Raw genomic sequence first — 56442 nt, 5'->3', positions numbered from 1 at the left:
CTGGAGGTCCCAGTCCATTGGTTCGGAACCGATGCCGTTGTAATGATGGTGTTCAATGTTCTCAATAACATCGCGCCCGGCGACACGAGGATTGGATCCGCGATCAGCAAAGACCGTATTTACAATCGCATGTGACGTGGCTGGTGCCGAAGCTCGATCATTACGGCTCAGGTCGGTCACTGATCACTCTCCGCGCGGTAGGTGCACATTGACATCGCCGATACCGCTGGAGATGATCCGGCTGCCACCCATCGCGACGTTGCGGTTGACAACGCTTTGCGATGCAGCCGGGCTCGCGGAACCGTCGCCGTACTCGTAAGCCAGAGCGCGAAGTTCGTCAAAATGCTCCGGGTGCTCTTCGAGGAACTCCTGGAGCCGTATGGTCCACTTGGCGTCAACACGATTGGCGATGTCGGTGTTGCTGTCGTCCTGAGCTGCTAGAAGTCGATCCTTGTCCCGCTCCAATTGCTCCTCTTCACGCGCGGCATCGTCCTTGTTCCCGCGCCCAAGGACCCTGCCAAGCCCCTCCTTGAATCCCGCCCACGCGTCGGTCGTGAACGACCTCGCCAGCGCCGCGATCACTGAGGCAACGATCGTGGTTTCCGATGTCGGATCCATATACTTGTTCCTCCCCGAGAGCATGATGCGTTAGCTCTAGCGTAGAGATCGCTTCACGTTCTTGGTCGCGGAGTCGGGACCGATTCACTCGCGAATAGCAATTAGGGTGACACTGCGTCAGATCGCGCTGCGAGGCAGGCGCCTTCTATCACTCAAACGTCGGTTTAACAGCACCTCAGAACCGCCAGCAGCGCGGCACGTGTGGTCGCAACCACGAGGTCCGCCACTCGCGAGGTAAGGAAGCTGGCCGCGCCAATTACCAAAGGCCATAGTTGGAGCTAACCGCTGCTCGGTCCAGGTTCGGCGAGAGCGGCGGTACTTCACCTGGCCGGCCGACTGCCCCGACGTAGTCGTCTGCCTTGGGTTGCGGTAAGGCCCGATTCTGGTCGGGGTCCTGCGAGCCGGCCCTGGGCCATCCTGTCACCGAGATTTAGGCCGACGTGGTAGATATTGCTCGCGGCGCCGTAGAAGGCCAAGCCTCGGGGCAACAGTACCGTCAGGGCCAGGGGTTCGCCGTCGTCACACGTAGTGACGACGGCGCAGGGGTGCGTGCGGGGGACACGGTCCGGTGCCCGCCGGGCCAGCACCGGGACCGAGGTGCAGCCGAGACTCTGATGGCGCACTCGTCGGACTGATCGCGGGCCCGGCGGCGCGCCCTGGTTGGAACCGGTGACCGACGAGCAGTACCGAGCTGTGCACGACGGAGTCTGACGTGCGCAGCCGTATTGAGCCGGGGTGATGCCGCAGCCGTCGTGGACACTTGCCGAGGCCTGGGTGCGAGTTTGGGTGCGAAATGGTTGCTCGTGGTGCCTCGTTCGCACCCATCGTGACGTCCCGTGCAAGCGTTTCCACTGGTAAGAGCGCTGTGCGACGCCTGCCGGATGCCTCATAATCCCTTGGCCGTCGGTTCAAGTCCGACCCGGCCCACCACCAGGAACGATCGGGTCACGGCAGGCTGCGGGCGATGCCCTGCGCGGCGACGTGCAGGGCGGTCAGCAGCCGGGTGCGTTCCCGTTTGAGCGTCGGCACGACGATACCCAGGGCCGCCACCACCTCCGGGCCGCTCGGGGCGGTCCGCGTGATCGGCACGGCGATGGAGCAGGCGCCGAGCGTCATCTCGTCCTCCGTCGTCGCGTGCCCCTCCCGCCGGACGGCGGCCAGCTGCCTGCGCAACCGATCCGGCCGGGTGATCGTGTGGACGGTCGGCTTGCGCAGGTCGGCGGCCAGGTAGGCGTCCCGGAGCTGCTCCGGCGCGTGGGCCAGCAGCACCTTGCCCACCCCCGTGGCGTGCAGCGGGAGCCGCGAGCCGGGCCGGCTGACGACCGGCACCGACGCGCGCCCCGACAGCCGGTCGAGGTACAGCACCTCCATGCCGTCCCGCACGGCCAGGTGCACCGTCGCGCGGGTGGCCGCGTGGATGTCGCTGAGGAACGGCGAGGCGACCTGCTGCAGTTCGGTCTGCTCGGGGGCCAGCCGGCCCACGTCCCACAACCGCCTGCCGATCACGTACCTGCCGTCGTCGCCGCGGGTCAGAGCCTCGCCCGCCGCGAGCTCGCGCAGCAGGCGGTGCACCGTCGGCACCGGCAGGCCGGTGCGGCGCGCCACCTCGGAGACCCCGAGCCTGCGATGCCCGTTGTCGAACGCGTACAGCACCGCCAGCACCCGCGACACCACGGTGGCACCGGGCGTCGACACGTTGCCCGCCATGCTCACCCTCCGACTGTTTTCACTGAGTGAAAGTCAAGCCTAGCCCCCGTCGTGATCTCCGCGCACGATGTGACCCATGACGCCCGCAACGCAGCGGTCCATCTCCGACGAGATCACCCGGATCCACGCCGAGGCCGAACCCGGCGAGACCCGGACCCGGCTGGACTTCGCCCCGTACCGCAGTTCGACACTCCGCCACCCCACCCGGCTCCCGCTGGCCGTCGACCCCGAGGACGTCGAACTGTCGCGCCCGTGTTCGGTGAGTCCGATGTGGACCCCACCGAGGCGGATCTGACCCTGCACCCCCAGGGTGAACCGATCGGCGAACGGATGGTGGTCACGGGCCGGGTCCTCGACGCCGACGGTCGCCCCATACGCCACCAGTTGGTCGAGATCTGGCAGGCCAACGCCGCGGGGCGGTACGTGCACAAACGCGATCAGCACCCGGCGCCCCTCGACCCGCACTTCCACGGCGCGGGCCGGTGCCTGACCGACGACGACGGCCGCTACCGGTTCACCACCGTCAAACCCGGTCCGTATCCGTGGCGCAACCACCACAACGCCTGGCGGCCCGCCCACATCCACTTCTCGCTGTTCGGTCACGAGTTCACCCAGCGACTCGTGACACAGATGTACTTCCCCGGCGACCCGCTGTTCCCGTTCGACCCCATCTACCAGTCGATCACCGACGGGAAGGCCCGCGACCGACTCGTCGCCGCGTACGACCACGACCTGACGACCCACGAGTGGGCCACCGGATACCGCTGGGACATCGTGCTCACCGGCACGCACGCGACGCCGATGGAGGACGAGCATGTCTGAACTCGCCCCGACGCCGGGCCAGACCGTCGGCCCGTTCTTCCACTACGCACTCCCCTACGACGACGGCCCGCGGCTGTCCCCTCTCGGAGCCGCAGACAGCATCCGGCTGCACGGCAGGGTCTACGACGGTGCCGGCGAACCGGTTCCGGATGCGCTCCTCGAGATCCGCCAGGCCGACGCCGCAGGCCGCATTGCCCGGTCGGAGGGGTCGCTGCGCCGGGACGGCCGGTTCACCGGCTGGGGCCGGGCGGCCACCGACTCTGCCGGCCGCTACGACTTCACGACCGTCGAACCGGCGCCCGCGCGCGAGGGCGCCGCCGCGTACGTCGCCGTCACGGTCTTCGCCCGCGGGCTGCTCGACCGGCTGTTCACCCGCATCTACGTGCCCGCACCCGGTCTCGAGTCCGACCCCGTGCTCGGCACACTGCCCGACGAGCGCCGCGCCACTCTGATCGCCGAGCGCGACGCCGACGGCAATCTGCGCCACGACATCCGGCTGCAGGGCGACCGCGAGACCGTGTTCCTGACCTTCCCCGGACACGACCGATGAGCGGCCTGCTCGAACCGGGTGCGCATCGCGGCGCCGAACTCACCGACGACGCCGCGGTGGCCGAAGCGCTGCGGCGGGTCGCGATCGCGTGGGTGCGTGCCCTGGCCGCGACCGGCGACCTGGATGGGGACGAGGCCGAGCGCATCACGCGGGCTCTCACCGCCGCACGCCTCGACGTCGACGAGCTGGCCCGCGACGCGGAGTCCTCGGGAAACCCGGTCGTGCCGCTCGTGGCGGCCCTGCGGCGCGCCGTGGACGACGACCGGCTCAACCGCACCGTCCATCGTGGACTGACCAGTCAGGACGTGCTCGACACCGCGCTCATGTTGGTGTCCGGTGCCGCGTTCCACCGGATCGGCGACGACCTCACCACGGCGGCCGGCCACCTGGCGGCACTCGCGGCGCGGTACCGCGACGACGTCATGCCGGGCCGCACCCTCACCCAGCACGCCGTCCCGGTGACGTTCGGGCTGACCGCGGCGCAGTGGCTGGCGGGCGTGCTCGACGCCCGCGACGCCGCGGCCGCGCGCGCGAGCACCCTTCCGGTGCAGTGCGGCGGCGCGGCGGGAACGCTGTCCCTGACGGCCGACCTGGCCGCAGATCCGATCGCGACGGCCCGGGCGTTCGCCGGCGAACTCGACCTCCGGTGGCCCGGCCTGCCCTGGCACTCCCGCCGCCGCCCGATCACCGACGTCGGTGACGCGCTGGTCGGCGTGTGCGATGCGGCCGGAGTGATCGCCACCGACGTCACCGTGCTCGGCAGGCCGGAGATCGGCGAGGTCAGGGAGGGCACCGCAGATGGACACGGCGGTTCGTCGACCATGCCGCACAAGCGGAACCCGGTGCTGTCGGTCCTGATCCGCGGTGCGGCGCTGCAGGCCCCGCAGCTCGGCGCCACCCTGCACCTGGCCGCGGCGCAGGCCGTCGACCAACGTCCCGACGGCGCATGGCACGCCGAATGGCCGGCACTGCGCCGGCTGCTGGAGCTGACCACCACGGCCGCCTCGCAGACGGCCGGTCTCGTCGGCGGCCTCGAGGTCGACGTCGCCGCGATGCGCGCCCACGCCGACGCCGCGGCGGACGAGCTGCTCGCCGAACGCGGCGGAACCGGGACTCCCGGCGACTACGTCGGTGCCGCGGGCCGTTTCGTCGACGCCGTGCTCGACCGGTACCGCGGCTGAGCCCGGCCCGCCGACGACACGAGCACTCCACCACGACGACTCCGACGGGAGATGCGATGAGCGACCGCTACGACGACGGGATGCGCGTGCGCCGCGACGTACTCGGCGACGACCACGTCGACCGGGCCGAGGCGGCCAAGGACGCCTTCACCGAGGACTTCCAGGACCTGATCACGCGGTACGCGTGGGGCAGTGTGTGGACCCGCCCCGGACTCGACCGGCGGATGCGCAGCGTCGCGGTGCTCACCGCACTGCTCGCCCGCGGCCATTGGGACGAGTTCGCCATGCACGTGCGCGCGGCCCTGCGCAACGGCCTGAGCCGCGAGGAGATCGGCGAGGTCATCCTGCAGAGCGCGGTGTACTGCGGCGTTCCCACCGCCAACCACGGATTCGCGGTCGCGCGCCGGGTCCTCGCCGAGAGCGAGCAGGAATGACCGCACGGGAGATCACCACGACGCGGGTGGGGATCGTCGGCGGCGGTCCGGCCGGGCTCATGCTGTCGCACCTGCTCGCCCGCCGCGGCATCGACTCGGTCGTCGTCGACCACCGCGAGCGCACCGAGATCGAACGCACCGCCAGGGCGGGCATCCTGGAGGCCGACAGCGTCCGGCTGCTCAGCGAGACCGGCGTCTCGCGGCGGGTGCTGACCGAGGGCGATCAGCACCACGGCACGTGCCTCGCCTTCGGCGGCGAGATCCACCGCATCGACTTCCAGGAGCTGGCCGGCGCGTCGGTGTGGCTGTACCCGCAGACCGAGGTGTTCGTCGATCTCGCCGACGCGCGGGCCGCTGACGGGGCGGACGTGCGGTTCGGGGTCCGCGACACGACCGTGCACGACGTCACCACCGCGCGTCCTGCGATCCGGTTCACCGGCGCCGACGGCCGCGCCCACGAGGTCCGGTGCCGTTACCTCGTCGGCGCCGACGGCTCGCACAGTCTGTGCCGGCACGAGGTCCCGGAGTCCGAGATCCGGCAGTACCGCAAGGAGTATCCGTACGCCTGGTTCGGGATTCTGTGCGAGGCACCGAAAAGCGCTCCGGAACTGATCTACAACCATTCCGATCGCGGGTTCGCGTTGATCAGCCAACGCACCGAGACCACGCAGCGGATGTACTTCCAGTGCGATCCGGACACCGACGTCGCCGACTGGTCGGACGATCGCATCTGGACGGAGCTGCAGGCGCGGGTCGGTGCGAACGGGCACGAGCTCGTCGAGGGGCCGATCGTCGACCGGTCGGTACTGCGCTTTCGCAGCAACGTCGTCGAGCCGATGCGCCACGGCGCCATGGTGCTGGCCGGGGACGCCGCGCACACCGTTCCGCCCACGGGAGCGAAAGGCCTCAACCTCGCGCTCGCCGACGCCGCCGTGCTCGCCGAGGTGCTCGAACAGGCTCTCGCCGCGGATGACGACGACGTGCTCGATGAGTACACGCGGCGCGCGCTGGATCGGGTGTGGCGTTCCCAGCACTTCTCGTACTGGATGACCGCGATGCTGCACCGCGGCCCGGGAGCCGACGAGTTCGACCTCCGCCGCCAGGTCGCCGAGCTGCGCTCGGTGGTCCGGTCCACCGCCGGTGCGACCTACCTCGCCGAGGCCTACACGGGCTGGCCCGCGCCCTGAACCGGCGCACCGGCCGGCCCGTCACCGGAGCCGGCCACCGGTGTCACGGCTTGTAGCCGACGACGGCGAACACACCGGACAGTTCCGGCTTCTCGCCCACGTCCTCCGGGGAGTCCGGGTGCCATTCCGGGGTGAACACGATGCCGGGGTCGACCAGGTCGAAACCCGACATCAGTTCCCGGACCTCCTCGCGGCTGCGCAGGTGGATGGGCTCGCTCGTGCCCTTGCTCAGCTCGACCGCCCGGAACATCTCCTCGTCCTGGTGGTCGCCGGTGAAGCTCGACAGCGCCAGATAGCTACCAGGGGCGAGTACGTTGCGGTAGCGGGTGATCATCGTGGCGGCGTCCCGCTCGCCGGGCGGGAAGTAGTGCACGAGCGCGGACATCAGGACCATCACCGGCTGGTCGAAATCGAGCAGCCGCCGCGTCGTGGGATGTCCGAGGACCTCGTCGACCCGCTCGGCGTCGGCGCCGATCATCTCGGCGCGGTCGTTGTCCTCCAACACGATCGCGCTGTGCGCCACGGCGATGCGCTCGTTGTCGACGTAGACGACCTTCGACTCCGGGTCGAATTCCTGGGCGATCTCGTGCACCTGCCCCACCGTCGGCATGCCCGATCCCAGGTCGAGGAACTGCCGGATCCCCTGGCGTGCGCCGTAACGCACGGCGCGGCGCAGCCAGTACCGGTTCAGCAGGGCCGTGTCGCGGGCACGCGGCATCGCGGTCATGACCTCGTCCACGAGCTGGCGGTCCATCGCGTAGTTGAGGTCCCCGCCCAGCACGTAGTCGTACATCCGCGCCGGATTCGGCTTGTCGAGCTCGAGATCCTTGCCCGCGAACCTGTCCGCGTCGTTGCCACCGGCCGTCATCGCACTCCCCAGTCCTTCGCATCCGGCATGTCGTCAAGATCCATCGTAGGGATACCACCCGGCGAGCGATCGCACAGCCACGTCCACGCAGTCACGCCACGCGCCGTGCGTTCGGATTTCTCCTCCCGGGACAGGCGCGTGGAATCATACGGACCGTGAGTGACCACATCGCAGGACAGCACGGCGGCGCACCGGACGGTGAGCCCACGCCGCCGTTGACGCTCTACCTCGTCAAACGACTGGAGCTGGCCATCCGCGCGCTGATGGACGACGCGTTGCGGCCGTTCGGGCTGACGACGCTGCAGTACACGGCGCTGACGGTGCTCCGGGCGCGCGGTGGGACGTCGTCGGCACAGTTGGCGAGGCGCGCGTTCCTGCGTCCGCAGACGATGCACGAAATGGTCCTCACCCTCGAGAAGCGCGGCTATCTGCGCCGCGAGGCCGATCCTGCCAACAAGCGGGTGCTGCTCGCCACCCTCACCGAGGACGGACAGGATCTGCTCGACCGCTGCTCCCCCGCAATCCACGAACTGGAGTCGGCACTCACCGCGGGACTGTCGAGCGGCCAGCGCGAGATCTTCCGTGAAGGGCTCGAACACGGCATCACCACGCTCACCGCACTGACCGGCGATCCCTCCCGCACGACCGAGGCCTGACTTTTCGGACCTGACCGGCCCGAACACCTTGCATCCGAACTCTACACCCATCATCATCAGGGAACCTGACATAAAGATGGGGAGTGAGCAATGCGGCTACTCGACAGCACCTCGTGGCAGGGACGGGTGTCCAGCGACGGCTGGACGGCCGCCGAGGGTGGCACCTATCCGGCCACGGAGCCGGCCACCGGGTCGGCGCTGGCCGACGTCGGACACGCCACCGCCGGCCAGGCCACCCGCGCAGCACAGCGAGCCGGTGAGGCGCAGCGCGACTGGGCGGCGACCTCCGCCTTCGAACGGGCCGCGGTGCTGTCCCGCGCCGCGACCCTGTTCGCCGAGAACGCCGACGAGATCGCCGAATGGATCGTGCGGGAAGCGGGTTCCACGCGGTTCAAGGCCGACATCGAGGTGCAGGCCGCCGTGGCCGAATGCACCGAGGCCGCCGCACTGGCCACCGCCCCGTACGGGCAGCTGCTGCACTCGCCGATGCCGCGCATCAGCGTCGAACGCCACGTGCCCGCGGGCGTCGTCACGGTCATCGCGCCGTTCAACTTCCCGCTGATCCTCGCGATCCGCTCGGTCGCGCCGGCACTCGCGCTCGGCAACAGTGTTCTGGTGAAGCCGGATCCGCGTACCGCGGTGTGCGGAGGTGTCGTTCTCGCCCGGATCTTCGAGGAGGCCGGGGTCCCCAGCGGAGTCCTGCACATGCTGCCCGGCGACGCGGACGTGGGCGGCGCGCTGATCGACGCCCCTCAGGTCCGCGTGGTGTCGTTCACCGGGTCCACGCCCGCGGGCCGGGCGATCGGTGCACGAGCCGCGGAAACGCTGACGAGGAGCCATCTCGAACTGGGCGGCAACAGCGCCCTCGTGGTGCTCGACGACGTCGACCTCGAGGCCGCCGCGTCCTGCGGCGCGTTCGGCAACTTCGTCCACTCCGGACAGGTGTGCATGGCGATCGGCAGGCACCTGGTCCACGAGTCGGTCTACGACGACTACGTCGCACTGCTCGGCAAGAAGGCCGACGCACTGACCGTCGGCGACGGCTTCCGGGAGGACGTCGCACTCGGGCCCGTCATCGACGACAAGCAGCTCCGGCACGTCACGGGCCTGGTGGAGGCCAGCGTCGCAGCAGGCGCACGGCTGGTCTCGGGCGGCACGCACGAGGGTCTGTTCCACCGTCCGACCGTGCTGGCGGACTGCACCGCCGACACCCCGGCCTACCGCGAGGAGGTGTTCGGCCCCGTCGCGTGCGTCCGGCCGTTCTCCGATGTGGACGAAGCGGCCCAGCTGGCCGCCGACAGCGAGTTCGGCCTCGCACTCGGGATTCTCACCAACGACCTCGCGCGCGCGACCGCGATCGCCGACCGGGTGCCGACCGGCCTGGTGCACATCAACGACCAGACGTTCAACGACGACCCGAACGCTCCCTTCGGCGGCGTCGGCGCGTCGGGCTCGTCCCGCGTCGGCGGGCAGCGCGCCAACCTCGAGTCGTTCACCGAGACCCAGTGGATGACCCTGCGCGCCACCGCACCGCAATACCCGTTCTGACAGGGGAACCCTGACACTCAGGGTTCCGAAGACAAAAGGCCGGGGCAGCCCCGTGGACCTGCCCCGGCCTTCCGTCGTCGTCAGCGGTAGCGCCGCCGCAACTCGCCCTTGCGCACCTTGCCCGATCCGGTCACCGGCAGCGCTTCGGCGAACTCGACCGTTTTCGGGATCTTGTAGGACGCCAGCCTGCCGCGCAGTCCGTCGAGCAGCGTGGGGGCGTCGGGCGCTGCGCCCGGCTCGAGGACGACGACCGCCTTGCCGACCTCGCCCCATTTCGCGTCGGGCACGCCGATCACGGCACAGGCCTGGACGCCGGCCAACTCGTGGAGTTCGTTCTCCACCTCGGCGGGGTAGATGTTCTCGCCGCCCGAGATGATCACGTCCTTGACCCGGTCGACGACGAACACGTAGCCGTCCTCGTCCACTGTGGCCACATCGCCGGAGTGAAACCACCCGTCCCGCAACGCGGCCGCTGTCTCGTCCGGCCTGTCCCAGTAGCCGCGCATCACGTTGGGACCGCTGACCACGACCTCGCCGCGCTGCCCCGCGGCCACCGGAACGCCCGCCGAATCCACGACCCGTACGTCGGTGAAGAACGACGGGACGCCCGCCGAGCCGATCTTGTCGGTGACGTGGTTCCGGTCGAGCAGGAGCGCGCCGGGGGCCGTCTCGGTCATGCCGTATCCCTGCACGAAGCTCAGTCCGCGCTCGAGGTAGCGCCGGATCGTCGCGATCGGCACCGGGGCGCCGCCGCACAACAACGTGCGAACACTGGACAGGTCCGCCGTCTCCCATCCGGGGTCGGCAGCCACCGCGTCGTACATCGTCGGGACGCCGAACATCACGGTGATCCGTTCCCGTTCGACCGCCCGGAGGACCTCCGCCGGATCGAAGCCCGACTGCAGCACCACCCGGCCGCCTTTGAGCAGGGTCGGCAGGCACACCATGCCCAGCGCCGCGGTGTGGAACAGCGGTGCGACGACGAGTGTCCGCTCGTCGCTCGCGATGTCGGATTCGACGATCACGTTGATGCTGTTCCAGGTGAGGTTGCCGTGGGTCAGCATCGCGCCCTTCGGCCGTCCCGTGCTGCCGGAGGTGTACATGATCAGGCACACCTCGTCGAGTTCGACGGGGACGTCGCGATCGTCCGGGGCCGATGCGGCGAGCAGCTCCTCGTACGCCGGGCCGGTCTCGATGACCGTCAGGCGGTCGAGCGCGGCCAGCTCGGCGACCACGCCCGACCGGTCCGCGGTGTGGACGAGCACGGTCGCACCCGAGTCGGCGAGCGTGAAATCCACCTCCGAGGCGGTGAGCCGGCTGTTGACGGGGACGAAGACCGCGCCCAGAACCCCGCAGGCGAACAGCGTCTCCAGATACGCGGGGTGGTTGGGCCCGAGATACGCCACCCGGTCGCCCGCCCGGACACCACGTTCGGCGAGCACCGAGGCCAGGCGTCGCACCCGGTCCCGCAGTTCGCCGTAGGTCAGTTCCCGCCCTTCGTGAACGACGGCCACCGCGGTGGGGGTCATCCGCGCACGCCGGTCGGGCCAGGACCCCAGGCCCTGATTACGCATGGGGCTCACCTCCGTGCCGCCGGATGGTCACCTGTCGGGATCGAAGGTGCTCAATCCGGGTCGGTAGGACTTGTCGTCGAGGAACTGGGTCAGCCCCTTCGCCCGCGCTCCCGCCTGGTCGGCGAATTGCGACTGGTCGAGCTTGGCGTAGAGGTAGTCCTCGGCCTGTTCCCACGGCATCTCCTGCGCGAGTTTGTACCCGGTCTTCGCCGAGTGCAGGATGACCTGGTTCATCGAGGCGAGCTTCAGCGCGACCTCACGCGTCCGCGCGCGCAGCCGGTCGGCGGGCAACGCCTCGTTCACCAGCCGCATCCGGGCGGCCTCGCGTCCGTCGAACGGCTCGCCGGTCATGATGTGGAACAGCGCGTCCCGCTGCGGAACGGTCGCGGCGAGCGCCCTGCTGACGACGCCGCCCGGCGGGATCCCCCAGTTGACCTCGGACAGGCCGAACTGCGCCGACTCGTCGGCGAACGCCAGGTCGCAGGCCACGAGCGGCGTGAACGCTCCGCCGAAGCACCAGCCGTTGACCATCGCGACGGTCGGCTTGGACCAGTTGGCCAACCGCTTCCACTGCCATTCCGCACTCGCGCGGCGCACCTTGATCTGCACGGCCGTACTTCCGGTCGCGTCGACCTCGCGGAAGTACTCCTTGAGGTCCATCCCGGCCGAGAACGACTCCCCCGCGCCGGTCAGCACCAGGACGCGGCATCGATCGTCAGCCTCGAGATGGTCGAGCACGCGCACCATCTCGTCGTTGAGCGTGGGGTTCATCGCGTTGCGCTTGTCCGGCCGGTTGAGCGTCACCCAGGCGATGCCCTCGTCGAACTCCACCAGCACGGTGTCGCCCCACGGCTCGCCACTCGCTCCCGTCGCGTTCTGCACAGCAGCACTCATCATCAGCCAATCTCTCAGGATTCCTGATACGTTGATAGCAGCGCGGGATCGCGACCGTCAATGCGACAGCCGAAGGACAGTGAGCTGCTGTGCCACTACGCGATCCGCGACGGGTTCGACGAGATCCCTTGCAGGGCCCGAAAACTGGGCTACACGCGGGTGGTCATGACGGCGGCGAGGGGCCAGCCGTTCGTGCTCAGGCTTCGAGTTCGTCGACCAGGGTGAAGCCGTCGGCGATCCACGCCAGTTCGCTCCGGGCACGCGCGATCAGTCCGTCGTAGGCGTAGACCTTGCAGCGGACGGCCAGTTCGGCCTCACGGTCGTCGAGCTTCTCGATGCGCGCGGCGAGGATGGGATGCGTGCGGTCGACGAGGCTCGCCCGCGTGCGTTCGAGCATCGCCAGATGCTCCTCCCAGTACTCCTGCTGCTGGCGCAGTTGCTCGCGCACGGCCGCCGGATCGGCGAAGTCGAAGTACGCGGCCTTCAGGTAGGCCGGATCCCGCTGCCGCTGAGGCACCTGGGGCGAATCCATCCACGTCCGGAACTCGGCCAGCCCCTCGTCGGTGACGTGGTACTCCTTCTTCGTCCCCTTCTTCCCCCAGGGGATCTCGACCGACCGCAGCAGACCGTCCCGCTCCATCCGGTTGAGCTCGGGGTAGATCTGCGAGTCGGGTGCGTGCCACACGTGCGCGACCGACCGACTGAAGCCCTTCGAGATGTCGTACCCGGTCATCGGACGACCCGTCAGCAGCGCGATCAGCGCCCATCGCAGCGACACAATCCCCTCCTCTCCCCGACTTCTCACCGTATCCACCCTTGCCAACTCACTATATAGATAGATACTTTGTGACCTGTCCAACACATACCTACCTTCATAGGGAGTTGGCCAATGACGCTCACCTCTCCCCTCCCCACGTCCGCCACGGAACCCGCTGAGTCCACGAGCTCCACGGGCTCAGCGGCGGACCCGGCGCCGGCCAAGATCTTCAACCACCCGCGCAACACCTGGTACGTCGCGGCGTGGGACCACGAGGTCACCGGCAAGCAGCCGTTGGCACGCACCGTCGCCGGCGTCCCGCTCGCGCTGTGGCGCAACAGCGAAGGCCGGGCCGTCGCGCTCGCCGACGCCTGCTGGCACCGATTGGCGCCGCTGTCCCAGGGAAAGATCCTCGGCAACGAACTGCAGTGCCCGTACCACGGTCTGCGCTACAACTCGACCGGCCGCTGCACCGCCATGCCCGCACAGGAGACGATCAACCCGAGCGCGGTCGTGCCGTCGTATCCCGTCGTCGAGCGCTACCGGTACGTCTGGGTCTGGATGGGCGATCCCGACCTGGCCGACCCGAGCACCGTCCCGGACATGTACCAGATGGACGATCCGGAGTGGGCGGGCGACGGCGAGACCATCCACGCCGACTGCAACTACCAGCTCGTGCTCGACAACCTGATGGACCTCACGCACGAGGAGTTCGTGCACTCCTCGAGCATCGGCCAGGACGAACTCTCCGAGGCCGAGTTCGACGTGACGCACGACGAGCACACGGTCACCGTCACCCGCTGGATGCGCGACATCGACCCGCCGCCGTTCTGGCTGAAGAACCTGCGCGACAAGTTCCCCGGATTCGAGGGCAGGGTCGACCGCTGGCAGATCATCACGTTCCAGGCGCCGAGCACGATCTGCATCGACGTCGGTGTCGCCAAGGCCGGCACCGGCGCCCCCGAGGGCGACCGCAGCCAGGGCGTCAACGGGTTCGTCATGAACACGATCACCCCCGAGACCGACCGCACGTGCCACTACTTCTGGGCCTTCATGCGCAACTACTGCCTGGGCAGCCAGAGCATCACCACGCAACTGCGGCAGGCCGTGCACGGCGTCTTCCGTGAGGACGAGGACATGCTGCGGGCCCAGCAGCGCGCGATCGACGCCAACCCGGGACATCAGTTCTACAGCCTCAACATCGACGCCGGCGGGATGTGGGTACGCCGGATCCTCGAACGGATGTTGACCGCCGAAGGGCGACCGTTGGCGGCCCCCGCACCGGGGCGGGCCGTCTGATGGCGATCCAGGACCGGTCCCGCCGCCAACGGGCGCGCGTCGCCGAGACCGAGGAGATCGCCGAGAACGTCCGCCGGATCGTGCTCGAACTCGAGCAGGCCGCACCCGCGGCCCCCGGCACGCATGTGGACGTCGACGTGCCGGTACCCGGCGAGCGCCGCTCCCACCCTGTCGTGCGGTCCTACTCCGTCGTGCGGTCCGCCGGCGACGGCCGCAGGCTCACCCTCAGCGTGCAGCTCTCCCCCACCTCCCGCGGTGGTTCGGCGGCCATGCACGCACTGACCGTGGGCGACGAGCTCACCGTGACGGGACCGTTGCAGAGTTTCCCGCTCTCGGTCGGCGCGAGCCGGTACGTCCTTGTCGCCGGCGGCATCGGCGTCACCGCGCTGGCCGCCATGGCCACCGCGCTACGCCGCCGGGGCGCCGGCTACGAACTCGTGCTCGTCGGCCGCAGCCGCCGGGTCATGGCCTACGTCGACGAGCTCTGCGCCGAACACGACGACCGCGTCCGCGTGCACGTCAGTGACGAGGGCACGCCGTTGTCGATCCCCGATCTCGTGGCAGGCATCGCCGCGGACTCCCGATCGACCGAGCTCTACATGTGCGGCCCGATCCGGCTGATGGACGCGATCCGGACCAGCTGGACCGAGCACGCACTGCCGGAGACCGACCTGCGGTTCGAGACCTTCGGCTCCAGCGGCCGGTTCGCCGCCGAGGAGTTCCGGGTGCGCCTTCCCCAATGGGATCGCGAGGTCGTCGTCGCACCCGACACCTCGATCCTGGATGCACTGAACGCAGCGGGAATCGACACGCTCTCCGACTGCCGCAAGGGCGAATGCGGACTCTGCCTGGCCAAGGTCGTCGACACGGACGGAACCATCGACCACCGCGACGTCTTCCTCAGCCAGGAGCAGAAGGCACGGTCGGCCGACCTGTGCCTGTGCGTCTCGCGAGCGGTCGCCGACCGCCCCGGCGGCAACGCCACCGTCACCCTCCACCTCACCTGACCCGCCCCGCGGGCCCTCTCACATCGGGATGTTTCCATGAACATCGCTGAACGCACCGCCGCGGCGCCGATGTCCGGATACCAATGGCTGATCGTCGCCCTGTGCGCCTTCATCAACTGTCTCGACGGCTTCGACATCATGGCCGTGTCCTTCACCGGCCCCGCCGTGACCGACGAGTTCGGACTGACCGGTTCCGAATTCGGGCTCCTCGTCTCGGCCGGGCTCATCGGCATGGCCCTGGGCTCCATGCTGCTCGCCCCCTTCGGCGACCTCATCGGACGCCGGCCGATCATCGTCATCAGCCTCGTCCTCGGCACGGTCGGCATGCTCGGCGCCGCCATGGCCCCGAACATGCCGGTGATGGCGGGTTTCCGGTTCGTCACCGGCATCAGCGTGGGCGGAATCCTGGCCAGCGCCAACGTGATCGCCAGCGAGTTCTCCAACGCCAAGAACCGGGGACTCGCCATCGGTATCTACACGGCCGGCTACGGCGTCGGCGCCACCGCGGCGAGCCTGGTCGCGCAGACCGCCGTCGGCGGTGACTGGCGGATCGTGTTCTACGCAGGCGGATTCGCCAATCTGATCGCACTCGTCGTCATCCTCCTGCTGCTGCCCGAGTCGGTCGCCTATCTCGAACAGCGCCGCCCGCGGAATGCGCTGGAACGCATCAACCGCACGCTGGGCCGGATGGGCATGAACTCCGTCAGCTGGGCCGAACTCGACCAGGTCCGGTCCACTGTGGACGTCGACGGGCGCACCGGTTCGGGGTGGCTCCGGCGGTTGTTGACGCCCACGATCCTGCTCTGGGCGGCCTTCATCACGATCATGTTCGGCTTCTACTTCGTCAACAGCTGGACGCCCACGCTGTTGGTCGAGGACGGACTGTCCGAGAGCGCCGCGGTCACCGCCGGCATGGCGATCTCGATCGGCGGCACGGTCGGTTCGGTGCTCTACGGCCTCGCCGCGCGGATGCGCACGCCACGGGTCGTGCTGATCGGATTCTCGTTGCTGTCGGCCGTGATGATGGTCGTCTTCATCGTCAGCACCTCCGTCCTGTGGCTGGGTTTCTGCATCGGCGTCGTCGTCGGCGCGCTGATCAACGGCTGCATCGCCGGTCTCTACACGGTCGGGCCGACGCTGTATCCGGCGCAGCTGCGCAGTGTCGGCATGGGATGGGCCCTGGGCATGGGCCGCATCGGGGCCATCCTGTCCCCCACCGTCGCGGGAATGCTCAGGGACGCCGGCGCCACAGCGACCCAGCTCTACGTCGGCGCGGCCGCGGTGGTCGCGCTCTGCGCGATCGTCCTGGTCGGACTACGCCGCCACGACCCGGAATCCACCCCGACGGCGAAGGACGCGAAGGAGGCCAGCACCGCCTGACCCGACCCGGCACCCGAGTTCGTCCGGCACACCGTTGCTCGGTGTGCCGGACGAACCGGCCCACTCCGGCCTCAGGCGAGCGAATCCAGGAACGCGTCGATCATGCGCAGTTGCGCGGCCTCGCCGGTCCCGTCCTGATCGAGCAGGGCCAATGCCTGCAAGCCGATGAGCATCGCGAGCAGTTGGTCGGCGAGCACGTCGTCCGGGGTGGAGGCCCGCACCGTGCCTTCCGCCCTCGCCTGCTGCAGGAACTCGACGATGTGGGCACGCAAGAGCGTGACCGAGTCGGTGTGGAGCCGTTCCAGATCCGGGTCGGACAGCGCACGCTGCCAGAACGGCAGAACGACACGGGCTTCGAGCTTCGTCAGCTCCGTCAGCGGAGCCATCTCCACGCAGAAGGCCCGGAGCGCCGCGAGTCCCGTCGCCTCGCCGACACGCTCCCGGACACGCGCGTTGGTGGCGGCGACAACGTGCTCGAAAGCGGCGCGAATGATCGAGTTCTTGTCCGGGAAGTAGTACTTGAGCGCACCGTTCGCCATGTCGAGCGACTCGGAGATCGCCCGCATCGTGGCTTCCTCGATGCCCCGCTCGGCGATCAACCGCCACGTCGCCTCGACGATCTCCGTCCGGCGACCCTCGTGGTCAACGTACTTCGGCACAACCGCACCTCGACGAGCGCATGACCACATCGTAGGCGACCGGCGTCCGATCCGGCCCCGCCGCGGATTTCACCAGCCCCTTGCGCGACGTCAGCCGATCACCCACCCTTTTATCTACACGCGGAGAAAAACGGGAGGCCACGATGCCGGCACCATCCGCGACCACGATCGCGCACCCGCTCACCCCTCTGTCCGCCGACGAGATCGCCGCCGCCCGCACCATTCTCGACCGCGCCGGCCTGCTTCCCGAGACCGCACGCGTGGTCTACCTGGGACTGGTGGAGCCGCCCAAGGACGCGCTCTACGACAGTGACGCACCCTCCCCTGACCGCGCGGTGCGCGTGCAGATCCACGACGTGGCAGCAGTGGGTGGCCGGGACGTGCTGGTGTCCCTCTCCCGCAGCTCCGTGCTCTCCGAAAGCATGATCGATCCGTCCGAACACGGCCAACTCCCGGTCCTCGACGAGGAGTTCGAGCTCGTCGAGCAGATCCTGGCCCAGGACGAACAGTGGCTCGCGGCGTTGGAAAGCCGTGGTTTGGACGTCGAGAAGGTCCGCGTCGCCCCGCTGTCGGCCGGCGTGTACGACTACCCGGAGGAAGAGGGGCGCCGCATCCTGCGCGGTCTCGCCTTCGTGCAGGAACATCCCGGCGACCACGCCTGGGCCCACCCCGTCGACGGCCTGGTCGGCTACGTGGACGTGATCGACCGGTCCGCCACCCGGATCATCGACCTCGGACCGGTGCCCGTCCCCGCCGAATCCGGGAACTTCGACGATCCCGAGGTGACGGGTCCGCTCCGCACGTCGCAGCGGCCCATCGAGATCACCCAACCCGAGGCCCGAGCTTCACCCTCGACGGCAATGCACTGACGTGGGAGAGCTGGTCCCTGCGCATCGGGTTCGATCCGCGCGAAGGACTCGTCCTGCATCAGATTTCGTTCCGCGACGGGGAACGCGACCGTCCGGTCGTGCACCGTGCCTCGATCTCGGAGATGGTCGTTCCCTACGCCGACCCGTCCCCGGTCCGATCGTGGCAGAACTACTTCGACACCGGCGAGTACATGATCGGCCGGTACGCCAACGCCCTCGAACTCGGTTGCGACTGTCTCGGCGACATCACCTATCTCGACGCCGTCATCGCCGACGAGTTCGGGCATCCCCGTGTCCTCCCGAACGCCATCTGCATGCACGAGGAGGACTACGGCGTTCTCTGGAAACACACCGATCTGTGGGCCGGTTCGTCCGAGACCCGGCGGCAGCGGCGCATGGTGATCTCGTTCTTCACGACGATCGGCAACTACGACTACGGCTTCTACTGGTACCTCTATCTCGACGGCACGATCGAGTGCGAGGTCAAGGCGACAGGCGTGGTGTTCACCGCCGCCTACCCGGGCCCCGGATACGAGGACGTCAATCCGTACGCCTCGCACCTCGCACCGGGGCTCGGTGCGCCGTATCACCAGCACCTGTTCTCGGCGCGGCTCGACATGATGGTGGACGGTCACCACAACACCGTCGACGAGGTCGACGTGCGCCGCGTGCCCGTCGGCCCGGACAATCCGCGCGGCAACGCCTTCACCAAGCACCACACCCCGCTGCGCACCGAGTCACAGGCCACCCGGCTGGCGGACAACCGTGCCGGTCGCGTCTGGCACATCACCAACCCCGGCTCGGCCAACCGACTCGGCGACCCCGTCGCCTACGCCCTGTTCCCCGAAGGCAACCCCGAACTGCTCGCCGACGACAGCTCGTCCATCCACCGTCGTGCCACGTTCGCGACCAAACACCTCTGGGTCACCCGGTACGACGCGGCCGAGCGCTACGCGGCCGGCGATTTCGTCAACCAGCACCCGGGAGGCGGCGGGCTTCCCGCCTACGTGGCCGCCGACCGCAGCATCGACAACGAGGACATCGTCGTGTGGCACACCTTCGGACTCACGCATTTCCCGCGTCCCGAGGACTGGCCGATCATGCCCGTCGACTACACCGGCTTCACGCTCAAACCCGTGGGATTCTTCGACCGCAACCCGGCGCTGAACGTCCCACCGAACGCCAGCACCCACTGCCGGTCCCGCACCACCGACCCCTCGGACGGCTGCTGCCACGACTGAGCCGGGTGAACATCCAGGTCACACACGTGGGCCGAGTCGGACTTGAACCGCGACCGGCGGCCACATCGTCGCACCTGAGGCGCCTGACGGAACCAGTCCACGGAGCGGACCCCACAGAGGTCAACGAGGACGCACTACGGCCTGCCCGGCGGGGCCACGGCATTTCGCGCGACGCACATAACGCACCTATCGAACTGCTCGACGGCGGTCATTCCCTCCTGGAATCCCGCTTCGACGAGGTCGCGCTGATCATCCGAGACTGGTCCACCGCCGTACGATCCCGCCGGTGAGGGCCTCGGAGCATGAGACCAGGAGCCACGGTATGACAGCAGAGGCATCAGCACTGATGCCTCTGCTGCGCCGCTGAGTACGCCACAACGTAGACGCCCGCGGCCGCTCACTCACAGCCTTGTAGGACCAGTCTGACCAGCGGAGCCGGGGTCGGCAGCACACCGCGCTCGCGGTCGGCTCGCAGCGACTCGATCACGAGCGCCGCATGGCGCCGGGCGGCCCGTTCGCGTTCCTCGGCCGGCAGGCCGGTCAGCCCACGGGCTCCCAGCTGGATCAGCACGAAGTCGTCGAGCACGAAATCGGCGCGCAGCCCGCCGGCCGCTCGCGCGCGAGCGGCCAGGTCGCCGAGCATCGGCACCAACCTCCGACGATGCTCGGCGAACGCGCCGTCGTAACGGCCGTTCGCGAGGAACGCGTCCACGAAGCCTTGGTTGCGCACAGTCAACACGCTCATCCGCTCGATCATCGAGCAGAACCCGCGCCACGGATTCGGATCGTCGCAGCCCTCGGCGAGGATGTCGACACACGCCTGGAGTTCCTGGGCGAAGGCCTCTTCGACGAGCAGTTGCTTGGCGGGAAACCGCCGATACAGCGTGGCCGGTCCCACGCCGGCTCGGCGCGCGATCTGGCGCATCGTCACGTCAAGACCGCGTTCGGCGAACAGCGAGCGGGCCGCGTCGAGCACGCGGTCGCGGTTCTCGCGCGCATCGGATCGCAGGTTGTGAGTGAGTTGCTCGGTCATGACTCTCACTTCGCTATGTGGACGGGGGCGTCCCATTACCGTTCACCACGGTAGCGCGGACACACCGCGACGACGAGATCGGCGAACGGAGCATGCAGGTGCGGGCTGTGGCGATCACGAAACCCGGTAATCCCGACGGAATGGAGGTGATCGACGCACCCGACCCGTCCCCGGGGCCGGGCGAGGTTGCCATCGAGACGGAGGCCATCGGCGTCGGCGGGGTCGACATCGTGGTCCGCCGCGGCGAGATCGCGACACCGCCGGACGGCTGGATCCCCGGCGGCGAGGTGGTCGGGAGAATCGTCTCCGTCGGCAGGACCGTCGACCCGACCTGGCTCGGCACGCGGGTGTGGGCCTACACCGGGATCACCGCGGAACATCCCGACGCGGGCGTGCTACTTCCCGAGGCTTCTCCTCGATCGACGGAGGAGGCTACGCCGAGCTCGCCGTGGCACCGGCGAACGAGCTGACCGTGGTTCCGGACGAACTGTCCTCGGTGGACGCCGCGGCGCTCGGAAGTCCGTTGCCCGTCGGGCACTTCGCCCTCGCGCATGCACGTTTCCGGTGCGGCGACTCGATCCTGGTACGCGGGGCCGCGGGCAGTATCGGCATCGCGACGGTCGAACTCGCAGCTCGCGCCGGCGCGAGCAGTATCGCCGTGACGACGTCGTCGAACGATCGCGGCGCACGCCTGCGCGAGCTCGGTGCCACGCACGTTCTCGATCGTGAGGGACGTGGCGACACCTCGGCGTCGGACTCGTACGACGTGATCGTCGACATCGCGGGCGGATCCGCCGTACCCGCGTTCGTCGACCGCCTGGCACCCAACGGACGGTACGTCATCGTCGGCATCGTCGCCGGGATGCCGCCACTGGACTTCGGGCGCTCGCTCATCACCGCCTTCCAGCGGTCCCGTTCGGTCGCGACGTTCAGTCTCGACACGGTGCCCGTCGAGGACCGCAACCGCGTTCGCGCCGAACTCTTCGACGCCGCGACGCGCGATGAGGTGCGCGCCATCGTTCACGACGTGATCGGACTGGACCACGCGGTCGACGCGCACCGGAGAATGGAAGCCGGCGAGGTCTTCGGACGCATCGTCCTCACCCCGTGAGGACGATGCCGAGCCCGCTCCGGTCACCACGGTGGTCTCGTCGGGCAGCGCAGGGCTGTTGAGCGGACCGTCGGCGGACGTGCGTCTGCACTGAGCGTTTCTTCCACGCGCAGCGACGAACGTGCCCAAACCCGGTTCACGCGTCCCCGGTAGCCGCCTCCCGCAGGGCCGCCACCACAGCACGCTGTCCTGCGGTTGGCTCCGGCGCGGTCACGGCCAGGGCGGCTCGCCCCTGCCACGAGGGGTCGTGCACCTCCACGGTGGCGACCTCTGAAGGCAAGCCGGGAACGGCGAGCTCGGGAACGGTCGTGATGCCGAGTCCCGCCGCGACGAAACCGAGCCGGGCGTTCCAGTCGCGGATACGGTAGGCGATCCGGGGTTGCGGCACCGTGGGCCACGGGCCGAACTGCGGATCGCCCCGCAGACCCGCACCGGCTATCCACGACTCGCCCGCCAGGTCGTCGACCGTGACACTCGGCCGTCGAGCCAGCCGGTGGCCGCGTGGTACGGCAACGACACCGCCACCGCCGATCGTCAGGCGCACGGTCCGCAGTCCGTCCAGGTCGTAGACGGGCAACCCTTGGCCCACGGCGACGACCGCGACGTCCACCCCTCCGGCCCGAACCTGACGCACGAGCGCAGGGGTGGATGCCTCGTGCAACTCGACGACCAAGGCAGGGTGCTCGCTGTGGAGCGTCGCCACCGCTGTGGGCACGAGCGACCAGGTGGCGGTCGGGAAGGCACCGAGGGTCACCTGCTCGGCGACGGTGTCGGACAGTGCGGCGAGCTCACGGTCCGTCGCATCTAGCTCGGCGAGCACGGCGGCCGCCCGTCGAGCGACAGCCTCGCCGGCACGGGTCGCCGTAACACCACGGGCCTTGCGTACGAACAACGGCATTCCGGCGGCCGTCTCCGCAGCCGACACCTGCCGCGAGATCGCCGACTGGGTGTACCCGAGAAGCTCGGCCGCGGCGGTGAACGACCCGGCTCCGACGACAGCATGGACCACGCGCAGGGCGGGAACGGTGAACTCGGCCATGCGGCCACCCTAGGCATGAGTTAATCGCATGTCTTCCATGTCAGAGAGTCGTTTGTGGAATACCTGGGCCTCCGCGAAGCTGGAAGCACAAGGCAACACCACGAAAGGAACGCGGATGTCCGCTCCGGACAGCAAGATCTGGTTCATCACCGGTGCCTCACGCGGATTCGGCCGACTCTGGACCGAAGCCGCCCTCGAGCGCGGCGACCGGGTCGCGGCGACGGCCCGCGACCGCGCCACGCTCGAGTCGTTGACGGAGCGATTCGGGGACGCGATCCTGCCACTGACACTCGACGTCACCGACCGCAACGCTGTGAGCCGCGCCGTGGAGGACGCCGTGGAGCGGTTCGGTCGCATCGACGTCGTCGTCAACAACGCCGGCTACGGACTCTTCGGCATGGTCGAGGAAGCCACCGAGGCCGAGCTGCGCGAGCAGATGGAGACCAACTTCTTCGGCACAGTCTGGGTGACCCAGTCGGTGCTGCCCGTGCTGCGGGCGCAGCGGTCCGGCCGCATCCTGCAGGTCACGAGCGAGGGTGGCGTACGCGCCTATCCCGGTATCGGCGCCTATCACGCCTCCAAGTGGGCGGTGGAAGGCCTGTCCGACTCGCTCGCTCAGGAGGTCGCCTCGTTCGGCATCCACGTGACCGCGGTGGAGCCGGGCCCATACGCCACGGAGTTCGCCGGTAGCACGAGCCTGCGGACCACCGACCCCCATCCCGATTACGCCGGCGTCCGCGAGGCGACCGCCAAGGAGTGGGTCCTCGGCGACCCGGAGGCCACCGCGGAGGCGATCTTCACGATCGTTGACGCCGAGAACCCTCCTCGACGGATCGTCCTCGGACACACCCTCCCCGAGATCGAGGAGATCTACGCCGAACGCCTACGGGTGTGGCAGGAATGGGCACCGATCACCAAGGCCGCCTTCGGCACGAGAGGCGTTCCCGGCGCGGCGTGATCGGATCGCACTCCACCTGTGCCGCACCACGCGATCCCGTTGAACCATTCGCCATCTACCGGTGTTCGCCGTCGGGCATCCCGCCGATGTCCGTCAGGCAGGTGGTGCGTGGCGGTACCGCCGGCGACCGACGGTCCGCTGGACGATCCGTGATCGTCAAATTTGTAGGTCGAACGACCTGGTCATCTGACCTAAACCGTGGCTACCATGGTGTTCCACTTCTTGGCACGCAGAGGAGACACCATGGTCACCGTCACGCCTGCCGCACCCGTTCATGTCGAAGAAGCAGCGCAGGTCCTCGCCGGCGCACTCCGTGACGACGCCATGATGTCGGCGTTCGTCGGCGAGCGGCCGAACGACCGCGAGAAGCGGCTTACGCACTTGTACGAAGTGTTCGTCCGCGAGGGTCTCCGCCATGGGGCGGTCGATCTGGCCCGGGCAGAGGGTGAGTCGGACGTACTGGGAGTAGCCGTGTGGTCGGCCCCCGGCCGGACAAGGGGAACCAGGACGCAACAGCTGCGCGATCTCAGGTCCTATGCACGAGCATTCGGCCTGCGGCACCTGCTCGGCGCGCGAAGGCTCGAAAGCACACTCCACGCCGCGCGTCCAGGTGAGCCCCACTGGTACCTGGCGGTGATCGGAGTACACCCGGCCGGACACGGCCGCGGAGTGGGGTCCACCCTGCTCCGAACGCGACTGAGCACGATCGACCGGGCCGGGACTCCCACCTATCTCGAGGCGTCGACCGAGCGCAGCGCCGCCCTGTATGCACGTTTCGGATTCACCTCCATCGGCTCGGTGGCAGGCTTTCCACCTCCGGTCGAGCCGATCGCCATGTGGCGTACGGGCGCCGGTGACCGGAACGCGGCACCGAGACGCTGACCCCGACGCGGGAGACCACCCATGACATCCAAGACGCGAGAGCACAGGCCGACAGCCGAGCGCCGGGAGCAGCTCCTCGACGCCGCTGTGGCGGTGATGCGCGACGGTGGCATCCGAGCAGCCACCACCCGGGCGGTGGCCGACCGGGCCGGGCTACCGCAGGGAGCGTTCCACTACTGCTTCCACTCCAAGGATGAGATGTTCAGCGCACTGCTCGAGCGCGAGCTGGATGCGTCGCTCGGCAACGCCTGGGAGGCCGTCGCCCAAACCCGAGACCTCGGCACCGGTATCGCCGCCGCACTGCGCGCTATTCTCGATCGGGTCCGCTCGGACCCCGAGTACCACCTCCTGACCGCCGAGCTGGTGGACGTGGCGGCACGCACGCCTGAATTCGCCCACATAGCCAGCCGGGAGCACACCGCCTATGTGGACCACACCGATCGCATACTCCGCCGATGGCAGGAATCCGTCGGCACTCTGCTGTCCGTCGACTCCAAGCTGCTGGCCCAGGTGCTTGTCGCTGCCTCCAGCGGAATAACATCCGCCTGGTTGAGCGCACGTGACGACGACGCCGCACACGAATCCATCACGCTCCTGTCCTCGGCGCTGGCACTCAAGGCCGCACAACAGGACGTCCGGGCATGAGCAACCCCACGTCGGAAACCCGCGCCCCGATCCGCGAAAGCTCATGCCGAGAACCGCATCGACGATGCGCAGCCGAACCGAATCCGTGCACGGGTCGGCACGGGTTCTGCGTTTAGGTTGGTGCTATGCGAATTCTGTTCAGCGCAACACCCGCCTACGGACACATCCTGCCCTTGGCCCCCTTGATGCACGCGGCCGGGGAGGCAGGACATGCCGTGGCGCTGACCACCAGCCCCGGCATCAGGAGCAAGATCGGCCCCGAACTCGCGACCGAGTTGGAGTTCCTGACTGCCGGCGCCATGCCGATGGAGTTCTCCGAGGATGCCGCTCGACGAACGGGTGCCGACCCGTTCCACCCGAGTCCAGAACTCATCGGGGAGATCTTCGGTGGTTCGCGCGTGGACCTGGGCGGCGTCGACACGATCGCACTGGCTAGCACGTGGGCCCCCGACCTTGTCGTGTCCGAGGCGTTCGACGCGATCGGCCCGATGGTCGCCGCTGATCGTGGAATCGCTTGGTACCGCGCGGGGTTCGGCCCAGCGACCCCCACCGTACTCGCCGAGATCGAGCGTGCCGCGGCCACCCGCTACCACGACGCAGAACTGAATGTCGCTGCACCACACGGATACCTCGACCCGTGCCCGGCTCCGATGCAGGATCCCGAGTGGTCCAGCGATGTGCCGGTGCTGCCGCTGCGCGCACAAGCGCATCGACGCCGCCGCGACATGGCTGTCGAACTGCGACCTTCGACGACCCGACCAAACCCACCGCACTGGTCACCCTGGGCACCATCTTCTCCGATCCCGAGGTGCTCGCCGAGACGGTGGGCGCGCTCGCGGGCCACGACATCAACGTGATCGCCACGCTGGGTTCGTCGTTGAAGAATCCGCACGCAGGCACTGAGCGTCCGAATCCGCGTCCGGACGACACCGAGGTGCGTTTCGTACCGTTCGTGCCACTCGGCCAGCTCCTCGACCGAGCAGACCTCGTCGTCGGCTCCGGCGGAGCGGGCACCGTCCTCGGAACCCTGGCGCACGGCCTGCCCATGGTGCTCTGGCCGCAGGGCGCCGATCAGCCGATCAACGCCGCCCGCGCCGCCGCTGCCGGCACCGCGATCACCGTCGACAACGCGGCCAGCGTCTCCCCCGCGGTACGAAAAATGCTGACCGACAGCGAGTTCCGCAGCCGCGCCGAAACCGTGGCCGCGGAGAACAACCGCCGGTTGAGCCCCGCCGACGTGATCGCGAGGATCGCCGCAGCGTAGCCGGCGCTGCGGCGATCGACGCTCAGCCCTCGGCGCCGGTGGCCCTGCGCTTGCGCAGGTACGCCCGCCAGGTCATGGCCCAGCGTGTGGGATCCCCCATCGCCTCGTGGTCGATGCGGTGCACCGCCTGATTGTGCGGCGCGGTCCTGACGACCTCGGGATCGGAGTAGGCCTCGTCGGAGATTCGAGCGAGGACCGCGATCCACGTGTCGAGCGCTTCCTTGCCGTACATCTCCCCGGCCTCGGGTGTGAACGGCTCGGGAACGAGCCAGGGCTCGTGACTCGTCCACATGGGGTCGACGCCGAAGTCGCTCATGCGGTTCTGGACGTCGTGGACGTCCACCCCTGTCTCCTCCTTCATCCGCGCAAGGCTGTAGCGCGTCATCTCCAGACGCGGGCTGGTCGCGTCGGGGTGCGAACGGGTGACGCCGCGGATGGCCAGTAGGCCCTGCTCCATGTAGTTGTTGGCCAGGACGGAGATATCGGAGGCCTCGGCCACACCCTCCGCCCCCATGGCGCGGACCCAGGCGTAGGCCTTCACCACCACGGGCACGTTTCCCCAGAACTCGCGGATCTTGCCGCAGCTCTTCGGCCGGTCGTGATCGAGGTAGTACCGCTCACCGTCGTGGGCAACGACCGGAGTCGGCACGAACGGCGCCAGTTCCGCCGAGCAACCGTAAGCGCCGACAGCCGGCCCCCCAACTCCACTCTTGGGAGCACCGAAAGTCTTGTGGAGCATGAACATGCAGGCGTCGAAGCCGATCTCGCGAGCACGAATCTTGCCCATCATGCCGTTGAAGTTGGCGCTGTCGTAGAAGCACAGGCCACCGGCCTCGTGTACCACCCGAACCCACTCCCGCATCTGCGGGTTGTAGACGCCCATGTCGTCGGGGTTGTTGACCATGAGCGCGGCCGTCCGTTCGGATACCGCGGCCTTCACAGCGTCCAACGAAGGGTAGCCATCCTCGTCGAGCATCAGCGTGATGACCTTGAAGCCCGCTGCCGCGGCTGTCGCGGCGTTCGAAGGGTGGGTCTGGATCGTGGTGATGATCTCGTCGCGCTGGTGCAGTTCTCCGCGGGAAGCGTGATAGGCACGCGTCACGGCGCAACTGGTGTACGCGGCGTCGGCACCACCGCCGGCCTGGAAGACGAACTGATCCATGCCGGACATCTCGCGCAGAATCGTGTCGAACCGGTGTACGAGCTCGAGCGTGCCCTGGAGGGTGTCGTCGTCCTGGTGCGGATGTGCCTCCGTGACCTCGGGACGCCATGCGATCGCCTCGTTCACCTGCGGGTTGTATTTCATCGTGCAGGTGCCGAAAAGGCTGATGCCCATCATGCCGAGTGTCTGCTGCGACAGCCGCAGGTAGTGGTATAGGGCCTCCGGTTCCGAGACCTCGGGAAGTGCCGGCCTGTCGCGTCGCCGCACCGCCTCGGGAATCAGGTCGGCGACGTCGTCGACCTCGGCTCGCACCTCCGCCTCGGCTTCGGGCACGGCGAGGCCTCGACGGCCGGGGTACCCCATCTCCAGGACGACCGGTTCGTTCCACACCGGGGCGTGGTAATCGCGGAGCTCGGTGCTCATCGTGCTACTACCTCCGAAAGTGCGTCGACGAGACGCAGTAGGTCTGCCTGGGTGTGGACTTCGGTGACGCAGTAGAGGGCGCTCTGTCCGAACTCGGGGAAGTCGCGGGAGAGGTCCTTGCCTCCGAAGATCCCGTAGTCGCGTAGGGCCCTGTTGATGTCGGCGACGCTGCGGCCCGTTTCGGTGAAGTCCACGACGAATTCCTTGAAGAATCCGGACGGGAAAGCGACCCGCACGCCGTCGATGGTGGCGATCCGCCGCGCCGCGTAATGGGCACGCCGCAGTATGAGCTCACCCACGTCCGTGAAGCCCTGTGGGCCCATCAGTGCCATGTAGACCGCGTTGGCGATGGCCCACAGGTAGACCGAGTGGCCGGTCCAATCCCTGCCCTGTTCGCGCAGTCCGTAGGAGGTCTGCTCGAACAGCGCCAGACCGAAACCGTACTCACCCTCCCGCGTCGTGTCCGCGATGCTGATGAACAGCGTCGGGTACTGATACGCGTAACGTTCCTCGTCGCGCGATGCGATGAAACCGCCCACGCCGCCGCCGGTGTTCATGTGGACACCCAGGGGTTGCGTGGTTCCGACGACGATGTCGGCGCCGTAGTCGACGGGTGCCGACAGCACACCGAGCGAGATCGGATCGACCCCGACGATCGTCTCAGCCCCCGCGGCGCGGGCGATGGCGGCGATCTCCGCCCCCTGGTGCTCGATCACCCCGAGGTACGACGCGTCTCGAAGTACACCGCGGCCGTCCGCTCGCCGACGATGCCGCGTAGGTCGTCGAGGTCCATCAGTCCCGTCCCGGGGTCGAAATCGACCATGCGAACCGTGATGTGGCTCGGCATCTCGACCGGTTCGCAGTAGTTGCCGATGACCGACAGCCGTTCCGGATCGATCGCCCGGACCACCGCCACCTCGTTTCTGCCGGTGATTCGGGAGGCCATGCGGATCGCGTGCCCCGCGGCCACGCCCCAGCTCCGTACTGGCATGCCGACCAGGTCCATCGCGAGGAGCTCGCCGAGTTGACTGCAGAACTCGAACCACGCCTGATTGCGTCCGTGATCGGAACTCGGTTCGCCGGACACCGAGGTGAGCCATTCGTTGCGGCGCACCACTTCGTCGCCGGCTGCCGGCACGTGGTGCTGCCAGCAGCCGGCGCCGAGGAAGTTGAGATACTGCTCGGTGGTCCGGTTCTTCGACAGCGTTTCGACGAGATGCCGACGGAGCTCACTCTCGGACAGTGCCGGAGGGAGTTCGAGCGGATACGCGAGCCGGTGCTCGGCCGGGACCTGCTCGAACAGTTCTTCCACGGAACCGGCGCCGATCGCGTCCAGCATCTCCTGTTTGATCGCCGGCACGGAATTGGCCATGTAGCGATGGGCGACATGTCGGGTCACCAGATTTCTCCCTGGTATCGGTTGTTGTGGGAAAGCGGGCCGTTCCGGTGACGTCCGGCGCCGGAACGGTCGGTCAGGACAGCACTTCGACGAGGACGGCTCGGTCCGGTGCGGTGTGCACTCGTAGATGGCCGGCGAGCATCGCGTCGACCTCGGCGTCACCGGTGTCGACACGCAGCTTCGCCGGCTCGAGGGCGAGGAGCTTGTGCGTCGGAGCGACCACGACGATGCCCTCGCGGCCGACCCTCCTGATCACCTCCGCGCTGATCTGCTGATTACCACGCCCGAACAGGTAGCCCTGGCCACCCAGCACCCCGACCACAATGCGGGTCTCTCGCCCCTCCATGAGCCCGAGCAAACCCCGTTCGTCGAGGTCGGCTCCGACGAGAACGCCGTCCAGCACGGCGTCGACGCCGAGCAATGTCGACGGCACACCGAGCGCGTCCGTGACCTTCCGCATCGTGGTTCCCGGGCCCAGGATGTAAAGGACTCCTTCCCGCATCCGTGCGGCGACCGATCGACAGGCCGCCTCCAGCGCCGCATCGCCGCCCACCCGGGTTCCCGCCTTGGCGTTCTGCGCGAGACGCCGCGCGTAGGGACTGCGGGCGAAGCCGTACAGGTGCGCCGAGAGCCGGTCGTCACGCACGGCCGCCTCGTCGAGATCCATGACCTCGGCCTCCCGTGACCGGACCGCGGAACTGCCCTCGAGGAACAGGGCGGCAAGTTCGCCCGCGGCCTCGGGAGTCGCACCGAACACCGCCGAGTGCATCTTCACTCCCGCCGGGATGCCGAGCACCGGAACGCGGTCACCGACCACGTCGACGATGTCCCGCGCGGTTCCATCCCCGCCCGCGAACAGGAGGAGATCGACCGCCGAGGCCATCGCCTCCGCTGCCGCCCGTGTATCGGCCGCCCCGCGGGCGCCTCGCTCCACCCGAAGCACGACGACCGGGTCAAGACCGGCGGCCAGCGCACTCCGCTCACCCAGCGCACCGGCGCCGGTGACGACGTCAAAGCGCGTGCTCGATGCCGCGAGCCGGGTGAGCGCACGAACAGCGCGCCCACCGGACAACGGGCGTGCACCCCGACGCTTCGCCTCCGCGACGACGTCCGGTCCGTCGGTGCCCTTGAGGCCCACGCTGCCGCCCATGCCGGCGAGCGGATTGACGATCAGGCCGAACGTCCTTCCCTTCCGACACCTACCGACCTGACGGGCCGTGGTGCCGTGTGGCGGGCGAGTCGGCATGCGCGCGAGCTCCTACTCGTGTAGGGCGGGAGGGTTCCCGGATCGTCGCTTGTGAGCCAATCACCCCGAATACGGTGCCGTGAAACAAAACCTGGGCCGACATTCACGCCTGTGAGTTGTCAATCGGCTCATGTGAACGCGGAGGCCTGCGCCGCGTCAGGCGTCGGCGGGCGCGCTCAGAACTCCTCGGGATCTCCGGTCGCGGCCTCGATCCGCGAGACGAGGTGCGTCTCCCGTTCCTGGACCTCGACCGCCGTGGCCCGGAACGCTTCGATCAGAGGCGTCGCCGGCCCCCGCCACGCCAGGACCAGCTCGGAGCCGGCGACGTCGGTGATCGGCAGATACACGACCGACGGACGAGGAGCGAACCGGGACATGCTGACCGCGGTGACCGTGATCGCTTCTCCGGACGTGACTTTCTCCAGCTCGGCCTCCATCGAACCGACGGCGGGCCCGATACGCGGCAACGACCGTTCGTCCAGCCCGGTGTCGCGCAGTGTCCAGAACCTCGACCATGCCGCGTCGTCGGTGCGCGGCGCGAGAATCCGCTCGCCGGCAAGATCGGCCAGGGTCACGGAACCGGCGGCTGCCAGGGGGTGGCTCCGGTCGACGCCGACGGCGCGGGGTTCGACGAACATCCGCTCCACGTGGACGTCGGGGCATTCGATGGGCGTCCGCACGAACGCGACGTCGGTGGTGTTCGAGCTCAGGCCACAGGACGGGTCGTCCCACTGGAACGATTCCAATTCGACGGAGACACGGGGGTAACGCGTGCGAAAGGACCGGAGAATCGGCGCGTTCAGCTCAAGCAGCGAGGACACACTGAATCCGATGCGGAGCGGTTGCCGGAACCCGTCACACGTGGCACGAGCGGCCGACGTCCCCTCGTGCAGAGCGCTCAGTGCCACGCGAACACCGGTGAGAAAGTGCTCTCCTGCCTCGGTCAGGGCCACCGAGCGGGTGGTGCGCACCAGAAGCGGGACCCCGACCTGCGCCTCCAATTCGGCGATACTGCGACTGAGCCCCTGCTGCGAAATATGCAGGATCGCTGCCGCGCGCGTGAAATTAAGCTCATCGGCGAGAGTCGCGAAGTGCGACAACCGACGCGTGTTGACATCCACACCGGCAAACTATGGCCCCGACATCTGTTCCACAACCAGATCCGCACCGGCGCTGTATCGTCGGTGACAGGCACCCACCCTACTCGGGACTCATCACCCGAACCGTGCATCACGCACGTCGCGTGCCGCCGATCCACTCCCGCATGGCAGGATGCCTTTTCCCGTGCTCACGGCCATCTGCCGTGGAGCTCATATGCTGGCACGCCAGTCCCGGATGATCTGTGTGACCTCGTCCAGGTGCGACTCGAGGAGGAAGTGGCCACCGTCGAGCAGCTCGACCTGCGCACCCTCGGCATCGCGCGCGAACGCTGCAGCACCGGCCGGGCCGAAGATCTGATCGTTCTTCCCCCAGACGGCCAGTACAGGGACGCCGGAAACCCTCAGCCACTCATGGACCTGCGGGTACAGGGTGCGGTTGCTGCCGTAGTCGGCGAACAGCGCCAGCTGTGCACGATCGACACCCGGGCGGGCCAGCAGCGCGATGTCATGCTCCCATGCCTCGGGAGCAATCGTGGTGGGGTCAGGGACCCCATGGGTGTATTGCCATTTCACGGCCTCCCGCTCCAAGGCCGGCCGCAAGGCCACCTCGTTGGCCACCGTCGGGCTGCTGCCATAGGCCCAGATGGGCTCCCAAAACTCAGGGACGAACCCATCCTCGTAGGCGTTGCCGTTCTGGGAGATCACACCCTCAACAGCGTCCGGCTCCGCCAGAGCCAGGCGCCAGGCGATCGGGGCCCCGTAGTCCTGAACGTACACGGTGTACTTCATGACCCCTACGGTGCGCAGGAATGCCGATGTGACGTCCGCGAGGGCATCGAAGGTGTAGGGGAACTCCTCTGCGGAGGGAAGCGAGGAGCGGCCGAACCCGATGTGGTCGGGCGCGATCACACGGTACTGATCGGCCAACGCCGGGATCAGGTGGCGAAACATATGGGAACTGGTGGGGTACCCATGGAGCAAGAGGATCACCGGAGCCTCCCGGGCTCCCGCTTCACGGTAGAACACCTCCAGTCCGTGGACAGCGACGGTGCGGTGGTGGACGGCAACCATGAATAACCTCTTAAACTATTTTAACTGGTTACCCGAAGCTAGCATGGTCGTTCATGCGGGACAAGGCATCATGCGATGGGACCGAGCACGAGGAGGAATCCGGTGATCGAGGACGAGGAGCTGCTGATGACCGTGCTGAACAGCACCCCCGTGATCAACGGCCGCCGCACCGATCTGCTGGAGGGCACGGCAGGATCCGAGCTGGTCGGACGGTTCGGGGGCACTGGCACCAGCACCGAGCTTCGACACCTGAGGGAAACGCGAGACGCGATACAGGGCATCATCCGCCGGGAAGCCGACGCCGCTCAACGCCTCGCTGCGACGATCGACAGAACGGCCCTGCTGCCAGACGTCACCCCCGAGGGCATTCAATGGCACCTCGACGCGCCGACAGCCCAGCGACTCGCAGCCCGGACGGCGCTCGCCTGGTCACAGACGCTCCACGAACTTCCGGGCCGCCTACGTGCTTGCGCCAACACCGAATGCAATCTCTTTCTCATCGACCGCAGCCGGCCAGGCACCGCGAAGTGGTGCTCCATGTCAGCCTGCGGGAACCGGATGAAGGCGCGAGCCCACGCCGAACGCGCCCGGCAGCAGCGATGAGGTTGGCGATCGCCGGATCCGGGACTGCACGGTGAGCGGTGTATTTGGTCCGACACGCCGAGCTCGGCTCGATCAACAGCAGCTTGCGCAGCAACTCGTGAATTCTGCCCGTGACGACGGGGTGGAGCTGGTTTGCCCGGACGGGGCGCTGACCGGGCTGACCAAGCAGGTGCTCGAGACCGCTCTGGAAGCGGAGATGACCGAGCGGTCCCAACGCCCTCGGACACGACATAGGCCGCGTTGCCCGGAACAGCGGACCAGGAAGCCCCGGAAGCGGCGTCAAGGATCACACCGCCCCGTTCTTGGCTCTTGGTGTTGATGTGTGGGTAGCTGGTGGACCAGAGGGGGTGTGCCACTCACAGGGTGTGGTGCGTCCTTCCTCGCCGCGTCGGGTCCGCAAGAGCATGGGGACATGCCGAACACCTGTCCCGCTTTCACCGCTGACGGGCTGACCGCTGTGGTCGCCCGAACCGATCGGCCGTTGCTGTTGACCAACGCGACCGTGCACACCTTCGATCCGCTGATCGGCACCATGCACGGCGCCGACGTCCTGGTCGGCGGGGGTCGGATCGTCGGCGTCGGTCCCGGCCTCGTCACCGCGGCCGAGGACGACGGCGCGGTGGTCGTCGACGCGAGCGACACCGCGGTTCTGCCGGCGCGACTCGACGTGAATGCCGCTGTCGGCACCGCTCCGCGCGGCACCGGCAGCGGAACGCTCACGCCCGGCTGCGACGCCGACATCGCCGTGGTGCCCTCCCGACACGCACCCGACCTGGCCGCTGCCGTCCACGCGGCCTTCGTCCGAGACGATCTCCTGCTCGCCGTGTTCGAGAACGGCAGGCCCACGTACTGGGCCGGCGACCACGTCGGCGGTGTGCCGACGACACCGCTCCGACCGGAGCAGCTCGCGGTGGACCCGCATCGGGTGGGGGTCTGGGTGGACACCGAGGACTTCCTGCATCAGGAACTCCGCGCCGACGGGCGCTACGACGAGACGCGCGGCGGACGGCCGCACGCGTTCCAGGGGCGCTACTGGGTGGACGGTGATCGCATCGACTACCTCGACGACCTGGGCTTCTGGGCCTTCGGACACTTCGACGGCGACACCCTGCACCACGCCGGGTACACGATGCACCGGGGAGCGAGCCGATGACCGCCCGCACGACCCTGGACGCGCTGACCGCCGCCTGCGACTCCGACCGGACCGTCCTGATCCGCGGCGGGACCGTCGTGACCATGGATGCCGAACTGGGCATCGTCGACGGCGGCGACGTCCTGCTCCGCGGCGCGCGGATCGCGGAGGTCGGGCGCGGGCTGTCGGCGCCGGACGCCATCGTGGTCGACGCGAGCGGCAGCATCGTGGCCCCCGGCATGGTGGACACGCACCGGCACGCCTGGCAGGCGCAGCTGCGCCGAACGATCCCCGACGTCGACGACCTCGCCGGATACCTGCGATCCACCCTCATGCAGGTGGCGCCGGCCTACACCCCGCACGACGTCTACGTCGGTACCCGTCTGGCGGCGCTGACGGCACTCGACGGTGGCATCACCACGATGCTCGACTTCTCCCACAACGCGCGAACGATCGCTCACGCCGATGCCGCGATCACAGCGCTGATCGACTCCGGCATCCGCGGCGTGCACGCTTCCATGGCTCCGCACTTCGGCGGCTGGGACGGGCAGTGGCCCGCCGATCTGGCCCGGCTGCGCTCCACCTACGTCCCGAACGACGACCGGCTGGTCACCTTGCGGATGGCCGCCCTGGCCACCCCGGACATCGCCCCGCACGTGGCCTACGGCCCCGAACTGGCCGCGGTCGCCGCCGAGCTGGACATCGGGGTCAGCCTGGACGTGATGTTCGGGCAGGGGGCATCGCTGGCCGTCATGGAATGGCAGCGGCAGGGCTTGCTCGGCCCACATCTGGAGTCGATTCACTCCACCGCGCTGTCGGCCGACGCGTGGGCCGCGATGCGCGATCACGGTGTCACCGTCGCGCTGGCTCCGACCGCGGACGCGCAGATCGGCCTCGAGGACGCGGTCCCGCCGGTCGACGAAGCGCTCGCCCACAGGATCAGACCCGGACTGTCGGTCGACGTCGAGGTCGCGCTGGCCTCCGACATGTTCACGCAGATGCGGGCGCTGCTGACCCTCCAGCGCATGCGGGCCGTCAATGCCGTGTACGGCACGGAGCGGGAGGCCGCTCGCATCACGACCCGCGACGTCCTCGACTTCGCGACGCTCTCCGGCGCGCGCACGCTACGCCTCGACGACCGCAGCGGCTCGATCACACCGGGAAAGCAGGCCGACCTCGTCGTGGTGGATGCCGAGGCGATCAACACCATGCCGCTGCACGATGCGGTCGGCACGCTGGTGCTCGGGGCCGATCGCTCGAACGTCACCTCGGTGTGGGTGGCCGGCCAGGTCCGCAAGTGGGACGGCGAACTCGTCGGAGTGGACGTCGACGCGCTGCGTGCCGAGGTGCACGAGTCGGTAGCTGCGATCACCGACCGGGTCCGGACGGAGCCGGGGTGAGTCAGGGCCTGGTTCCCGGCATCGGCGGCTTCTACGGTCGAGATGTGAACACGTCCGCTCTCGGCACGTTCCTCAAAGCCCGCCGGGCCCACGTCCGGCCGGACGATGTCGGGCTGACCAGGGACACCCGCGCGCGGGTACCCGGACTGCGCAGGGAAGAGGTCTCGACGCTGGCCGGGATCAGCGTCGACTACTACGCCCGCCTCGAGCAGGGCCGCGAACGCAGCCCGTCGCCGTCGGTGCTCAACGCGATCGGCAGCGCATTGTGCCTGGACGCCGACCAACGCGGACACCTCTTCCGCCTCGCCGGGCTCGCTCCGAGCGCCCTGGCACCGCTGCCCGATCCACCCGACCGGTCGCTGCTGGATCTGCTCGACACCTGGTCGCACACCCCCGCTCTGATCATCAACCGCAGGCTCGACATCCTTGCGTACAACGCGCTGGCGGGCGCGCTGTACGCGGACTTCAGCCGCATCGACAACCTGGCACGAATGACCTTCCTCGCCCCGGTCGCCACCGCGTTCTACATCCGGTGGGACCGCGCCGCGGAAGCCTGCGTGGCCAATCTGCGTCTCGCGATGGGGCACATCGACTCCGCCGACGCCGTCCGCCGGCTGGTCGTGGAGCTCTCGCACGCGAGCTCACCGTTCCGGGAGCTGTGGGCCCGACACGACGTGCGCGGCAAGACGCAGGAATCCAAGGCGTTCCGGCACCGCGGCGTCGGCGATCTCGAACTGCGCCACCACGCGTTCGATGTCACGGGATCGCCGGGCCGGCAGCTGATCGTCTATCACGCCGAGCCCGGCTCGGCGAATGCGGAGAAGCTGCAGTTGTTGGCGTCGTTGCACGTGACGCCCCCGGCGACGGTCGCCGAGCCGCGCGAGCGGTAGCCGAGCGCTCGGGCCGTCAGCGCGTGGTCAGTTCCGCTTCGAGCACCGCCCGCAACGAGCGCGCCGGGCGGCCGGTGACCTTCTCCACCGCGTCGGTCACCCGATCCTCGGCGCCGCCGGCGATGGCACGGTCCATCCGGCCGAGTATGGCGGCGAATTCCGCCGGAACCTCGGCCTCCAGTCGGTTCCGGAGCTGGTCGTAGGACAGTCGCCGGTGAGCGATCGGGCGGCCCGACACGTGCCCCACGAGCGAGGCGACGTCGTCGTAGCTCAGCGACTCCGGTCCGGTGAGGATCAGATCCGCGTTCGGAGCATCGTCGTCGGTCAGCACGCGGGCGGCGACGGCTGCGATGTCACCGGCGTCGACGAAGCCCACTCGTCCGTCCTCTGTGGCGGTTCGCACGACGCCTTCGTCCCGGATGCTGCGGGCGTGGACGTGGTCGCCGGTGAAGTTCTGCATGAACCAGGACGGTCGCAGCACCGCCCACTCCTCGAACAGGCCGGGAAGCGCCTGATGAATCACGCCCGCGGCCGGGCCACCGGAAGGAATGGCCGAGGAACTCAGCAATGCCACCCGGCGCACGCCGGCGGCACGCGCCTGTTCGAGAAACGGCACGACGACGGCGGCCGGATCCGGGTCACCGATCGGTGGGATCAGGTACATCCGATCCACCTCGTCGAACACGGCCGCATGCGTGTCCGGGTCGTGCCAGTCGAATCGAACCGCCTCGCCGCCGACCGCGGGGTGCGCCCGGCGGCCGGCGGCCTTCACGCACGCTCCGGCCCTGTTCAGCGCGCCGACGGTTCGACTGCCGGTGGTTCCGGTGGCCCCGATGACCAGGACTGCCCCGGCGCTCATCGCTCACCGCCGACGAACGCGACCGCAGGATCGGCGGTGACGAGCGGATTCCAGTAGTCGCGATAGGAGGTGAACTGTCCATTCTCGACGGTCACCACCGCGATGTAGGACATGTCGAAGGGAGCGCCGGTCTGCACCAGCCGGCCCACGCCTCGCATCTCGACCACGATCGTCTCCGCCCTGGTGGTCCGGTGGATCTCCACGGCAGGGAAATCGTGGAGGTCGATGTGGTCGGGGTAGTGCCGCATGTAGTCGGCGATCGCGCTCCTGCCCTCCAATCGCGTCGGCCAACCGTCGGGTGCGAACGGGAACTCCATCCACCCGTCCCGGGTCCACAGGGAGGTCCAGCCATCCGTGTCCTTGTCGAGCAGGAGGCGAAGACTGTGGCGAAACAGCTCCTCCGGTGCAGTGGGAGGGGTCGCTGACATTGAGGGTCCTCCTGGGAGTAGATTCCGGACCGTCGGTCCGGAATCGACAATACGGACCGGCGGTCCGCTTTGCAAGGAGGGTGCGATGACCGAGCGGAAGACACGCAAGGACGCGGTCCGCAACCGCGAGGCACTGTTGGCGGCCGCCGCAGCTCTGTACGCCCGGAGCGACAGCCCCGACGAGGTGACGATGGCGAGGGTTGCCGACGAGGCAGGTGTCGGTAAGGGGACGCTGTTCCGCGCCTTCGGCGACCGCGCCGGATTGTTGCGGGCGTTGTACGAAGCACGTCTCGAGCCGGTGGCGCGGACACTGGAAGCCGGTTCGCCGGAGTCGAGGAGATCGCCCGAGGCCCGGATCCGGGAACTGCTCGACGCCGTCGCGTGTTTCAAACTCGACAACCGGCGGCTCGCCGCGGCGATCGAGGCGGGTGGCGGCAGCTCGAGTCCGTACGAGTCCGACCACTACCGGCGTTGGCACGAGCACCTGTGCGACCTTCTTGCTCAGGCCCTTCCGCGGGAGGACGTCAGCTTCGTGGCCCACACACTGCTGGCCGCGACGCGTGCAGATCTCGTCGAGCATCTGGTGGGGCGGCAGGGCATGTCGCGCGACGAGCTGAGGACCCGGCTGGCGACGTTGATCGACAGGATCATTCGGCCTGAGGACGACCCGACTCGGAACGGGCCGTGACGTCGGGCCGACGCTGCTCGACGTCGGCCTCCTGCGCATGGGCCACCAGGAGCTCCAGCGCGTGGGCCGAGGGGGACCCGGGGTCGGTGCTGTAGATGATCAGCGTTTGGTCGGGATCGTCGCCGGGCGTGAGCGCCTGATAGGTGACCGTCAGGTCGCCGACCAGCGGGTGGTGGTATCGCTTGGTGCCGGTGCTTCGCCGGTGCACGCGGTGGCGCGCCCAGAGACGACCGAACTCCGGACTGTTGATCGACAGGTCGCCGACGAGACGGCCCAGCCCGGGATCGTCGGGCCGCGCACCCGCGTCCATGCGCAGCATCGCCACCGTGTCGGCGGCCACCTGCTCCCACTCGGCGTAGAGCTCACGGGCGTGCGGATCCAGGAAGACGAAGCGTGCCTGGTTCCGTTCGGCCGCCGGCATGGCGTCGAAGTCCGCGATGAGCAGCGCGGCGAGCCTGTTCTGCGCGAGGACGTCGAGGCAGCGTCCCAGCACGAAGGCCGGCTGCGCGGCGTCGTCGAGCGTGTCCAGCAGCGCCCGCGTCGCCGGATGCAGTTGTTGCGGCTTGACGTTCCGGCGACGACGGGTAGGGGCCTGCCGGGCGATGGCGTGCAGATGGGTCCGCTCGGCGTCGTCGAGCTGCAGGGCCTCACCGATGGCGTCGAGCACCTGCACCGAGGCGCTCTTGCTACGTCCCTGCTCCAGTCGGGTGTAGTAGTCGACGCTGACCCCGGCGAGCATCGCCAGTTCTTCTCGGCGCAGGCCGTCGACCCGCCGCCGTCCGTCCTCGGCGATACCCGCGGCCGCCGGGGTGATCCGCGCACGCGCGGCACGCAGGAAGTCGGCCAGGCGTGGCTCCAGCTGCTCGGGCATGCCTTCACCATCCCCGACCTGCCGCGCGCCGGCCAGCGTCCTGGGGTGCCCAAACTGTCCCAGGACACCGGCCGATCACACCTGTGGTCACGCACGCGCCCGACTCGGCGGAGCCGTCACGCTCGATGGTCGAGGACGTCGTCCAGCCAGTCGTAGATGCGGGCGTTGGCGAGGAAGAGGGCACCCGCATGACAGTGGGCGCCGGCACCCTCGTCCTCACCGAAGGCCAGGTACGTCTTGTTCTGCGTGGTGAGGTGGTCGAAGAGCGTCCGCGCCTGGCCGACGAAGAGCGGCGCCTGGTCCTCGACCACCAGGATCGGGCAATCGATCTTCTCCGCCACACCGCCGGCCAGGGAGAACTCGCCAACCTTCTCGACGAACTCCTGCGGACTGCCGGCCCCCATCACCCACATTCCGTGCGGAACGGCCCAGCGACCCTGCCCGGTCCGGGCGAACACGTCCGCCCCGGTCTCGCCGTCCTCGGCGTGGGCACCCAACGCCTCGACGACATTTCCGATCACCGTGCCGAAATCGTAGAGACCGTCGTGGGCGACCACCGCGGCGATCCGCGACTCGAACGCGGCGGCTCGCGGTGCGAGGTAACCGCCGAGACTCAGGCCGGTGTAGCCGATCTTCCCCGCATCGACGTCGGGCCGCTCGACCAGCCAGTCGACGACCGGACCGATGACGTTCTCCCAGTCATGACGGAACGGGATGCCTTGGCGCAGAATGACCTTGCCCTGCCCGGGACCCTCGAACGAGAGCACGTTGTAGCCGCGGTCCCACGCCGCCGTGGCACTCCAGAAGTGTTGCTCCTCCGCGGTGGAATCGAACCCGCCGTGCATGATGATCGTCGGGCGGGGACCCGAGCCGTACCGCGCCGGGTACCAGTAGCCCGGCAACGTCGTGTCCTCGTACGGAATCTCGACGGCCTCGATGACCGGATCGAACAGCGATGCCGCCTGCTCGAAGTAGGCGATGCTGCGTTCGGCGGCATGGGTGACGCGCGGGCCGGTCGCCTCGGCGTGCAGAACGAAGTGGGCCTGGCGGTAGTAGTTGGAGGCGCGCAAGGACGCGTTACGAGCGCTGACGCGATGTCCGCCGGCGAGACTGCGGTCGGCCCCTCCCGCGATGCGATCGGCGAGTCGCAGCCATTCGTTGTACCAGGCCTCGAAGTCGCCGTCCGGGATCCTCGACGCCGTCGTGATGACTTCTCCGCTGTCGGCGCCTCCGGCGGTGGCATGACTGAGGCAGCGATTCGTCTGCTCCCAGAATGTGTCGTCGTTCTCGAACAAGATCCTGCGCATGGGCATCCTTTCGGGTCCGAGGTCCTGTGGCAGATCCTGCCGAACGTTCGTTTGGCTGTCAACGACGAACCGGACGGAACCGGCACGCCGAACCCCGCTCTGTCCTGCGCTCCCGGGCTGGACCGGCGAAGCTGGAGCGTGTCGTACAATCACGCACGTTTGATTGGCGACAGGTCTGCGAGTGGCCTGGTGGAGGCCGGTTACGACGTTCGAACCGGAGGCGACATGACTGAGGGAGCGGGAAGGGTCCGCCGAGGCAAGACGCCCATCCACGACGCGGCGATCCGCCTGTTCAAGTCACGCGGTTACCACGGCACGTCCATGCGCGACATCGCTCGCGAGGCCGGCATCAACGTCGCGTCCATCTACCACCACTTCGGTTCCAAGCAGGAGATCCTGCAGGAGGTGATGGTGCGGATGATGACCGACGTCATCTCGGTCACCAGGGCCGCGGTCCTCGCCGCCGATCCGGAGCCGGACAAGCAACTCGCGGCCTTGGTCCATGCGTGGGTCCTGTTTCATGCCGACCATCAACAGGAGGCGATGATCGGCGGTTCGGAACTGCGGAGCCTCGACGACGACGGCCGGCAACGCGTCGTCGCGTTGCGCGACGAACAGCAACGCCTGTTCGACGAGGTCATCGCGCGCGGAGTGGATCAGCGAACGTTCCACACCGCCCACCCCAAGGAAGCCTCGCGTGCCGTGATCAACATGGGCCATGCCGTGGCCTCGTGGTACTCGAGCGACGGCGAGATTCCGCCCGAGCACATGGCGCAGCGCTATGTCGAACTGGCGCTGGCCACCGTGGGCTGCATGAAGCAGGAGTGACCGGGGCCGGTTCGATCTCGATGACCCCGGTTCGATCTCGATGACCGTGCCGATGGACCGCCCGGCCCACCGCTGAGGCGAGCGTTCGGGGAGTCGGCGGTTCCGCCGGGGGGGTCCTCGTTGTCCCGGGATACCGCGGACCTTCTTCGCCGCCGCGTCCTCGACCACGCTCGAGGAGCCGCGGCAAACGCGGCGTGACCTTCACGAACTCTCCCGAGGATGGCCTCAATGTCTGTATGGATGATCACCGGCGCCGGACGCGGCATGGGACTCGAGATCGCACGCGTGGCCCTGGCCGGCGGAGAGGAGGTGGCACTGGCCGCTCGACGACCTTCCCTGCTGCCCGACGACGTGCGCACTCACCCGAAAGCGTTGCCCGTCGCCCTGGACGTGACCGACGAACCGCAGATCACCACCGCCGTGCACGAGGTCCTCGACCGGTTCGGCACCATCGACGTCCTGGTCAACAACGCCGGCAGAGCTCTGCTCGGCGCACTGGAGGAGGTCACCGACGCCGAAGCGCGCGCACTGTTCGACGTCAACGTCTTCGGCCTGATCAACACGACCAGAGCCGTGCTGCCGACCATGCGCGCCGCGGGCGGCGGCAAGCTCGTCCACATCGGATCCCGCTCGGGCTTCGAAGGCGAACCGGGCGTGAGCATGTACTCGGCATCGAAGTTCGCCGTCGCCGGAATCGGCGAAGCCCTCGCCGCCGAACTCGAGCCCTTCGGGATCCAGAGCATGGTCGTCGAACCGGGCGTGTTCCGCACCGACTTCCTCGACGCATCCTCGGCGCAGTGGGCCGACAACACCATCGCCGCATACGACGACACCCCGGCGCACATCACCGTCGACTGGGCGGGCAAGGCCAACCACACCCAACTCGGGGATCCCGCCAAGGGAGCCGCGTTCATCCATCGCATCGCCTCGGGCGACCGGCTCCCCCTGCACCTACCCGTCGGCCAGGACGCACTCGACCGCCGCACAGTGATGAACGAGCGCATCGAACGCGACATCGCCCCACTGCGCGACGCATCGGCCGCCACCGCACACGCCGACATCGCCTGATCCGACATCGCCTGATCCGACATCGAGTAGCCGCGCGGGCAGCACGCCGGGGCGACCTCGCTGGATTCCGGCTACTCCGTATGGTCTACTTCCCGGCGTGTGTGGACCACGGAGGACGGATGGGGTGACCGGGGTTTTTATTCCGAGATTCATGGACGTTGTGCATGACCCGAGAACGCGGTCACCCCATCCGTCCGACCAGGACTCCGCATGACGACAGGAGTGACGGTCCCGCCCATTCCGTTCGCCATCGCCGGGCTGTTTCTGGTCGCATTTCTGGTAAGTTTCGTGCGGGACCGACGCAAACTCCGCAACGGGTTCTACCTGTTCTTCGCCCTCGCGTTCCTCGCGCTCGGAATTCTGTTCGTCGTCGCGTCCGTGTCCGGGCGGGCGGTCGCGTACATCATGCTCGCGGGCGTCGTACTGGTCTCGTTGTCCATGTTGGCCCTCGCGGTCTTCCTGATCTGGAACGGCGTGACCATGCTCCGCCGCGAGGGATGCCGGCCGGCGAACCTGTTGTCCTTGGTGGCAGGGATCGGCATGGTGGCGTTCGTCCCGGTGAACTTCCTCATCGGTCAGATCGGGTGGAAGCCGCTCTGGCTCACGGCGGCCTCGATCAACAGCGTGTTGGCCTACATGTCGTTCCTGTTCGTCTGCTTCCTGCTGTATGCGTTCGTCTACGGCCGGATTCGTGTTCGCCGTCCCGTCGACTTCGTCGTCGTGCTCGGCGCGGGACTGCTCGAAGGCCGTCGGGTCCCGCCGCTGCTGGCCAGCCGACTCGATCGCGGGCGTCAGGTACTCGACGCCGAGCGGGCGAAGGGAAGGCACACGATGATGGTCACCTCCGGCGGTCAGGGACCGAACGAGGACGTGCCCGAAGCCCAGGCCATGGCCGACTATCTGATCTCCCACGGCGTGCGCCGCGACAGCATTCTGCTGGAGGACCGCTCACGTACCACGTGGGAGAACCTCACCTACAGCAAGACCTTGATGCAGGAACACCGGCCCGATTTCCGATGCGTGGTCGTCACGAACAACTACCACGTCATGCGCGCCGCACTCATCGCCCGCAAGGCGAAGCTCAACGGCCACGTCATCGGATCACCCACGGCGTGGTACTTCTGGCCGAGCGCCACCATCCGCGAGTTCATCGCCGTGTTCATCGACCACCGCGTCGTCAACTTCACGGTATGCGGCCTGATCGTCGGAGGACAGGTTCTGTCGGCATTGTGAACAGGACGGCGACGCGATCGGCCCCCCTCGAATTCCCGGACGTGCCGACGATCAGAGCGCGAGCCCGCCGTCGACGATGCGGCGAGCTACAAAGCCCCTTCCCGCATCGAAGTCTTCGCGCAGCCGGATATCCCACTTACGGATACCGGCAAGTTCAACAAACGACTCCTCCGCGACAAGCTCTCCGGCGGTACCCGTGACCGCCGAGACCCTGCGGGAGTTCATGGCCGGCCGCGGGCCGTTCGTGGCCAAACCCACCCCGGAGGTCCGCAGGCTCACCGAACTGATCGTGGGCACCCCGGCCCTGCGCGACTACTCACGCAAAACTGCCGATCCCAGCAGCCACTTCCCTGACATTGATCGCCGAACCCCGGGTCGCAGCCGTCAGCAGCCGCTCCGAGTTGGCAGTGAAGGAGCGATTCACCTGGGACGAGCTCGCCGAGCACCCCATCATCATCAACACCGTCAGCGGCAGCACCAGGCTCGAGCAGTGGAGCACCGATCGACGCCGCTGAGCTGGCTCCCCCATCGCGCCGGTGTCCTTGTCCGGCGGTTCCTCCAAGCCGCAACGGTTGTAGCGCGCCCGAGCTGACGGACAGAGTTCGTTAAGGCCGAGCGGGCCGCCGCCTCGACGGACGCACCCTCTGGTCCCGCCGGGTCGACGGCGGATTCCCGGAATTGTCGGACCTCAAGCGTAGGGTCCGCGACATCGTCGACCCCACCCGCGACCTCGGACACAGCGACACCAAGACCGGCGAGACCACCGGTCGCGGGCGGGACGACGACCAGCGAGGGAGCTGACGACCGCACGCATCGGTCACCCACGTCGAACCGCGCACCTGGTGAACAACCAGCATGATCTTGCTCGTCAGATGCGCGATTGTTTTTGACAAGTGACCGGGGTTACAGTCCCCTCGACCGACTCGAGAAGGGGACTTGAGACATGACCGGCGTACGCGTACTCGTGGGCACCCGCAAGGCGCCTTCCTGCTCACCTCCGACGGCACCCGCCGCGACTGGAACATCGAGGGCCCGCTGTTCGCGGGCTGGGAGCTCTACCACCTCAACGGCTCACCGCAGAACCCCGACCGCATCTACGCCTCGGCCTCACTCGGCTGGTTCGGGCAGCAGATCCACCGCAGCGACGACGGCGGCCGCACCTGGAACCCCGTCGGCAACGAATTCACCTACGACGGCGACGTCGGCACCCACCAGTGGTACGACGGATCCCAACGACCCTGGGAATTCACCCGCGCCTGGCACCTCGAACCGTCACTGTCCGAACCGGACACCGTCTACGCCGGGGTCGAGGACGCCGCCCTGTTCCGCTCCGACGACGCCGGCGCCACCTGGCAGGAACTCCGCGGCCTGCGCACCCACAAATCCGGCCCCGACTGGCAACCCGGCGCCGGCGGCATGTGCCTGCACACCATCATCCAGGACCCGCGCGACGCCGACAGCCTCCACGTAGCCATCTCCGCAGCCGGCGTGTTCCGCACCACCGACGGCGGCAAGAGCTGGGAACCCACCAACCGCGGCCTGAAATCCGGCGAAATCCCGCAACAAGAGGCCGAGGTCGGCCACTGCGTGCACAACCTCGCCCGCCACCCGGCCCGGCCGGACACCCTGTACATGCAAAAACACTGGGACGTCATGCGCAGCGACGACAACGGCGGCACCTGGTACGACATCGGCGACGGACTGCCCACCGACTTCGGCTTCCCCATCGACGTCCACACCCACGACCCCGACACCGTCTACATCATCCCCATCACCAGCGACGAACAGCACTACGTCCCCGACGGCAAGCTCCGCGTCTACCGCAGCCGCACCGGCGGCGGCGACTGGGAACCCCTCACCCGCGGCCTGCCGCAGGAACACTGCTACGTCAACGTGCTGCGCGACGCGATGGCCGTCGACACCCTCGACGACTGCGGCATCTACTTCGGCACCACCGGCGGCCAGGTGTACGCCTCCCCCGACGGCGGCGACAACTGGCAACCCATCGTCCGCGACCTGCCGTCCGTCCTGTCCGTCGAAGTCCAAACCCTCCCGTGACACCGGGGCCAGCCATGACCGACGACACCGGAACCACCGGAACCACCGCGATCCGCGTGCACCTGCCCACGCACCTGCGCAAACTCGCCCACCTCGACGGCGAACTGACCCTCGACGTGCCCGGCGCCGTCACCATCGGCGCCGCACTCGACGCCCTCGAAACCCGATATCCCGTATTGAAAGGGACAATTCGCCAGCACGGCGGTGGAAAACGCCGCGCGTTCGTACGATTCTTCGCCTGCGAACAGGACCTGTCCCACGAACCGCAGGACACCCCACTACCCGAACCCGTCATCCGCGGCACCGAACCGCTCATGGTCATCGGCGCCATGGCAGGCGGATAGACCCGGCGCGCACCCGCGCCACCCCGTCAGGACAACCGCACCGTCAGGACAACCGGACCGGCAGACGCTCCACACCGAACACGATCGACGTCTGCCGGAACTCCAACTCGCCCGGATCCACCGCGAGCGTCAAATCCGGGAAACGGCGCACCAACGCGGCATACGCCGCACGCAACTCCAACCGCGCCAACTCCGCACCCACACAACGATGGGCGCCGTAGCCGAACGCCAGATGCTGCGTCGGCTCACGGCGCGCATCGAAACGCTCCATGCCCTCCCCCAGCACCTCGTCGCGATCCGCACCCGACAACGACACCGCGACCATGTCGCCCTTGCCGATCGTCACACCGCCGACCTCGACGTCCTCGCGCGCGAACCGCGGGAACGCCACCTGCACCACCGACAGATAGCGCAACGCCTCCTCCACGAACAGACGCACCGCCTCGTCGTCCTCACGCACCCGGCGGAACGTCTCCCGGTCCCGCAACAACACGAACGCGCCCAACGACAACATGCTCGCCGTCGTCTCGAACCCGCCCGTCAACACACCGTCGGCCAGGCCCGCCAACTCACGGTCGTCGATGTCGTCACCGTGCTCCCGGATGATCGTGCCGATCAGGCCGTCACCCGGATCGTCCCGCTGCGCCTTCACCACCCGCAGCAGATACTCCAGCGACTCCGAAATCGCCCCCACCGCAGCGCCCGCGCCGGCGAACAAATCGAACCGCGCCACCGCGAGATGCTGAAACTCGTCACGCTCCGAATACGGAACACCCAAGAGTTCGCAAATCACCAACGACGGAATCGGCAGGGCGAACTCCTCGACCAGATCGACCGGCTCCCCCGACCGCGCCTTCTCCTCGATCGCGTCCAGCCGGTCGGCGACGATCTGCTCGATTCCTGGCCGCAGCCGCGACAACCTGCGCATCGTGAACTCGGGCGTCAACAGCTTCCGCAGTCGCGTATGTGCCGGCGGATCCGCAAAACCCAATCCGCCCGGATCGTCCGAAGGAGCCATCCCCAGCTCCGACATCAAATTACTGAAATCGTTACTGAACGATTTCCCGTCCCCCAGGACGGCCTTCGCCTCGGCGTAGCCGCTGACCAGCCACACGTTCACGTCGAACGGCAAAGCCAATTTCTGCACCGGCTCGGTCCGCCGTGCCTCGGCCAGCTCCGGAACCGGGTCGAGCACGTCCCGGCGAAGCGCCGTCAACGCCGTGTCGGGAAGCACCTTCTGCAAGTCCAGGCCACCCCTGCGCTGGGCCCGCGCGAGATACCACCGCGTGACCCAACCGGTGATTCGCGATCGAAATGTCCCCACACCCGAACGGTATCAACTCACCCGCCCCGGGGACCTGTCGGCAGACGTGAACACACGCTGTCTACCTGCAACGCCGCGGTGAACCCGTCCAAATCGGACAGGTTGTATACCGTACGGTAACGATTCGTGAGATTCGGTGTGTTTCTGCTCGGTGCCGCGTTCGACGACCAGGACCCCGGCGACGCCCTGCGCGCCGCCGCCGACACCGTCGTCGCCGCCGAGGCGGCCGGCTTCGACGAGGCGTGGATCGCCGAGCACCACTTCATGACCTACGGCACCTGTCCGTCGGCGATCACGTTCGCCGGCCACGCCCTCGGCGCCACCGAGCGCATCACCGTCGGCACCGCCGTCAGCGTGCTCTCGACCGCCCATCCCGTGGCCGTCGCCGAGCAGACCCGCATGCTCGACCAACTCTCCGGCGGCCGCTTCGCCCTCGGGGTCGGACGCGGTGGCCCGTGGGTCGACCTCGAGGTGTTCGGCACCGGCGCAGGCCGCTACGACCACGGCTTCGGCGAGAGCCTCGACCTGCTCCTGCGCAGCCTCACCGCCGACACCGTCCGCGGCGAAGGGCCCACGTTCGCCTTCCGCGACGTCCCGCTGGTCCCGCCCCCACGGTCACGGCCGGGCCCGCCCGTGACCGTGGCCTGCACCTCCGACGACACCGCGGCCCTGGCCGCCGCACACGGACTGCCGATGCTGCTCGGCATGCACACCGGGCCCGACGAGAAGAAACGCATGGTCGACGTCCACGACCACGCCGCCCGCGCCGCCGGCCTCGAACCCGTCGGCGGACACACGTCCGTGGTCCTGACCCACGTCGCCGACGACCGCGACACCGCGATCCGGCACCTGCGCCGATCCCTGCACCGCTGGCTCACCCCGGGCCTCGCCGGCTACGTCCCCGTCGACGACCGGCCGCGCACCCGGCGCGACCCCGTCGAGTACGCCGAGACGCTGTGCACACTGCACCCCGTCGGCGCCCCGGCCGACATCGCGGTGCAGCTGGGCGAGGACATCGCCGCCACCGGCGTCGACCGCGTGCTGATGATGGTCGAGGGAGGCGGCTCCCGCGCGCACACCTTGGAGACCGTGCAGCGCATCGGCGCCGAGGTGCTGCCCACGCTTCGGGCCCTGCGGCCCGTGTTCGGCGAGTGATCGAAAACGATAACGTGGGCGTGTGACTCCGCCCGCAGACGACCGCGCGCCCACACCCGCGCCGCCGACGACGATCGACCCGACCACGCCCAGTGTCGCCCGCGTCTACGACGCCTTCCTCGGCGGCACCGACCACTACGCCTCCGACGTCGCGGTGTTCGAACAGGTCAACGCCGTGGCGCCGCAGATGGCCGACCTGGCCAGATCCACGCGCGACTGGCTGGTCCGGGCCGTGCGCTACCTCGCGGGAACAGCCGGCATGGATCAGTTCCTCGACCTCGGCGCCGGCCTGCCGTCGGCGGAGAACACCCACCAGGTCGCCCAGCGCTACAACGGTGACGCGCGGGTCGCCTACGTCGACATCGACCCGGTCGTCGCCGCCCACGGACGCGCACTGCTGGAGGAGAACCAGCAGACCCGGCTCGTGCAGGCCGACCTCACCCGGCCCGACGACATCTGGGCCCACCCGGAGATCAGCGGATTCCTCGAACTCGATCAGCCGCTGGTGCTGATGCAGTCCGGCACCATCCATCACGTGCCCGACTCCGAGGGCCCGCAGGAGATCATGGAGCGCTACATCGAGCTGCTCCCGTCCGGCTCGTACATCGCGTTCATGCACTTCCACGACCCGGAGGACGACGGCCCCGGCACCGAACTGGCCCGGTTCGTCGAGCAGGTCTTCGCCCAGGGCGACATGGGCTCGGGATTCTTCCGGACCCGCGAACAGCTCACCCGGTTCCTGCACGGCACGGAGCTGCTCGACCCCGGACTCGTGCGGCTCGAGGACTGGTGGCCCAACGGGCCGCACCTGCAGCCGCTCACCGTCGCCGACCAGGTGGCACTCGCGGGCGTCGCCCGCAAGCCCTGAGCAGCCCGAGGACGGGTGGCTCCCGCACCACGCGCGGGAGCCACCGACACCCTCGGGATGCTCAGCAGTCGCGCAGTTCGGGACTCTGGTTCAGCAGCTGACCGCGCACCGAGACGAACTCGCGGTACTCCCGGCCGTCGACGGCCGCCGGCCGGAACGCGGCCACCCGGTGGCAGTTCTGGAACGCCAGGCGCACCCCGAAGTGCCGCTCGAGGCCGCCCCGGATCGAATCCGACGCGAGTGCACGCAGCAACTGTCCCCGCTCGACCTCGCTCGGCGGCGGCGTCTCGTGGTCGGCGAACGGTCCGCCCTCGGTCTCCAGGTCCGCGACCACACCCGTGATGACGTCCCAGGCGTACGGCAGCGACTCCCGCACACACGCCACGAACTCGGCATCGTCGACGTCTCCCCGCTCGGCACGCTCCAGCAGATCAGTGGGCACATTCAGCGACATGGGTCGGCCTCCAGCCTTCCTCGCACTCGGAATTCGACAGGTCGCCGCACCCTGGACCAGCGGTGGGCGACCTTCCCAGTGCTACTGAAATCGATCTTCATGTGCAACACCCGGGTGCGGGGGCCACCGGGTCGGACCAGCAGCACCACTCGGCCGGGCGCCGGGCGTGCACAGCCCGCCACCACCGGGGTTCACACTCGGCCGAGCCGTCCGGTCACCGCACCGTCGCCGGTTCGTTCGCCGGATCGTTTGCCGGTTCGGGGTCCGTGTCGCGTTGCTCCGGCACCGACTCCACGGCGAGCAACGCCGCCTCCTCCTCACTGGGCTCGGTCAAGTCTCCGACCGCGACGAGGATCTCCTTGGTCTCGCGCAACTGCGCCAGCAGCGTGTTCTGGACATCGGTGAGCTCGTTGACGCGCGCCGTCGCTCGCGCGACCATCTCGGCCGCGCGCTCCTGGGCGGTCGCGACCATGGCCGCGGCACGGTCGGCCGCCTCGGCCTCGCGCTGCTGCACCGATCGCTCCGATTCCGCCCGGCGCGCCGCCAGCGCCGCCGCGAGCTCCTGCTCGGTCTTCTGCCGCCGCCGCGCGGACTGTTCGTCCCGGTTGCGTCGCTCCTGCTCGGCGAGGCGCTCACGCCGGTCGAACTCCTCCTGGTTGACCCGCATCCGCTCGGCGAACTCGGCCTCGTGCTGCGCCCGCCGCTGGTCCAGTTCCGCGAGCTTCCGCTCGTGCCGACGACGGAGCCGCCGCGCCTCCTCGTCGGCCGCCGTACGCGTGTGCTCGGCGCGGGTGCGCGCGTCCTGGGTGATCTCGGACGCCTCGACGTGGGCCAACTCCACCAGTCGCAGCATGCGTTCGGACAGCCCGTCGGCCTCGATCGGCGTCCGGCAGGCGCGGTCGAACTTGCGCTTGAGCGCGTCGTGCGCCTCGCGCAGCTCGGCGAGTTCCGCCGCCAACGTATGCGCGCGGCGCGCCTGCCGTTCCAGATCCGTTGCCATGGCGCGGTTTTGCTCTTCGAGCGCGGAGACATGACGATCAACGGCACCCCGGTCGTAGCCCGCGACCGTCCTCGGGAACCGGTTCTGCGCGTTACCCATGTGCCCAACCTCCGCTATGCACCAGCAATTGTCCGCCGGGTGGATTCGTCCCACACCGGCGCCACGCCTCCCCCACTGGGAGGCATCGTGTGGACGGATCGGTTCGCCCGGCGTACCAAGGGAAAGTGACCGACGACGCGGCGAGCGTCGGCTGCTGGCAGCCGGCGATCACCGACAACGTCGACAGTACCCGATCTCTCCGACCGCCCGCCGCCGGCAATTCCGGTGGCATCACGCCACATTCCGACAACGTGGAGTAGTCCGGATCCCGCCGTCCGCGCGGCGGCATCCGTCCGGGAGGGAGCGAGCATGGAGCCGACGAACCTGACCCATCGCGATTGCGTGTGGTTGATCGGCCGACACCCCCGTCGCGTTATCGCGACGATCTCGGTGGAGGGCGCGGCGGTCATACCGCTGACCGCGTTCGTCTGCCCCGGCGGTGACGTGCTCGTGCCGACGGGACCGGACCGCACGCTCTCGCGCGCCGCGGTCAACCGTCCCGTGCGGATCGAGTTCACCGGCGCCGGTACCCACGGACACGGCGATACCGACGAGACCGACGACGGTGGGTGGACGATCACCGGCACGGGCCTGGCCCGTCCGCTCACGGCCGCCGACCGGCCGGCAGGCGGCGCCGCCCATGCGATGCGCGACGCCTTCGAGGGCGGTATCCACGTGCTCATGGCGCGGCTCAGCGGCTACCGGCCGGCGCCGACGCCCGTCCCGGCCCAGCGGACGGGTTCACCCGAACCGCTACCGCCGGAGACGGTCGCGGTTGAGCAGCGGCGGGTGTGGGTACCTGTGGGAGCGGCGACGGAGAGCGCGAAAAATCCCGGGCTGTCCGGTGACGGGTGTCATCGGACCAGCCCGGGATCATCGGGGGCTGAGCAGCGAGGTCAGCGCAGCGGCGAATAGTGATCCAACATCTCGGCGAACACCTCGAACGCCGGCTTGGACACGCCGTAGGGCACCTCGAGGTGGATGCTGATGTCGAAACCGAGGTCGACGACCTGGTCGACGACCCGCTTGTACAGGTCGACGAGCTCGCGCTTCTTGTCCTCGAACGACATCTCGGCCAGGCGAGCGACGTACTCCTGCTCCTGCTTGACGACCTCGTTGCCGGGGTCCTGGATCAGCCAGTCGATCAGGCCGAGCTTCGTCTCGACCTTCGGCACGAAGCCGAACGAGAGCTGGATGTCGGGCCGGTGCTCCGTCGTCACCGCGAACTCGCGCAGGAAGCCGACGATGGCGTCGGAGTACAGCAGCTGGGTCATGCCGTAGGTGGCGCCGCGGTCGCACTTGAAGCCGAATCGGCCCTGTTCCCCGTCCCTGGTCGGGATGAGGATCGCACCGCGGTTGGGCACGACGTCGGTGAACTCGGCCAGGGCGTCGGTCGGCGCCATGCCGGAACCCTCGCCGTCGGCCATCGTGCGGGGCACACCGACGAACACGATGCCGTCCATCCCTGCACTGCGCAGGGCACCGAGCCGCTCGGTGAGCTGGGGCTTGTCGTGGAACGCCGTGACCTGGGTGCACAGACCCCGCACGCCGTCCAGTTCGCCGCTGACCGTGTTCCAGAAGTCCAGGACGTCCATCCGCGGCTTCAGCTCGACGGGACGGTCGGACTCCTCCTCGATCATGCCCGGGATCATCAGGTGCTTGATCGCGCCGTCCAGACCGGTTTCCTTCGCGACGCGGGCGACCTTCTGTCCCTCGTCGACCGCGGCCTGGGTGCCGCCGTCGAGTTCGGGCGGAACCAGCTCAAGAGCAATGGTCTTCATGTCGAATCGCCTTCTGTCCTTGGACGTGCACGGACGGTGACTGCGTGAGCGTGTGATGGGGCGGTGGTGGCTCCGCCATGGGCAGGACGGAGCCACCACACGCACCTCACCGGGACGCCATCAGTACCGGTAGTGCTCCGGCTTGTACGGACCCTCGACGTCGACGCCGATGTACTCCGCCTGCGCCTTGGTGAGCTTGGTCAGCTTCACGCCGAGCGCGTCGAGGTGCAGACGCGCGACCTTCTCGTCCAGGTGCTTCGGCAGCAGGTAGACGTCCTTGGCGTACTCGCCCGGCTTCGTCCACAGCTCGATCTGCGCCAGCACCTGGTTGGTGAAGCTGTTCGACATCACGAAGCTCGGGTGGCCCGTCGCGTTGCCCAGGTTCAGCAGACGACCCTCGGACAGCACGATGATCGAGTGGCCGTCGGTGAAGGTGAACTCGTGCACCTGCGGCTTGATCTCGACCTTCTTGATGCCCGGGGTGGCCTCGAGGCCGGCCATGTCGATCTCGTTGTCGAAGTGGCCGATGTTGCCCACGATCGCCTGGTGCTTCATCTTCGACATGTGCTCGGCGGTGATGATGTCGAAGTTGCCGGTCGTGGTGATGAAGATGTCGGCGGTCTCGATGACCTCGTCCAGGGTCGTGACCTGGTAACCGTCCATCGCCGCCTGCAGGGCGCAGATCGGGTCGATCTCGGTGATGATGACCCGCGCACCCTGGCCGCGCAGCGACTCGGCCGAGCCCTTGCCGACGTCACCGTAACCGGCGACCACGGCGACCTTGCCGCCGATGAGCACGTCGGTGGCACGCATGATGCCGTCCGGCAGCGAGTGCCGGCAGCCGTACTTGTTGTCGAACTTCGACTTGGTGACCGAGTCGTTGACGTTGATCGCCGGGAAGGGCAGGTCGCCCGTCTTCACCAGCTCGTAGAGCTTGTGAACACCGGTCGTCGTCTCCTCGGTGACGCCCTTGATCTCCTGGACCAGCTTGGTGAAGCGGCCCTTGTCGGCGGCCAGCGACTTGCGCAGCGTCTCGAGGACGACCTTGAACTCGGCGGGATCCTCGGCGGTCGGCTGCGGCACGGCGCCGGCGGCCTCGAACTCGGCGCCCTTCTGCACCAGCATGGTGGCGTCGCCACCGTCGTCCAGGATCATGTTGGCGAGCTTGCCGTCGCCGAAGTCCCAGAGCTGGTCGGTGCACCACCAGTAGTCCTCGAGCGTCTCGCCCTTCCAGGCGAAGACCGCGACGCCCTCGGGCTTCTCGGGAGTGCCGTTCGGGCCCACGACGACGGCCGCAGCGGCCTCGTCCTGGGTGGAGAAGATGTTGCAGGACACCCAGCGCACCTCGCGCCGAGCTCCACCAGCGTCTCGATCAGCACAGCGGTCTGCACGGTCATGTGCAACGAGCCCGCGATCCGAGCACCCTTGAGGGGCTTGGAGCCGGCGAACTCGCGACGCGTGGCCATCAGACCCGGCATCTCGTGCTCGGCCAGGCGGAGCTGGTGCCGCCCGGCCTCGGCGAGGCTCAGGTCGGCGACGGCGAACTCCAGGCCGTTCACCTTCTGCAACTTGATACTCATGACTTCCTTTCTGATCGGCGACCGTCGCCTGTTACCGGCACACCTGCACGTCGACGCGCTGCATCGACGTGATCGTGGGCTGGGAATCCGGCATTCGCGACGGCCTCCTTGAACAGAGGCGCCCTTCCATTGCCAGGGAATGCGGCCGAGCGTGGCGGAGGATTCTCCGCTGCAGCGCCTCTCGGCCAGCTCTTGTCGAGTTTCCCAGGCTCATCGTTGCACGGTCAAACACGGCTGCCCGCACCACAGCGTGGTGTGTGGTCAGCCTCGAAGGGAGGTCACACCCGCAGCTTCGATTCGATCTCGGCTGCGACATCGTTGCCGTAGGCCTTGGCGGCCCGGTTGGAGAACTCCGAACGGTCCAGCGCGTACTCCTGCGGACCGACCGTCTCGAGGACGATGCTGGCGAACACGCAGCGACCTGCGCCGCGCGCTCCAGCGACATGTTGCACCCGAGGGCCCACAGGAAGCCGGCGCGGAAGGCGTCGCCCACACCGGTGGGCTCGGCCGGCTTGACGTCCGGGATCGCCGGGATCTCGACGGGATCGTGATCGTTGCTGACGATACGCACGCCCTTGCCGCCGAGGGTCACGACCCAGCTGCCGACACGCTCGAGCACCTCGGCCTCGGTCCAGCCGGTGTGCTTGAGCAGCAGGGTCGACTCGTACTCGTTGGTGAACAGGTACTTCGCCCCGTCGACCAGGTTGCGCACGTCGTCGCCCGACATGATCGCGAGCTGCTGCGAGATGTCGGCGGCGAACGGCAGGCCCAGCGAGCGGCACTCGGCGGTGTGCTGCAGCATCGCGCCCGGGTCGTTGGCGCCGATGAGCACCAGGTCGAGCTCGCCGACCCGGTCGGCCACCGACTTGACCGAGATCTCGCCGACCTCGCTCATCGCGCCGGCGTAGAACGAGGCGATCTGGTTCTGCGACTCGTCGGTCGTGCAGAGGAACCGCGAGGTGTGCTGGGTCTCGGAGACGTGCACCGACTTGGTGTCGACGCCGTTCTGCTCGAGGAAGGTGCGGTAATCGCCGAAGTCCTGCCCGACGGCGCCGACCAGGACCGGGTTGAGTCCGAGGCGGCCCAGCCCGAGCGTGATGTTCCCGGCCACTCCCCCACGGCGGATGTCGAGGTGTTCGACGAGGAACGACAGGGACACGTTCTCGAGCGAGTCGGCGACCAGCTGGTCGGCGATCTTGCCGGAGAACGACATCAGATGGTCGGTCGCGATCGAGCCGATGACGGCGATGCGCATAACGGGGTCCACTCCCTATGGATCGGGTGAAAGCTGGTGCGGCACGGAACGTCGGCGGAGGAGCACGTGGTCGTAGTGTCCTCCGCGACGTTCCTGCCGTCACGGGTGTCGGCGGCGGAGGCTCAGGCCTTGGCCGCGTCCTTCAGCGCCGCGGCGCGGTTGGTGTTTTCCCAGGGCAGGTCCGCGTCCGGGCGGCCGAAGTGGCCATAGGCCGCGGTCTGGGCGTAGATCGGACGCAGCAGGTCCATGTCCCGGATGATCGCGGCCGGACGCAGATCGAACACCTCGTCGATCGCGGCCTGGATCTTCGTCGGCGACACCGTCTCCGTACCGAAGGTCTCCACGAACAGACCCACCGGAGCAGCCTTACCGATCGCATACGCCACCTGCACCTCGGCGCGCTCGGCCAAACCGGCAGCCACCACGTTCTTGGCCACCCACCGCATCGCGTAGGCCGCGGACCGGTCAACCTTCGACGGGTCCTTGCCCGAGAACGCGCCACCACCATGACGGGCCATACCGCCGTAGGTGTCAACGATGATCTTCCGACCCGTCAGACCCGCATCACCCATCGGACCACCGACCACGAACCGGCCCGTCGGGTTGATCAACACCTTCGGGTCCTCGGCCTCC

Annotated in this window: 54 protein-coding genes and 6 pseudogenes (1 of these 60 only partly in view); 32 read left to right on the top strand and 28 right to left on the bottom strand. The window is 68.5% G+C overall.

The window, feature by feature from the left end; translation table 11 throughout:
* The 3 genes from BJF85_RS27265 to BJF85_RS10905 form a co-directional block, all read right to left on the bottom strand.
* Positions 1 to 180 carry the 5' portion of a hypothetical protein gene (locus BJF85_RS27265; RefSeq protein ID WP_139320574.1) on the bottom strand. It extends 1827 nt beyond the left edge of the window, so the window shows 180 of its 2007 coding nt (coding positions 1-180); it begins with the start codon at positions 178 to 180; its stop codon lies beyond the left edge, outside the window.
* A 3-nt stretch (positions 181 to 183) separates the two neighbouring features.
* Positions 184 to 618, bottom strand: a complete 435-nt coding sequence (locus BJF85_RS10910; RefSeq protein ID WP_139320573.1) for a hypothetical protein — start codon at positions 616 to 618, stop codon at positions 184 to 186.
* Between the two features lie 945 nt (positions 619 to 1563).
* Positions 1564 to 2325, bottom strand: a complete 762-nt coding sequence (locus BJF85_RS10905; protein ID WP_075847060.1) for an IclR family transcriptional regulator — start codon at positions 2323 to 2325, stop codon at positions 1564 to 1566.
* Positions 2326 to 2401: 76 nt separating this feature from the next.
* Here BJF85_RS10905 and pcaH point away from each other — a divergent pair.
* The 5 genes and pseudogenes from pcaH to BJF85_RS10880 all read left to right on the top strand — a co-directional run bounded on the left by pcaH (position 2402) and on the right by BJF85_RS10880 (position 6499).
* Positions 2402 to 3147 (top strand): annotated as a pseudogene (gene pcaH / locus BJF85_RS10900) (protocatechuate 3,4-dioxygenase subunit beta).
* A complete protein-coding gene (pcaG, locus tag BJF85_RS10895) occupies positions 3140 to 3697 on the top strand; it encodes a protocatechuate 3,4-dioxygenase subunit alpha (protein WP_075847058.1) in 558 nt (185 codons plus the stop codon). The pseudogene pcaH and the gene pcaG overlap by 8 nt, the downstream one beginning before the upstream one ends.
* Positions 3694 to 4878, top strand: a complete 1185-nt coding sequence (locus tag BJF85_RS10890) for a lyase family protein (RefSeq protein ID WP_075847056.1) — start codon at positions 3694 to 3696, stop codon at positions 4876 to 4878. The genes pcaG and BJF85_RS10890 overlap by 4 nt, the downstream gene beginning before the upstream one ends.
* A gap of 56 nt (positions 4879 to 4934) precedes the next feature.
* Positions 4935 to 5312, top strand: coding sequence for a 4-carboxymuconolactone decarboxylase (gene pcaC, locus BJF85_RS10885; RefSeq protein WP_075847054.1), 378 nt, complete (start codon positions 4935 to 4937; stop codon positions 5310 to 5312).
* Positions 5309 to 6499 carry a 4-hydroxybenzoate 3-monooxygenase gene (locus BJF85_RS10880; RefSeq protein ID WP_075847052.1) on the top strand — a complete coding sequence of 397 codons (1191 nt, stop codon included), beginning with the start codon at positions 5309 to 5311 and terminating at the stop codon, positions 6497 to 6499. The genes pcaC and BJF85_RS10880 overlap by 4 nt, the downstream gene beginning before the upstream one ends.
* Positions 6500 to 6542: 43 nt before the next feature.
* Here the strand turns inward: BJF85_RS10880 and BJF85_RS10875 are convergent, their stop codons facing one another.
* Complete coding sequence (locus BJF85_RS10875) at positions 6543 to 7367, bottom strand: SAM-dependent methyltransferase (protein ID WP_075847050.1); 825 nt, start codon at positions 7365 to 7367, stop codon at positions 6543 to 6545.
* Between the two features lie 155 nt (positions 7368 to 7522).
* Between BJF85_RS10875 and BJF85_RS10870 the strand changes: the two genes are divergently transcribed.
* Together BJF85_RS10870 and BJF85_RS10865 are read left to right on the top strand one after the other, a co-directional pair.
* Positions 7523 to 8023, top strand: coding sequence for a MarR family winged helix-turn-helix transcriptional regulator (locus BJF85_RS10870; protein ID WP_255375550.1), 501 nt, complete (start codon positions 7523 to 7525; stop codon positions 8021 to 8023).
* 90 nt (positions 8024 to 8113) lie between these two features.
* Entirely contained in the window at positions 8114 to 9571 is a 1458-nt protein-coding gene (locus BJF85_RS10865) for an aldehyde dehydrogenase family protein (protein WP_075847048.1), read from the top strand.
* Between the two features lie 80 nt (positions 9572 to 9651).
* On the opposite strand, the gene BJF85_RS10860 is transcribed toward BJF85_RS10865, so the two are convergent.
* The 3 genes from BJF85_RS10860 to BJF85_RS10850 all read right to left on the bottom strand — a co-directional run bounded on the left by BJF85_RS10860 (position 9652) and on the right by BJF85_RS10850 (position 12817).
* Positions 9652 to 11145: a long-chain fatty acid--CoA ligase gene (locus tag BJF85_RS10860; protein WP_075847046.1), complete on the bottom strand. Its 1494-nt coding sequence runs from the start codon at positions 11143 to 11145 to the stop codon at positions 9652 to 9654.
* A gap of 27 nt (positions 11146 to 11172) precedes the next feature.
* Positions 11173 to 12039, bottom strand: a complete 867-nt coding sequence (locus tag BJF85_RS10855; protein ID WP_075847084.1) for a p-hydroxycinnamoyl CoA hydratase/lyase — start codon at positions 12037 to 12039, stop codon at positions 11173 to 11175.
* A gap of 196 nt (positions 12040 to 12235) precedes the next feature.
* On the bottom strand, positions 12236 to 12817 hold the full coding sequence (locus BJF85_RS10850) for a PadR family transcriptional regulator (RefSeq protein ID WP_075847044.1): 582 nt from the start codon (positions 12815 to 12817) through the stop codon (positions 12236 to 12238).
* A gap of 111 nt (positions 12818 to 12928) precedes the next feature.
* Here BJF85_RS10850 and BJF85_RS10845 point away from each other — a divergent pair, with 111 nt between their 5' ends.
* Genes BJF85_RS10845 through BJF85_RS10835 form a run of 3 tightly spaced genes read left to right on the top strand, consistent with a single transcriptional unit; the run spans position 12929 to position 16482 of the window.
* Positions 12929 to 14095, top strand: coding sequence for an aromatic ring-hydroxylating dioxygenase subunit alpha (locus tag BJF85_RS10845; protein WP_083666229.1), 1167 nt, complete (start codon positions 12929 to 12931; stop codon positions 14093 to 14095).
* Entirely contained in the window at positions 14095 to 15102 is a 1008-nt protein-coding gene (locus BJF85_RS10840) for a PDR/VanB family oxidoreductase (protein WP_075847042.1), read from the top strand. Before BJF85_RS10845 ends, BJF85_RS10840 begins: the two co-directional genes overlap by 1 nt.
* A 36-nt stretch (positions 15103 to 15138) precedes the next feature.
* A complete protein-coding gene (locus BJF85_RS10835; RefSeq protein ID WP_075847040.1) occupies positions 15139 to 16482 on the top strand; it encodes an aromatic acid/H+ symport family MFS transporter in 1344 nt (447 codons plus the stop codon).
* A 71-nt stretch (positions 16483 to 16553) separates the two neighbouring features.
* Here BJF85_RS10835 and BJF85_RS10830 read toward each other — a convergent pair whose 3' ends face one another.
* Complete coding sequence (locus tag BJF85_RS10830) at positions 16554 to 17141, bottom strand: TetR/AcrR family transcriptional regulator (RefSeq protein WP_075847038.1); 588 nt, start codon at positions 17139 to 17141, stop codon at positions 16554 to 16556.
* Between the two features lie 143 nt (positions 17142 to 17284).
* On the opposite strand from BJF85_RS10830, the pseudogene BJF85_RS10825 reads away from it, so the two are divergent.
* Positions 17285 to 19251 (top strand): annotated as a pseudogene (locus BJF85_RS10825) (primary-amine oxidase).
* A gap of 397 nt (positions 19252 to 19648) precedes the next feature.
* Here BJF85_RS10825 and BJF85_RS10820 read toward each other — a convergent pair.
* Positions 19649 to 20284 (bottom strand): TetR/AcrR family transcriptional regulator, encoded by a 636-nt coding sequence (locus BJF85_RS10820; RefSeq protein ID WP_083666227.1) that lies wholly within the window; start codon positions 20282 to 20284, stop codon positions 19649 to 19651.
* A gap of 107 nt (positions 20285 to 20391) precedes the next feature.
* On the opposite strand from BJF85_RS10820, the gene BJF85_RS31355 reads away from it, so the two are divergent.
* Positions 20392 to 20754 carry an alcohol dehydrogenase catalytic domain-containing protein gene (locus tag BJF85_RS31355; RefSeq protein ID WP_369822143.1) on the top strand — a complete coding sequence of 121 codons (363 nt, stop codon included), beginning with the start codon at positions 20392 to 20394 and terminating at the stop codon, positions 20752 to 20754.
* Positions 20733 to 21395 carry a zinc-binding dehydrogenase gene (locus BJF85_RS10815; protein WP_369822142.1) on the top strand — a complete coding sequence of 221 codons (663 nt, stop codon included), beginning with the start codon at positions 20733 to 20735 and terminating at the stop codon, positions 21393 to 21395. The genes BJF85_RS31355 and BJF85_RS10815 overlap by 22 nt, the downstream gene beginning before the upstream one ends.
* Before the next feature lie 136 nt (positions 21396 to 21531).
* Here the strand turns inward: BJF85_RS10815 and BJF85_RS10810 are convergent, their stop codons facing one another.
* Complete coding sequence (locus BJF85_RS10810) at positions 21532 to 22434, bottom strand: LysR family transcriptional regulator (protein ID WP_075847034.1); 903 nt, start codon at positions 22432 to 22434, stop codon at positions 21532 to 21534.
* A gap of 115 nt (positions 22435 to 22549) precedes the next feature.
* Between BJF85_RS10810 and BJF85_RS10805 the strand changes: the two genes are divergently transcribed.
* The 5 genes from BJF85_RS10805 (at position 22550) to BJF85_RS28905 (ending at position 26183) form a co-directional block, all read left to right on the top strand.
* Positions 22550 to 23392 (top strand): SDR family NAD(P)-dependent oxidoreductase, encoded by an 843-nt coding sequence (locus BJF85_RS10805; protein WP_075847032.1) that lies wholly within the window; start codon positions 22550 to 22552, stop codon positions 23390 to 23392.
* A 243-nt stretch (positions 23393 to 23635) separates the two neighbouring features.
* Entirely contained in the window at positions 23636 to 24274 is a 639-nt protein-coding gene (locus BJF85_RS10800; RefSeq protein ID WP_075847030.1) for an N-acetyltransferase, read from the top strand.
* Between the two features lie 21 nt (positions 24275 to 24295).
* A complete protein-coding gene (locus BJF85_RS10795; protein ID WP_075847028.1) occupies positions 24296 to 24919 on the top strand; it encodes a TetR/AcrR family transcriptional regulator in 624 nt (207 codons plus the stop codon).
* Between the two features lie 125 nt (positions 24920 to 25044).
* Entirely contained in the window at positions 25045 to 25776 is a 732-nt protein-coding gene (locus tag BJF85_RS28910) for a hypothetical protein (RefSeq protein WP_222844523.1), read from the top strand.
* A complete protein-coding gene (locus BJF85_RS28905; protein WP_222844522.1) occupies positions 25728 to 26183 on the top strand; it encodes a glycosyltransferase in 456 nt (151 codons plus the stop codon). Before BJF85_RS28910 ends, BJF85_RS28905 begins: the two co-directional genes overlap by 49 nt.
* 22 nt (positions 26184 to 26205) lie before the next feature.
* Here BJF85_RS28905 and gcvPB read toward each other — a convergent pair whose 3' ends face one another.
* The 6 genes from gcvPB to BJF85_RS10765 all read right to left on the bottom strand — a co-directional run bounded on the left by gcvPB (position 26206) and on the right by BJF85_RS10765 (position 32584).
* Positions 26206 to 27768: an aminomethyl-transferring glycine dehydrogenase subunit GcvPB gene (gene gcvPB, locus BJF85_RS10785; protein ID WP_075847026.1), complete on the bottom strand. Its 1563-nt coding sequence runs from the start codon at positions 27766 to 27768 to the stop codon at positions 26206 to 26208.
* The gene (locus tag BJF85_RS28900) at positions 27765 to 28484 is read right to left on the bottom strand and encodes a hypothetical protein (RefSeq protein ID WP_222844521.1); all 720 of its coding nucleotides are present in this window, start codon (positions 28482 to 28484) and stop codon (positions 27765 to 27767) included. Before BJF85_RS28900 ends, gcvPB begins: the two co-directional genes overlap by 4 nt.
* Complete coding sequence (locus BJF85_RS28895; RefSeq protein ID WP_222844520.1) at positions 28481 to 29167, bottom strand: hypothetical protein; 687 nt, start codon at positions 29165 to 29167, stop codon at positions 28481 to 28483. Before BJF85_RS28895 ends, BJF85_RS28900 begins: the two co-directional genes overlap by 4 nt.
* 73 nt (positions 29168 to 29240) lie before the next feature.
* Positions 29241 to 30413: an ATP-NAD kinase family protein gene (locus tag BJF85_RS10775; RefSeq protein ID WP_075847024.1), complete on the bottom strand. Its 1173-nt coding sequence runs from the start codon at positions 30411 to 30413 to the stop codon at positions 29241 to 29243.
* 176 nt (positions 30414 to 30589) lie between these two features.
* The gene (locus BJF85_RS10770; RefSeq protein WP_075847022.1) at positions 30590 to 31534 is read right to left on the bottom strand and encodes a LysR substrate-binding domain-containing protein; all 945 of its coding nucleotides are present in this window, start codon (positions 31532 to 31534) and stop codon (positions 30590 to 30592) included.
* 189 nt (positions 31535 to 31723) lie between these two features.
* Positions 31724 to 32584, bottom strand: a complete 861-nt coding sequence (locus BJF85_RS10765; protein ID WP_075847020.1) for an alpha/beta fold hydrolase — start codon at positions 32582 to 32584, stop codon at positions 31724 to 31726.
* A gap of 102 nt (positions 32585 to 32686) precedes the next feature.
* On the opposite strand from BJF85_RS10765, the gene BJF85_RS10760 reads away from it, so the two are divergent.
* From BJF85_RS10760 to BJF85_RS10740, 4 genes are all read left to right on the top strand, one after another.
* Positions 32687 to 33187 carry a CGNR zinc finger domain-containing protein gene (locus BJF85_RS10760; RefSeq protein WP_083666224.1) on the top strand — a complete coding sequence of 167 codons (501 nt, stop codon included), beginning with the start codon at positions 32687 to 32689 and terminating at the stop codon, positions 33185 to 33187.
* 457 nt (positions 33188 to 33644) lie between these two features.
* Positions 33645 to 34340, top strand: a complete 696-nt coding sequence (locus tag BJF85_RS10750) for an Atu4866 domain-containing protein (RefSeq protein ID WP_255375547.1) — start codon at positions 33645 to 33647, stop codon at positions 34338 to 34340.
* Positions 34337 to 35719, top strand: a complete 1383-nt coding sequence (locus tag BJF85_RS10745) for an amidohydrolase family protein (protein ID WP_075847012.1) — start codon at positions 34337 to 34339, stop codon at positions 35717 to 35719. The genes BJF85_RS10750 and BJF85_RS10745 overlap by 4 nt, the downstream gene beginning before the upstream one ends.
* On the top strand, positions 35716 to 36609 hold the full coding sequence (locus tag BJF85_RS10740) for a helix-turn-helix transcriptional regulator (protein WP_255375546.1): 894 nt from the start codon (positions 35716 to 35718) through the stop codon (positions 36607 to 36609). Before BJF85_RS10745 ends, BJF85_RS10740 begins: the two co-directional genes overlap by 4 nt.
* A gap of 16 nt (positions 36610 to 36625) precedes the next feature.
* Here BJF85_RS10740 and BJF85_RS10735 read toward each other — a convergent pair whose 3' ends face one another.
* Together BJF85_RS10735 and BJF85_RS10730 are read right to left on the bottom strand one after the other, a co-directional pair.
* Positions 36626 to 37468 carry an ergot alkaloid biosynthesis protein gene (locus BJF85_RS10735; RefSeq protein ID WP_075847010.1) on the bottom strand — a complete coding sequence of 281 codons (843 nt, stop codon included), beginning with the start codon at positions 37466 to 37468 and terminating at the stop codon, positions 36626 to 36628.
* Positions 37465 to 37896 carry a nuclear transport factor 2 family protein gene (locus BJF85_RS10730; protein ID WP_075847008.1) on the bottom strand — a complete coding sequence of 144 codons (432 nt, stop codon included), beginning with the start codon at positions 37894 to 37896 and terminating at the stop codon, positions 37465 to 37467. Before BJF85_RS10730 ends, BJF85_RS10735 begins: the two co-directional genes overlap by 4 nt.
* Before the next feature lie 85 nt (positions 37897 to 37981).
* Between BJF85_RS10730 and BJF85_RS10725 the strand changes: the two genes are divergently transcribed.
* Positions 37982 to 38584, top strand: coding sequence for a TetR/AcrR family transcriptional regulator (locus tag BJF85_RS10725; RefSeq protein ID WP_075847006.1), 603 nt, complete (start codon positions 37982 to 37984; stop codon positions 38582 to 38584).
* Here the strand turns inward: BJF85_RS10725 and BJF85_RS10720 are convergent.
* A complete protein-coding gene (locus tag BJF85_RS10720; RefSeq protein ID WP_075847004.1) occupies positions 38544 to 39455 on the bottom strand; it encodes a helix-turn-helix transcriptional regulator in 912 nt (303 codons plus the stop codon). The two genes, BJF85_RS10725 and BJF85_RS10720, sit on opposite strands and share 41 nt — an antisense overlap.
* A 116-nt stretch (positions 39456 to 39571) precedes the next feature.
* Positions 39572 to 40762 (bottom strand): S9 family peptidase, encoded by a 1191-nt coding sequence (locus BJF85_RS10715; protein WP_075847002.1) that lies wholly within the window; start codon positions 40760 to 40762, stop codon positions 39572 to 39574.
* Between the two features lie 225 nt (positions 40763 to 40987).
* On the opposite strand from BJF85_RS10715, the gene BJF85_RS10710 reads away from it, so the two are divergent.
* The 3 genes from BJF85_RS10710 (at position 40988) to BJF85_RS10700 (ending at position 43891) form a co-directional block, all read left to right on the top strand.
* Positions 40988 to 41590 carry a TetR/AcrR family transcriptional regulator gene (locus BJF85_RS10710; RefSeq protein WP_075847078.1) on the top strand — a complete coding sequence of 201 codons (603 nt, stop codon included), beginning with the start codon at positions 40988 to 40990 and terminating at the stop codon, positions 41588 to 41590.
* Between the two features lie 228 nt (positions 41591 to 41818).
* Positions 41819 to 42658 (top strand): SDR family oxidoreductase, encoded by an 840-nt coding sequence (locus tag BJF85_RS10705; RefSeq protein WP_075847000.1) that lies wholly within the window; start codon positions 41819 to 41821, stop codon positions 42656 to 42658.
* A gap of 210 nt (positions 42659 to 42868) precedes the next feature.
* Positions 42869 to 43891: a YdcF family protein gene (locus tag BJF85_RS10700; protein ID WP_075846999.1), complete on the top strand. Its 1023-nt coding sequence runs from the start codon at positions 42869 to 42871 to the stop codon at positions 43889 to 43891.
* 51 nt (positions 43892 to 43942) lie between these two features.
* Here BJF85_RS10700 and BJF85_RS27940 read toward each other — a convergent pair whose 3' ends face one another.
* Positions 43943 to 44170: a hypothetical protein gene (locus BJF85_RS27940; protein ID WP_158056883.1), complete on the bottom strand. Its 228-nt coding sequence runs from the start codon at positions 44168 to 44170 to the stop codon at positions 43943 to 43945.
* 360 nt (positions 44171 to 44530) lie between these two features.
* On the opposite strand from BJF85_RS27940, the pseudogene BJF85_RS27255 reads away from it, so the two are divergent.
* The 3 genes and pseudogenes from BJF85_RS27255 to BJF85_RS10680 form a co-directional block, all read left to right on the top strand.
* Positions 44531 to 44692, top strand: a pseudogene (locus BJF85_RS27255) (hypothetical protein); the annotation flags it as partial.
* 142 nt (positions 44693 to 44834) lie between these two features.
* A pseudogene (locus BJF85_RS10685) lies at positions 44835 to 45949 on the top strand (WD40/YVTN/BNR-like repeat-containing protein).
* A gap of 14 nt (positions 45950 to 45963) precedes the next feature.
* Positions 45964 to 46293 carry a MoaD/ThiS family protein gene (locus tag BJF85_RS10680; protein ID WP_075846997.1) on the top strand — a complete coding sequence of 110 codons (330 nt, stop codon included), beginning with the start codon at positions 45964 to 45966 and terminating at the stop codon, positions 46291 to 46293.
* Between the two features lie 43 nt (positions 46294 to 46336).
* Here BJF85_RS10680 and BJF85_RS10675 read toward each other — a convergent pair whose 3' ends face one another.
* A complete protein-coding gene (locus BJF85_RS10675) occupies positions 46337 to 47617 on the bottom strand; it encodes a cytochrome P450 (RefSeq protein WP_083666222.1) in 1281 nt (426 codons plus the stop codon).
* Positions 47618 to 47743: 126 nt separating this feature from the next.
* On the opposite strand from BJF85_RS10675, the gene BJF85_RS10670 reads away from it, so the two are divergent.
* The gene (locus tag BJF85_RS10670) at positions 47744 to 48772 is read left to right on the top strand and encodes an LLM class flavin-dependent oxidoreductase (protein WP_075846995.1); all 1029 of its coding nucleotides are present in this window, start codon (positions 47744 to 47746) and stop codon (positions 48770 to 48772) included.
* A gap of 22 nt (positions 48773 to 48794) precedes the next feature.
* A complete protein-coding gene (locus BJF85_RS10665) occupies positions 48795 to 49640 on the top strand; it encodes an SAM-dependent methyltransferase (protein ID WP_139320572.1) in 846 nt (281 codons plus the stop codon).
* Between the two features lie 61 nt (positions 49641 to 49701).
* Here the strand turns inward: BJF85_RS10665 and BJF85_RS10660 are convergent, their stop codons facing one another.
* Together BJF85_RS10660 and BJF85_RS10655 are read right to left on the bottom strand one after the other, a co-directional pair.
* Positions 49702 to 50094, bottom strand: coding sequence for an SCO5389 family protein (locus BJF85_RS10660; protein ID WP_075846993.1), 393 nt, complete (start codon positions 50092 to 50094; stop codon positions 49702 to 49704).
* Positions 50095 to 50308: 214 nt separating this feature from the next.
* On the bottom strand, positions 50309 to 51094 hold the full coding sequence (locus BJF85_RS10655; RefSeq protein WP_158056881.1) for a metallopeptidase: 786 nt from the start codon (positions 51092 to 51094) through the stop codon (positions 50309 to 50311).
* A 408-nt stretch (positions 51095 to 51502) separates the two neighbouring features.
* On the opposite strand from BJF85_RS10655, the gene BJF85_RS10650 reads away from it, so the two are divergent.
* Entirely contained in the window at positions 51503 to 52108 is a 606-nt protein-coding gene (locus BJF85_RS10650) for a hypothetical protein (RefSeq protein ID WP_075846989.1), read from the top strand.
* Here the strand turns inward: BJF85_RS10650 and BJF85_RS10645 are convergent.
* From BJF85_RS10645 to BJF85_RS10630, 4 genes and pseudogenes are all read right to left on the bottom strand, one after another.
* A complete protein-coding gene (locus BJF85_RS10645; protein WP_075846987.1) occupies positions 52090 to 52974 on the bottom strand; it encodes a mycobacterial-type methylenetetrahydrofolate reductase in 885 nt (294 codons plus the stop codon). The genes BJF85_RS10650 and BJF85_RS10645 overlap by 19 nt on opposite strands.
* Before the next feature lie 120 nt (positions 52975 to 53094).
* Positions 53095 to 54554: pseudogene (ahcY, locus tag BJF85_RS10640) on the bottom strand (adenosylhomocysteinase).
* A 278-nt stretch (positions 54555 to 54832) separates the two neighbouring features.
* Positions 54833 to 55809 (bottom strand): annotated as a pseudogene (locus BJF85_RS10635) (carbohydrate kinase family protein).
* A 122-nt stretch (positions 55810 to 55931) separates the two neighbouring features.
* A partial coding sequence (locus tag BJF85_RS10630) for a methionine adenosyltransferase domain-containing protein (RefSeq protein WP_158056878.1) occupies positions 55932 to 56442 on the bottom strand: 511 nt, incomplete at its 5' end.

The sequence above is a fragment of the Saccharomonospora sp. CUA-673 genome (assembly GCF_001942305.1).
Taxonomy (GTDB): domain Bacteria; phylum Actinomycetota; class Actinomycetes; order Mycobacteriales; family Pseudonocardiaceae; genus Prauserella.
The sequence above is the reverse complement of the archived record's forward strand: the minus strand, read 5'-3'. Positions and strand labels throughout refer to the sequence as shown.

What these genes read in the sequence shown, in the direction of transcription:
- BJF85_RS10910 (WP_139320573.1), bottom strand. Translation starts at nt 618, where the DNA reads ATGGATCCGACATCGGAAACCACGATCGTTGCCTCAGTGATCGCGGCG.
- BJF85_RS10905 (WP_075847060.1), bottom strand. Translation starts at nt 2,325, where the DNA reads ATGGCGGGCAACGTGTCGACGCCCGGTGCCACCGTGGTGTCGCGGGTG.
- pcaG (WP_075847058.1), top strand. Translation starts at nt 3,140, where the DNA reads ATGTCTGAACTCGCCCCGACGCCGGGCCAGACCGTCGGCCCGTTCTTC.
- BJF85_RS10890 (WP_075847056.1), top strand. Translation starts at nt 3,694, where the DNA reads ATGAGCGGCCTGCTCGAACCGGGTGCGCATCGCGGCGCCGAACTCACC.
- pcaC (WP_075847054.1), top strand. Translation starts at nt 4,935, where the DNA reads ATGAGCGACCGCTACGACGACGGGATGCGCGTGCGCCGCGACGTACTC.
- BJF85_RS10880 (WP_075847052.1), top strand. Translation starts at nt 5,309, where the DNA reads ATGACCGCACGGGAGATCACCACGACGCGGGTGGGGATCGTCGGCGGC.
- BJF85_RS10875 (WP_075847050.1), bottom strand. Translation starts at nt 7,367, where the DNA reads ATGACGGCCGGTGGCAACGACGCGGACAGGTTCGCGGGCAAGGATCTC.
- BJF85_RS10865 (WP_075847048.1), top strand. Translation starts at nt 8,114, where the DNA reads ATGCGGCTACTCGACAGCACCTCGTGGCAGGGACGGGTGTCCAGCGAC.
- BJF85_RS10860 (WP_075847046.1), bottom strand. Translation starts at nt 11,145, where the DNA reads ATGCGTAATCAGGGCCTGGGGTCCTGGCCCGACCGGCGTGCGCGGATG.
- BJF85_RS10855 (WP_075847084.1), bottom strand. Translation starts at nt 12,039, where the DNA reads ATGAGTGCTGCTGTGCAGAACGCGACGGGAGCGAGTGGCGAGCCGTGG.
- BJF85_RS10845 (WP_083666229.1), top strand. Translation starts at nt 12,929, where the DNA reads ATGACGCTCACCTCTCCCCTCCCCACGTCCGCCACGGAACCCGCTGAG.
- BJF85_RS10840 (WP_075847042.1), top strand. Translation starts at nt 14,095, where the DNA reads ATGGCGATCCAGGACCGGTCCCGCCGCCAACGGGCGCGCGTCGCCGAG.
- BJF85_RS10835 (WP_075847040.1), top strand. Translation starts at nt 15,139, where the DNA reads ATGAACATCGCTGAACGCACCGCCGCGGCGCCGATGTCCGGATACCAA.
- BJF85_RS10820 (WP_083666227.1), bottom strand. Translation starts at nt 20,284, where the DNA reads ATGACCGAGCAACTCACTCACAACCTGCGATCCGATGCGCGCGAGAAC.
- BJF85_RS10810 (WP_075847034.1), bottom strand. Translation starts at nt 22,434, where the DNA reads ATGGCCGAGTTCACCGTTCCCGCCCTGCGCGTGGTCCATGCTGTCGTC.
- BJF85_RS10805 (WP_075847032.1), top strand. Translation starts at nt 22,550, where the DNA reads ATGTCCGCTCCGGACAGCAAGATCTGGTTCATCACCGGTGCCTCACGC.
- BJF85_RS10800 (WP_075847030.1), top strand. Translation starts at nt 23,636, where the DNA reads ATGGTCACCGTCACGCCTGCCGCACCCGTTCATGTCGAAGAAGCAGCG.
- BJF85_RS10795 (WP_075847028.1), top strand. Translation starts at nt 24,296, where the DNA reads ATGACATCCAAGACGCGAGAGCACAGGCCGACAGCCGAGCGCCGGGAG.
- BJF85_RS28910 (WP_222844523.1), top strand. Translation starts at nt 25,045, where the DNA reads ATGCGAATTCTGTTCAGCGCAACACCCGCCTACGGACACATCCTGCCC.
- gcvPB (WP_075847026.1), bottom strand. Translation starts at nt 27,768, where the DNA reads ATGAGCACCGAGCTCCGCGATTACCACGCCCCGGTGTGGAACGAACCG.
- BJF85_RS10775 (WP_075847024.1), bottom strand. Translation starts at nt 30,413, where the DNA reads ATGCCGACTCGCCCGCCACACGGCACCACGGCCCGTCAGGTCGGTAGG.
- BJF85_RS10765 (WP_075847020.1), bottom strand. Translation starts at nt 32,584, where the DNA reads ATGGTTGCCGTCCACCACCGCACCGTCGCTGTCCACGGACTGGAGGTG.
- BJF85_RS10745 (WP_075847012.1), top strand. Translation starts at nt 34,337, where the DNA reads ATGACCGCCCGCACGACCCTGGACGCGCTGACCGCCGCCTGCGACTCC.
- BJF85_RS10735 (WP_075847010.1), bottom strand. Translation starts at nt 37,468, where the DNA reads ATGAGCGCCGGGGCAGTCCTGGTCATCGGGGCCACCGGAACCACCGGC.
- BJF85_RS10730 (WP_075847008.1), bottom strand. Translation starts at nt 37,896, where the DNA reads ATGTCAGCGACCCCTCCCACTGCACCGGAGGAGCTGTTTCGCCACAGT.
- BJF85_RS10725 (WP_075847006.1), top strand. Translation starts at nt 37,982, where the DNA reads ATGACCGAGCGGAAGACACGCAAGGACGCGGTCCGCAACCGCGAGGCA.
- BJF85_RS10720 (WP_075847004.1), bottom strand. Translation starts at nt 39,455, where the DNA reads ATGCCCGAGCAGCTGGAGCCACGCCTGGCCGACTTCCTGCGTGCCGCG.
- BJF85_RS10715 (WP_075847002.1), bottom strand. Translation starts at nt 40,762, where the DNA reads ATGCGCAGGATCTTGTTCGAGAACGACGACACATTCTGGGAGCAGACG.
- BJF85_RS10710 (WP_075847078.1), top strand. Translation starts at nt 40,988, where the DNA reads ATGACTGAGGGAGCGGGAAGGGTCCGCCGAGGCAAGACGCCCATCCAC.
- BJF85_RS10705 (WP_075847000.1), top strand. Translation starts at nt 41,819, where the DNA reads ATGTCTGTATGGATGATCACCGGCGCCGGACGCGGCATGGGACTCGAG.
- BJF85_RS10700 (WP_075846999.1), top strand. Translation starts at nt 42,869, where the DNA reads ATGACGACAGGAGTGACGGTCCCGCCCATTCCGTTCGCCATCGCCGGG.
- BJF85_RS10680 (WP_075846997.1), top strand. Translation starts at nt 45,964, where the DNA reads ATGACCGACGACACCGGAACCACCGGAACCACCGCGATCCGCGTGCAC.
- BJF85_RS10660 (WP_075846993.1), bottom strand. Translation starts at nt 50,094, where the DNA reads ATGTCGCTGAATGTGCCCACTGATCTGCTGGAGCGTGCCGAGCGGGGA.
- BJF85_RS10655 (WP_158056881.1), bottom strand. Translation starts at nt 51,094, where the DNA reads ATGGCAACGGATCTGGAACGGCAGGCGCGCCGCGCGCATACGTTGGCG.
- BJF85_RS10650 (WP_075846989.1), top strand. Translation starts at nt 51,503, where the DNA reads ATGGAGCCGACGAACCTGACCCATCGCGATTGCGTGTGGTTGATCGGC.
- BJF85_RS10645 (WP_075846987.1), bottom strand. Translation starts at nt 52,974, where the DNA reads ATGAAGACCATTGCTCTTGAGCTGGTTCCGCCCGAACTCGACGGCGGC.